31 protein-coding genes, 1 tRNA gene and 1 pseudogene (1 of these 33 running past the window's edge) are annotated in these 49,461 nt (G+C 44.1%); 14 read left to right on the top strand and 19 right to left on the bottom strand.

Translation table 11 applies throughout. The annotated features are described in order from the left end of the window. The 3 genes from AAC022_RS04595 to AAC022_RS04585 all read right to left on the bottom strand — a co-directional run. Positions 1-6,421, bottom strand: a 6,421-nt coding sequence (locus AAC022_RS04595; RefSeq protein WP_339728454.1) for a Calx-beta domain-containing protein, incomplete at its 3' end; no start/stop codon positions are given. Positions 6,422-6,929: 508 nt separating this feature from the next. Then, positions 6,930-7,925 carry a DUF1559 domain-containing protein gene (locus AAC022_RS04590; protein WP_339728453.1) on the bottom strand — a complete coding sequence of 332 codons (996 nt, stop codon included), beginning with the start codon at positions 7,923-7,925 and terminating at the stop codon, positions 6,930-6,932. Positions 7,926-7,946: 21 nt separating this feature from the next. After that, the gene (locus tag AAC022_RS04585; RefSeq protein WP_339728451.1) at positions 7,947-8,870 is read right to left on the bottom strand and encodes a DUF1559 domain-containing protein; all 924 of its coding nucleotides are present in this window, start codon (positions 8,868-8,870) and stop codon (positions 7,947-7,949) included. A gap of 1,061 nt (positions 8,871-9,931) precedes the next feature. Between AAC022_RS04585 and wecB the strand changes: the two genes are divergently transcribed. The 7 genes and pseudogenes from wecB to AAC022_RS04550 form a co-directional block, all read left to right on the top strand. After that, entirely contained in the window at positions 9,932-11,053 is a 1,122-nt protein-coding gene (gene wecB, locus AAC022_RS04580) for a UDP-N-acetylglucosamine 2-epimerase (non-hydrolyzing) (RefSeq protein WP_339728450.1), read from the top strand. A gap of 6 nt (positions 11,054-11,059) precedes the next feature. Continuing rightward, positions 11,060-11,851: an ABC transporter permease gene (locus tag AAC022_RS04575; RefSeq protein ID WP_339728448.1), complete on the top strand. Its 792-nt coding sequence runs from the start codon at positions 11,060-11,062 to the stop codon at positions 11,849-11,851. Position 11,852: 1 nt separating this feature from the next. Further along, positions 11,853-12,605, top strand: a complete 753-nt coding sequence (locus tag AAC022_RS04570; RefSeq protein ID WP_339728446.1) for an ABC transporter ATP-binding protein — start codon at positions 11,853-11,855, stop codon at positions 12,603-12,605. Positions 12,606-12,738: 133 nt separating this feature from the next. After that, positions 12,739-13,482: a hypothetical protein gene (locus AAC022_RS04565; RefSeq protein WP_339728444.1), complete on the top strand. Its 744-nt coding sequence runs from the start codon at positions 12,739-12,741 to the stop codon at positions 13,480-13,482. Positions 13,483-13,620: 138 nt separating this feature from the next. Further along, a complete protein-coding gene (locus tag AAC022_RS04560) occupies positions 13,621-14,907 on the top strand; it encodes an NAD-dependent epimerase/dehydratase family protein (RefSeq protein WP_339728442.1) in 1,287 nt (428 codons plus the stop codon). Beyond that, positions 14,904-16,511 carry a GMC oxidoreductase gene (locus tag AAC022_RS04555; RefSeq protein ID WP_339728440.1) on the top strand — a complete coding sequence of 536 codons (1,608 nt, stop codon included), beginning with the start codon at positions 14,904-14,906 and terminating at the stop codon, positions 16,509-16,511. The genes AAC022_RS04560 and AAC022_RS04555 overlap by 4 nt, the downstream gene beginning before the upstream one ends. Before the next feature lie 6 nt (positions 16,512-16,517). Further along, positions 16,518-16,733, top strand: a pseudogene (locus AAC022_RS04550) (integrase core domain-containing protein); the annotation flags it as partial. A gap of 47 nt (positions 16,734-16,780) precedes the next feature. On the opposite strand, the gene AAC022_RS04545 reads toward AAC022_RS04550, so the two are convergent. The 4 genes from AAC022_RS04545 to AAC022_RS04530 form a co-directional block, all read right to left on the bottom strand. Further along, positions 16,781-17,581: a methyltransferase domain-containing protein gene (locus AAC022_RS04545; protein ID WP_339728439.1), complete on the bottom strand. Its 801-nt coding sequence runs from the start codon at positions 17,579-17,581 to the stop codon at positions 16,781-16,783. Next, positions 17,578-18,609: a glycosyltransferase gene (locus AAC022_RS04540; protein WP_339728437.1), complete on the bottom strand. Its 1,032-nt coding sequence runs from the start codon at positions 18,607-18,609 to the stop codon at positions 17,578-17,580. Before AAC022_RS04540 ends, AAC022_RS04545 begins: the two co-directional genes overlap by 4 nt. Beyond that, entirely contained in the window at positions 18,606-21,050 is a 2,445-nt protein-coding gene (locus AAC022_RS04535; protein ID WP_339728435.1) for a hypothetical protein, read from the bottom strand. Before AAC022_RS04535 ends, AAC022_RS04540 begins: the two co-directional genes overlap by 4 nt. Before the next feature lie 338 nt (positions 21,051-21,388). Continuing rightward, positions 21,389-24,658, bottom strand: a complete 3,270-nt coding sequence (locus AAC022_RS04530; RefSeq protein WP_339728433.1) for a glycosyltransferase — start codon at positions 24,656-24,658, stop codon at positions 21,389-21,391. Between the two features lie 1,158 nt (positions 24,659-25,816). On the opposite strand from AAC022_RS04530, the gene AAC022_RS04525 reads away from it, so the two are divergent. The 6 genes from AAC022_RS04525 to AAC022_RS04500 all read left to right on the top strand — a co-directional run bounded on the left by AAC022_RS04525 (position 25,817) and on the right by AAC022_RS04500 (position 33,583). After that, positions 25,817-27,058 carry an acyltransferase gene (locus tag AAC022_RS04525; RefSeq protein WP_339728431.1) on the top strand — a complete coding sequence of 414 codons (1,242 nt, stop codon included), beginning with the start codon at positions 25,817-25,819 and terminating at the stop codon, positions 27,056-27,058. A 637-nt stretch (positions 27,059-27,695) separates the two neighbouring features. Continuing rightward, positions 27,696-28,805 (top strand): hypothetical protein, encoded by a 1,110-nt coding sequence (locus AAC022_RS04520; RefSeq protein ID WP_339728429.1) that lies wholly within the window; start codon positions 27,696-27,698, stop codon positions 28,803-28,805. Positions 28,806-28,816: 11 nt separating this feature from the next. Continuing rightward, positions 28,817-29,725 (top strand): glycosyltransferase family 2 protein, encoded by a 909-nt coding sequence (locus AAC022_RS04515; RefSeq protein ID WP_339728427.1) that lies wholly within the window; start codon positions 28,817-28,819, stop codon positions 29,723-29,725. After that, the gene (locus AAC022_RS04510; RefSeq protein ID WP_339728425.1) at positions 29,712-30,608 is read left to right on the top strand and encodes an NAD(P)-dependent oxidoreductase; all 897 of its coding nucleotides are present in this window, start codon (positions 29,712-29,714) and stop codon (positions 30,606-30,608) included. The genes AAC022_RS04515 and AAC022_RS04510 overlap by 14 nt, the downstream gene beginning before the upstream one ends. After that, entirely contained in the window at positions 30,605-31,714 is a 1,110-nt protein-coding gene (locus AAC022_RS04505; protein ID WP_339728423.1) for a glycosyltransferase family 4 protein, read from the top strand. Before AAC022_RS04510 ends, AAC022_RS04505 begins: the two co-directional genes overlap by 4 nt. Before the next feature lie 597 nt (positions 31,715-32,311). Continuing rightward, positions 32,312-33,583, top strand: coding sequence for a lactonase family protein (locus AAC022_RS04500; RefSeq protein ID WP_339728421.1), 1,272 nt, complete (start codon positions 32,312-32,314; stop codon positions 33,581-33,583). Positions 33,584-33,785: 202 nt separating this feature from the next. On the opposite strand, the gene AAC022_RS04495 is transcribed toward AAC022_RS04500, so the two are convergent. Both AAC022_RS04495 and AAC022_RS04490 read right to left on the bottom strand, forming a co-directional pair. Next, positions 33,786-33,870 (bottom strand) — tRNA-Leu (locus AAC022_RS04495). 106 nt (positions 33,871-33,976) lie between these two features. Next, positions 33,977-34,762 carry an ATP-binding protein gene (locus tag AAC022_RS04490; RefSeq protein WP_339728418.1) on the bottom strand — a complete coding sequence of 262 codons (786 nt, stop codon included), beginning with the start codon at positions 34,760-34,762 and terminating at the stop codon, positions 33,977-33,979. Positions 34,763-35,161: 399 nt separating this feature from the next. Here AAC022_RS04490 and AAC022_RS04485 point away from each other — a divergent pair, with 399 nt between their 5' ends. Next, a complete protein-coding gene (locus AAC022_RS04485; protein WP_339728416.1) occupies positions 35,162-38,155 on the top strand; it encodes a PVC-type heme-binding CxxCH protein in 2,994 nt (997 codons plus the stop codon). A gap of 6 nt (positions 38,156-38,161) precedes the next feature. Here the strand turns inward: AAC022_RS04485 and AAC022_RS04480 are convergent, their stop codons facing one another. The 10 genes from AAC022_RS04480 to AAC022_RS04435 form a co-directional block, all read right to left on the bottom strand. Continuing rightward, positions 38,162-39,163 (bottom strand): glycosyltransferase, encoded by a 1,002-nt coding sequence (locus AAC022_RS04480; RefSeq protein WP_339728414.1) that lies wholly within the window; start codon positions 39,161-39,163, stop codon positions 38,162-38,164. A 377-nt stretch (positions 39,164-39,540) separates the two neighbouring features. Further along, positions 39,541-40,734, bottom strand: a complete 1,194-nt coding sequence (locus AAC022_RS04475; protein ID WP_339728412.1) for a hypothetical protein — start codon at positions 40,732-40,734, stop codon at positions 39,541-39,543. A 6-nt stretch (positions 40,735-40,740) separates the two neighbouring features. Continuing rightward, entirely contained in the window at positions 40,741-42,012 is a 1,272-nt protein-coding gene (locus AAC022_RS04470; protein ID WP_339728410.1) for a glycosyltransferase family 2 protein, read from the bottom strand. After that, positions 42,009-42,593, bottom strand: a complete 585-nt coding sequence (locus AAC022_RS04465) for a serine acetyltransferase (protein WP_339728408.1) — start codon at positions 42,591-42,593, stop codon at positions 42,009-42,011. The genes AAC022_RS04470 and AAC022_RS04465 overlap by 4 nt, the downstream gene beginning before the upstream one ends. A 50-nt stretch (positions 42,594-42,643) precedes the next feature. Beyond that, positions 42,644-44,053 (bottom strand): hypothetical protein, encoded by a 1,410-nt coding sequence (locus tag AAC022_RS04460; protein ID WP_339728406.1) that lies wholly within the window; start codon positions 44,051-44,053, stop codon positions 42,644-42,646. 29 nt (positions 44,054-44,082) lie between these two features. Next, complete coding sequence (locus AAC022_RS04455; protein ID WP_339728404.1) at positions 44,083-44,820, bottom strand: polysaccharide deacetylase family protein; 738 nt, start codon at positions 44,818-44,820, stop codon at positions 44,083-44,085. 17 nt (positions 44,821-44,837) lie between these two features. Continuing rightward, the gene (locus AAC022_RS04450) at positions 44,838-46,010 is read right to left on the bottom strand and encodes a glycosyltransferase (RefSeq protein WP_339728402.1); all 1,173 of its coding nucleotides are present in this window, start codon (positions 46,008-46,010) and stop codon (positions 44,838-44,840) included. A gap of 119 nt (positions 46,011-46,129) precedes the next feature. Continuing rightward, positions 46,130-47,395 carry a GNAT family N-acetyltransferase gene (locus AAC022_RS04445; protein WP_339728400.1) on the bottom strand — a complete coding sequence of 422 codons (1,266 nt, stop codon included), beginning with the start codon at positions 47,393-47,395 and terminating at the stop codon, positions 46,130-46,132. Between the two features lie 4 nt (positions 47,396-47,399). After that, on the bottom strand, positions 47,400-48,548 hold the full coding sequence (locus AAC022_RS04440) for a glycosyltransferase (protein WP_339728398.1): 1,149 nt from the start codon (positions 48,546-48,548) through the stop codon (positions 47,400-47,402). Positions 48,549-48,599: 51 nt separating this feature from the next. After that, on the bottom strand, positions 48,600-49,461 hold the 3' portion of the coding sequence (locus tag AAC022_RS04435; RefSeq protein ID WP_339728396.1) for a GNAT family N-acetyltransferase. 320 nt of this gene lie beyond the right edge of the window; the window shows 862 of its 1,182 coding nt (coding positions 321-1,182); its start codon lies beyond the right edge, outside the window; the stop codon is at positions 48,600-48,602.

The following is a 49,461-nucleotide window of genomic DNA, read 5'->3' as shown; positions in this document are numbered from 1 at the left end:
TGATGTTGGCGCCGTTAGCTTGAATGTTACTTAAGTTGACGAAGAATGATTCGATACCTTCGACGATATCGAGATCATTGATGATGTCGATGACGATGGTTTGTGTCTGAATGTCTGGATCGAAGGTGAGTGTGCCCGTTTGTGCGGTATAATCTTCCGGATCGAGTGCCAGTTGATCCTGAGTTGCATAATCTACGGTGACCGTGGTGGTGATCGGTTGGTCCAGTGATACGGTGAGAGTCGCTGTTACTCCGTTTTCGTTGACGGTCATATCGTCGATTGAGATGTTGGCTACTTCGTCGTCTTCAATCGTGACTTCGCCCTGATCGTCGACAAAGGTGATGTTGGCGCCGTTAGCTTGAATGTTACTTAAGTTGACGAAGAATGATTCGATGCCTTCAACGATATCGAGATCATTGATGAGAGGGACCATGATCGTTTTTGATTGCTCGCCCGGGTTAAAAGTCAGCGTACCAGACATTGTGGAGTAATCAGTTGTATTGAGTGCGGTGAGATCGGCAGTGGTGTAGTCCACGGTGACCGTAGTGGCGACCGGCTGGTCCAGCGAGACTGTCAGTATGGCCATTCCGCTTATATCATCTTCGTTGACGGTGATATTATCGATTGAGATGGTGGCTGTTTCGTCATCGAGAATCGTGACTGTAGCCTGATTATCTCCGATGGTGACTGCGGCCCCATTGGGGACAAGGTTGATCAAATTGATCAGAAATGTTTCATCGCCTTCGACAATGTCGAGATCATCGGTAAGCGGGATAGTAATCGTTTTTGTCTGTTCGCCCGGATTGAAAGTGAATGTATCCGATTGAGAGGTGAAGTCGTCCGGGTCGAGAGCAGAGTCAGGTGTTGTAAAGTAGTCTACACTAATAGTGGTGTCGACCGGTTTATCCAGAGAGACGGTGACCGAAACGGTTCCCTCCATTTCATTCACGGTCGTGTCTTGGATCGAGAGACTGGCCTCGTCATTATCTTGGATTAGAATTGTTCCCTGACTGTCGGCAAATGTGACATTCGCACCATTTTGAATATTGCTCAAGAGGACGAGTAATGATTCATCGTCTTCCACAAGATCGTCATCAAGAATATCAATGGTGATGGGTTTCATTAGATCGCCCGAGAAGAACTCCAGTGTCTGGGTTTTAGCGGTATAGTCGTCAGGACTGCCTGCTGTCAGATTGAATGTGGTGACGTCCACACTGATGTCCGTGTCAACAACCAGGTTGAGGGAAACAGTGAGTGTGGCAGTGCCCGCGTCTTCATTCACAATCATGTCATCAATGGAGAAACTGGCCTGTTCGTTATCCAGAATCGTGACTTCCGCTTGATTATCTGCGAAAATAACATTTGTCCCATTAGACAGAATGTCGGAGAGGTTGATGAGAAATGTTTCATCACCTTCGACAATCATATTATCGATAATGGGCACCATGATCTGATGCGATTGTTCGCCTGCGAAGAAAGTTAGCATGCCCGTCGTAGCAGTGTAGTCGGATAGGTCGAATGCTGTCTGATCTGCCGTCGCATATTCCACGGTTACTGTTTCTTCGACTGGTTTGTCTAATGTGACATCGATCAGAGCGATTACTCCATCTTCACTAATGGATATATCATTGATCGAGATGGTGGCCTGATCGTCATCCAGAATGGTGACAGTCGCTTGGCCTACGCCCATGGAAACATCGTAACCATCGTTTTGCAGGTTGCTCAGGCTCACCTGAAATGTTCTGTCACCTTCCACAAGCTCATTATCGATCAGGGTGATGATGATGGTTTGTGTTTGTACTTCGGGATTGAAGGTCAGAGTGCCCATCTGGGCGGTGTAATCGGTTGGAGCGATCGCCGACAGATCTGCTGTGGCGAAGTCAACAGTGACAGTGGTGGCAACCGGCTGGTCTAATGAAACGGTAAGGGTAGCAGTCCCACTGTTTTCATCTTCCGAAATATTAGTGATTGAAATGGTAGCTTGATCATTATTGAGAATGGTGACTGTTGCCTGGTTGTCTCCAATAATGACATCAGCGCCATTTGCCTGAAGGCTAGTCAGGGTAATGAGAAATGTTTCATCCAGCTCCACAATATTATTATCTGTGATGGGAACCGTAATCATTAGTAACTGCACTCCCGCTACGAAAGTTAGAGTGCCAGAGGATACGCTGTAGTCGTCTACACTAGTTGCGGTCTGGTCGGAAGTGGCGTAGTCCACACTGATTGCCGTGTCGACAGCTTTGTCCAAAGAGACGCTGATCGTTGCGGAACTCTCCTCTTCATCAATAGAAACATTGTCGATCGAGAAACTGGCCTGATCGTTATCCTCAATGCTGACGTCAGCCTGGTTATCCAGAAATGTGAGATTGGCGCCATTGGCTTGAATATTCGACAAACTGACGGAAAAATGTTCAACCACTTCTACCAGATCCATATCATTAGTAATGGGAATAGTGATCGTACTGGTTTGCTGGTCAGGTGCAAAAGAGAGTGTGCCTGACATCGCGGTATAATCGACTGAACTGAATGCTGTCAGATCGGCGGTAGTATAATCGACATTCACAGTTGTTTTGACAGGTTTGTCTATTGAAACGGTGAGAGTAACTGTTCCGTCACCTTCATTGACGGTCTCATCGGAGATGGAGATGGTCGCACTCTCGTTATCATGAATCGTGACGGTTCCCTGATTGTTTCCCATGATGACATTGAGCCCATTGGCTTGCAGGTCCGTCAGGTTGACGACGAACGATTCATCGCCTTCAACGGTATCCAGGTCATCAGTGATGTCGATGATAATTGTTTGTGTTTGTACTCCGGAGGCGAATGTCAGTGTCCCCGTTTGCGCAGTATAGTCGTCGAGATCGAAGGCTGACAGATCGTCGGTGGAGAAGTCGACAGTGACGGTAGTGGCGACGGGTTGGTCCAGCGAGACAGTCAGAGTGGCTGTTCCGCCGTTTTCGTTGACTGTAAAGTCATTGATCGAGATCGTGGCCTGATCATCATTCAGGATTGTGACGGTTCCCTGATTGTCTCCGATATTGACATCAGCTCCGTTTGCTTGAAGATTTGTCAGATTGACGAAAAATGATTCATCATCTTCCACTAGATCATCAATCATGACAGGGACAGTAATGGTTTTTGAAAATTCATCATCCGCGAAGGTCAGGGTACCAGAGGTTGAAGTATAGTCTTCCGGATCGAGTGCCAAATCATTGCTGGTGGCGTAGTCGACACTGACAGCTCTGTCGACCAGTTTGTTTCGAGAGACGGTAATGGTCGTTGTCCCCAGATCTTCATTTATGGATACATCGTCGATTGAAATACTGGATGCATCATTATCCTGAATTGTGATCTCACCCTCTGCATCAGTAAATGTAATATTTGCTCCATTAGCGAGAATGTTGGTCAGATTGGCCAGAAGTGTTTCGGTACCTTCTACCAAGTTATCATCAATGATGAGAACGTTAATCTGCAGTAATTGCTGTCCTGCAGTAAAGGAGAACGTGTTTGTTAGAGTCGTGTAGTCGCCGGGATTGAGGGCCGTCTGATCGCTGGTTGCAAATTCAAAGCTGACATCTGTCTGGACCGGTTGGTCTAAGGTGACGGTGAGGGTGGCAGTCCCTTCATGTTCTTCGACAGAGACATCATTGATTGAGATGGTGGCTGTCTCGTTATCGTGAATCGTGACTTCACCCTGATCGTTGTTAAATGAAATGTTTGCCCCATTCGCTTGGATGCCGGTCAGATTGACGAGAAACGATTCATCGCCTTCGACGATATCGATGTCATTACTGATGTTGATGACGATCGATTGTGTTTGTGCTCCCGGGGTGAAAGTCAGGGTGCCCGATTGCGCGGTGTAGTCATCCCCATCGAGGGCCAACTGATCTGCTGTGGCAAAGTCTACGGTGACGGTGGTGGCAACAGGTTGGTCTAAGGAGACGGTGAGGGTGGCCGTCCCGTTATTTTCATTAACAGACACATTATCAATGGAGATCGTGGCTGCTTCGTCATCGAGAATCGTGACTTCCCCCTGATCATCGGCAAAGCTGATGTTAGCACCGTTAGCGAGGATGTTACTCAAGTTCACAAAGAATGATTCATCGCCTTCGACGATATCCATGTCGTCAATTATAGGAATCATGATGGTTTGAGTTGTGATACCAGGGGCGAACGTCAGGGTGTCAGTTTTTGCAGTATAGTCCTCTGAATCAATGGATGTATTATCTGCTGTGGCATAATCTATCGTAACAGTGGTGGCGAGGGCCTGGCTCAAAGAAACGGTCAGTACAGCCATACCACTCGAGTCATTCTCGTCGATAGAGATGTCGTCGATCGAGACCGTGGCAGTTTCGTCATCGAGAATGGTGACTGCCCCCAGATTGTCCGCAAAGGTAATGTTGGCGCCATTGGCCAGAATGCCAGTCAAGTTCACCAAGAATGATTCAACACCTTCGACGATGTCAATATCGTCTATGATGGGAATCATGATGGTTTGTGTTTGGACTCCCACACTGAAGGAGAGTGCCCCTGTTTGTGCCGTATAGTCATCGAGGTCAAAGGCTGAGTTGTCGGCCGTAGCGTAATCCACGGTGACGATGGTGGTGACCGGCTGATCCAGAGAGACGGTCAGTACAGCCATACCACTAGGGGCATTTTCATCAATAGAAATGTCATCAATTGAGATTGTGGCCTGTTCGTCATCGAGAATGGTAACCGTGGCCTGGTTCGCAGTAATCATGACGTTGGCGCCATTGGCTTGCAGGTTCATCAAATCGACAACAAATGATTCCTCACCTTCTACCAGATTGCTGTCGTTGATCAGGGAGACCATGATCGTTTTTGACTGCTCACCTGCGGCGAAGATCAGGGTACCAGACATAGTGGTATAGTCGGCTGTATTGAATGCGGTCAGATCGTTGGTGGTATAGTCAATGCTGATCGTTGTGTCGACAGGTCTATCCAGCGAGACAGTCAGTATGGCTATTCCGCTCATATCGTCTTCGGTCACCGTAATATTGTCGATTGTCAGATGTGACTGCTGATCATCCTGGATCGTGATTTCTGCCTGGATGTTTGCAAAAACCACATCGCGACCATTGGCCTGAATATTGGTCAGATCGACTAGAAATGATTCATCGAGCTCGACCAACTCCGAATCGACAAGAGAAACAGGGATCTCGATGGATTGCATTCCAGGGGTAAATGTCAGAGTACCAGAAGTCGCGAGATAGTCGGTGATATCTTCAGCTGAACTATCGTTGGTGGCAAAGTTAAAGCTGACATCGGCATCAACGGGATGATCCAGAGAGACGATCAACACCGCTGTTGACATGTTTTCGTTTACAATGATATCACTGATTGAAATCTGGGCCTGTTCATCGTTTTGGATCGTGACCGTTGCCTGATCATCCCCGATAATGACATCAGCATCATTTGCCCGGAGATTAAACAGGTTGATCAGAAATGTTTCATCCAGCTCCACGATATTATTATCTGCGATGGGAACTGTAATCATTTGTGATAGCACTTCCGCGCTGAAGGTCAGGATGCCAGAGGTTGCGCTATAATCGTCTGCACTGGTTGCGGTCTGGTCGGCAGTTAAGAAGTCCACACTGATTTCCGTGTCGACAGGTTTGTCCAGAGAGACGATAATTGTTGCTGACACGCCATCTTCATCTAGGGAGACATCATCAATTGAGAGGCTGGCTTGATCGTCGTCCAGAATTCGGACTTTGGCCAGTGTGTCTGGAGTTAGTAGACTGGAACTGGTGGTCTGGATATTAGAAAGAAGCACCAGGAATGTTTCCGTACTTTCTACCAGATCGGAATCGACGATGTTAATCGTGATGGATATTTCCTGTTCGCCGGGAGCAAATGAGAGACTGCCGGAATTGGAAATATAGTCTGTCGAATCATTCGCAGTTTCATCAAATACAGAAAAGTCAAAACTGACCGCAGCATCAAGTGGGTGATCAAGTGAAACCATTACGGATGCGGTTCCATCTGCTTCATTGACAGTGATGTCATTGATCGAGAGGGTAGACTGGTCATCATTGAGGATCGTAACCGTTGCGGAATCGTCTCCGAGCGTTGTATTCAAGCTGTTGTTGCTTAACTGGATGCCAAATGTTTCATCTTCTTCAGTGATCAGATCGCTGTTTACCTGAATTGTGATGGTTTGAGTTTGTGTTAATGCGGATGCCTCTTCCAAAAAACTGATGGTATCTGTTTGTGTGACATAATCGGAATCGGCTGATGTGGCTGTGCCATCGATCGTATTGAAATCAACCATGACAACACTGTTCAGATCGCCTGCGACTGTTCCCGTTCGCGTGACTGTGATCATGACATCAGTCGTTCCGGCGTCCCCTTCTACAATAGACACATCATCGATGTTGAGTATCGAAGTCAGCATCGTACGATCCTCGAGCTGTTCGATTGAATTGACATGGTGGCTTCGAATTGCTTGATATCGATTCAAAACGCGAGAATGTCGGGAACGAGAAGTTCGAGAGCGAGATGGTCGGCACTGAGTGGCAATCGACCTTAACCAGTTTGTCAACAACATGGGGGCAGGTTCTTTCTGGCGTATCTGAACTTTAGAAAACCAATACGATTCGTTTGATCATCTAACATGAAGTGGATGGTCGTTAAGGTAAGCGGGCTATTAAGCATGGGTACAATATGTACCTTCTGGCATATCCAGCATATACGGAATATTCATATTTATATACAAGAGTACCAATGCACTTTTCCTCAATCCAGCACAATTGTTTAGAATTGTCTATCTAATCACATAAATTCAGATTAGTGAGTGAGAGTTATGATAGGGGGCATTGGCTGAGTATGAGCCGGGAGATCGATGTTAGAATTACCAGGGAATGGATTTGAAAGAGAGACATTCAGTTCTGATATGAAAGACTTTACAGCGGATTTCCATCTTGATGCTGGATCAGATTGCGCAAAGTCTGAGCCGGAAGATCTGATGTAATATTGCGAACGGAGCCATCTGCCGCAGCGGATAAAAATGAGCCATTGGGAGACTGTCCCAAGGCGCTGAACGGGTTGCCAGAATTAAAGGGCAGATCAACCGGTTTCGTCCACGGTATGGCTTTGTCCGGACCAGCTTTCACACAGAGAAGCGTATTCGAGGAGCCGTCTGTAATATCGCGTAACCGTATACCACGGCCGCCTGGGAAGGGGGTGCCTTCTCCCGAAAATGTCATGATCGATGTATAGCCAGGTTTGTTCACTCCCGTGCATTGGAATACAGCGGGCATCTTCTCCAACAGAGCACTGTTCTGGGGGCTATCCCATGGTTCTTGCAGGTTGAACTGTTTGTAAATCTCTGCCTGACCAAGAAATGGAAGCAAATGAACACGCCAGCTCAGGAGAGGTTTACCATCAACAAGGTGGGCATCTGCAGGGGGGAAACGCGTAAATGAATCGTGATAGTCATGAAATGCACGCCCGATTTTCTTCATATTGTCGAGTTCAGAAGCCTTGACCTTCTGCGAGCCGGAACCGCCTTGTGAGTTAATTATCTCATCAGCTTTATCGGTGATCGATTTGACGAGACCGCTTCCCGGTTTCCCAGCAAAGAACATGAAGTATCCGCCACCTCCAATGGCCAGTATAGCTACGATTCCGCCTATGATCAGAAGATTCTGATTCAAGCCGGAACTCGATTTATTCTTACGCTTTGGTTTGGGCTTACTTTTCGAAGCACTTCGGGCACGTCGTCGAGGTAGGGGTGTCTCTTCGGCTTCTTCCTCCCAGTCGTCGGTGAAGTCGTCAACTTCAGCTTCAGGGATACGAACAGGTGCGGAGCACTGCCGGCACTTGATTTTTTTGCCAGCTTTATCATCGCTGACTTTGTAGTTCTTGCCACATTTTTTGCATTGGAAGCTAATGGTCATAGTTGTTTCCAGGATGAATTTCTATTGAAGTTCGATGCTATCCCAGTCAATCCGCGTTGAATCTTGTGGGCCAATAATTTCTTTCCAATTTGATTCATTAATGTTCCGTTTGACACGTCTGGAGCTGCCGTCCCCCGGCAAAACGGGAATACCAGCAGCTGATGCCCCAAATTCCTCTTTCGAATGATCAAAGTTTAATCCTCCGGGCTTCGTCCATTCCACTGTTTTATCAGGGCCCACTGCGACAACCAGGATTGTATTGGATGTTCCGTCTGTTGTGTCTCGAATTCGAGTGGGTGTTCCGAGTGGAAACATCGTGCTAGTGGATTTATCGCCTTTTTGTTCCCACTTTCCTTCAAAGACACGGAAGCGGGGCAGATTCAAGTAGGCTGGGGTATCTGGAGAGCGAAAGCCATCAGGCATATTTTTAGCAAGCAGTGGATTGTGCGGACTACTCCAGGCTTCATCCAGTTTGAATTTTTCGTGTAGAGGCATTTGATTCAATAAGTGCAGCAAGTGCACTCGCCAACTGACTTTGAACCGACCATTTTTATTATAATTTTCTGGGTGTTGTTCCGGGGTTGGCAAGAAGTGTCGGTTTTCTTCATGTAAATTGTGAAATGCCAACCCAAGTTGTTTCAGCTTTACTTTAACCACCTTGAAACGTTCTGCCATCATTGGCTTGCCCGGTTTAATGGTCATTGCGGGGACGATAGTTTCGTTTTGCGGGACGGAAGGTGTCTTACTGTTTGCAGTCTCAGAAGGACTGCTTTCGTTCGGTTTCTTTTCAGTAGCTGCCTGTGGCGTTTGGGGACCAGCTTGCTGATTCTTCTGGCGACTAGACGCCAGGGACATGAAACTAAAGGCACTTGCCAACAGAAGAACCGGTAACCAGAGGGGACGATTGGGTTTCATCTTTGTATTGTAAAGGGCTTGGTTCAACATTGCCGGTATCTCCTGTTGCGTGATTCAAATTGAAAGCGGTCCAATTGTTGAGTGTGGTGGTATTACTCAAATCTGTGGAGACGTCATTTCAATGATGCTTCTGAGTCACTTCGATCTTCGTCTAGAAACGATTTGGAGAACTGAATAAAGCAGACAAATAAGTCTATCCATCTGTCCTGTTGTTGGCAAGGAGTTCACAATAGAAATATTTTGATGTATAGAAAACGGCCGTTGTAATGTTGTAATAATTAGAAAAACGGGAAAATGTTTTAGTGTGAGGTTTGAAGGTTGGAGTTAAAAGAAAAAGCCCGCATGGAAATTATGATGAGAGCTTTTGTTATTGAATGTTTTAAAATACTGGATGCGACTTGAGCCCCACAAGTTAAGCTCTCACTCGATTTTCAATCTAAGTGAAATCAATTAAATGGAAGTTGTTTTCAGGTTGTAGATATGCTGAATATTACCTTCTGGATTCGGCTGAATGGGGGACGTCAATTTCTGAAGAAAATCGCCGTTGTATAGGACTTGTAAGGACAACGAACAAGCACTGGTCTGGGTGGAGAATCAATTCGAGTACACATCCCATAACGTAATATAAAGAACCTGATGAATAGGGGCGCGGAACTTCCAAAGGCGTCGAGGCTAATCTGATCGCGCGACGTGAAGAAACGGAGGCGATTCGTGGATAGGCTAACTCAGCCAAACGACTACAGGATTGTCGAGTTCATATTTATAGGCATGAGCTGGAAGCTTTGGAGAAGATCGTCTTGGGCGAGAATGATTTAGAGGACAAAGTGGTTAATCTGCTATGATCACTTGAGGTGGTTCCACCTACCCCTGTTCGAAATTCATCGGGGTTGGGGCATTTTACTGATTAGACATTTTAACCAATCGAGCTTGACAATAAATGTAGCTTATAGAGTTGCGCAATTAAGCTTGCATTAGTTCTTCTCAGTCCGCTATACTTCCGATTCATTAAGTCTTTTTGATTAACTCATTTACCAGTTGGGTATATTCTTTCTATTTCCAAAACTTATTTAGCAGGATAAACAAGTTTCAGGATGAAAATACTTGTTATTTTTGGGACGAGACCAGAGGCGATCAAGATGTCTTCTCTCGTCAGGGAACTGATAGCACAGCCTAAGGTGGAGACCAGGGTCTGTGTCACTGCGCAGCACCGTGAAATGCTGGACCAGGTATTGGACTTATTTGAAATCAAGCCAGACTATGATCTGGATATCATGTCTCCCAATCAGTCATTGACGACGATTACTTCCCGGATCCTGACAGGCTTGGAGCCTATTCTAAACGACTTTCAGCCTGATACTGTTCTTGTCCACGGAGATACCAGCACTACCTTTGCAGCAAGTCTTGCCGCTTATTACCAACAGATTAAGATTGGTCATGTGGAAGCTGGTCTGAGAACCAATAATATTTACTCCCCCTGGCCTGAAGAGGCGAACAGAAAACTGACAAGTGTATTGACAGATTATCATTTTGCTCCAACGACAGCAGCCAGGGAAAATCTACTGCGGGAAAACGTACCTGCAGAGAAGATTCAGGTCACGGGTAATACTGTTATTGATGCTTTGTTGCATGTTCTAGAAAAAATCAAATCGGATAGTTCACTAACTCAGAAAATACAGCACTTGCTTCCTGAAATAGATGCCAGTAAGCGATTGATTCTTGTGACTGGGCATCGTCGCGAAAATTTCGGCAGTGGTTTTGAAGGAATCTGTAAGGCACTCGCTGAATTGGCATCAAAATACCCGGATGTGCAAATCATTTACCCGGTTCACCTCAATCCCAATGTGCAAGAACCTGTCAATCGGTTACTTAGCAATCATGCAAACATTTTGTTAATCAAGCCTCTTGATTATCTACCATTTGTTTATTTGATGAACCAATCTTATTTGATTCTGACTGATTCAGGAGGCATTCAGGAAGAAGCGCCCTCGCTGGGTAAACCAGTTCTGGTCATGCGAGAAACAACAGAGAGACCGGAAGCTGTTAAAGCGAAAACGGTGAAGCTGGTCGGAACCAACTTTGAAAAAATTGTCTGTGAAGCTTCAGCGTTACTCGACTCTGACTCTTATTATCAATCAATGTCGCAAGCCCACAATCCCTATGGCGATGGCCTAGCGAGTAAACGGATTGCTGGCTTTTTAAGTTCAATAAAATAGCTCCAGATGAAAAATCGAAGCCTGCTTGCATTAAATGATTTCATCGACGTATTCAAATCTTTCCAGTTATGTTTCTTCCTGGCATGGTTTGATATTCGGATTCGATATCGAAGATCAAAAATTGGCCCCTTCTGGATCACGATCAGTATGGCAATATTTATTGTTGCGCTGGGGGTCGTCTATTCCAAACTGTTTAAGATGGATGCCGCAGAATATATGCCGAATTTGGCTGCCGGCTATTTATTCTGGACTATGATTGCAACTGCACTGGGTGAATCTCCGGTGATCTTCATTGAAAATGCGGCTTACCTTAAAGACATGAAAATCAACCTTCTGGTTCTGGTTATTCGAACGCTCACCAGAAACATGATTATCTTTTTACATAATGCGGTCTTCATTGCTGGAGTCTGTCTGTATTATGGGATTTGGCCACAATGGCAGACGGCATTAGTTATTCCAGGGTTATTTTTGGTATTTGTTAACCTCTTCTGGATCACTCTTGTATTTGGCATCTTAGGGGCAAGATATCGTGACCTAGCTCCCATTATACAGAGTATGGTTCAGGTCCTGTTTTTTATCTCGCCCATTACCTGGCTTCCCAAACTGGTTGGCGTAGATAGCTGGGTCATTAAATTGAACCCGATCGCTTATTTTCTCGACCTCACACGCTCTCCGATTTTAAATCAAACTCCAGAGCTGAGCTCCTGGCTTATCACTTTAGGGATCAGCATATTGGGATTAGCAATAGCTTTTATACTTTATGCATATAAACGCGAACGAATTGTTTTTTGGATCTAAAATGGCTTACATCAGTGCAGATAACGTTGGCTTGCGTTTTCCGATTATCGGTACAGGGGACCGGTCTGTTAAAAAATCAATTTTGAATATCGCGACGGGAGGCAAGATCACTAAGGGGAGTGGCACACTACTGATTACCGGATTGGAAAATGTCACTTTTGAACTTCACGACGGTGACCGCCTGGGGTTGATCGGACACAACGGTGCCGGGAAATCAACATTACTAAAAGTACTTGCAGGAATATATTATCCTACTGATGGAAAAGTCAGTGTTGAGGGACGCATAGTATCCACACTTAATATCACTCTAGGATTTGAAGAGGAAGCGACTGGTTTTGAAAATATATTTCTGCGGGGGCGCCTGTTAGGACTAAAGACTGATGAAATTAATTCGAAGGTAGATGAAATCGCAGAGTTTACTGAGTTGGGGCGATATTTAGATTTACCGGTCCGTGTGTATTCGTCAGGGATGTTGATTCGATTGGCATTTGCGGTTATGACCTCGCTCGAATCAGATATATTACTCATGGATGAAGTAATCGGAACAGGAGATGCACGCTTCATTCATAAGGCAGAAGAGAGACTCAATGAATTTATAAACAAAGCCAAGATTATGGTAATAGCTTCGCATTCCGACTCTGTAATTCAGGAATTCTGTAATCAAGCGCTACTCTTGAAAAATGGAACTGTTTATGCAATGGGAGGCGTTGATGAAGTTCTTGAGATTTATCAATCTGCAGATTACCAGGATTAGTCTTCAGGGACATGCTTGAAGTATTGATAAATACTAAAACGAATCTAAGATTGTAGGACTAAGCTTCAAGCATGAAGTACCTGCTCTTAATCTGCCAAAATTAGCCCCTCTCCTGAAAGGACTTGTAATTAGAATGAGAAGCTTAGAACTGGATCTAACCAAATACAATAGCGATAAAATTGCAAATGGGTATCTGAAATTTTACGATCCCATTTTCTCCCCTTTAGCAAACGATAACATCAAAATGCTTGAATTAGGCATCTTTAATGGAGGCTCTTTGCACCTTTGGAAAGACTACTTTCCAAACGGAAAAATCTCTGGGATAGATTTGAAAATTCCTGATGGGTTTGAAAATGATGATCGAATGACAGCCTATAAAGGCAGTCAAGTCGACTTCACTTTTTTAAAAGATGTAGCTGAGAAAGAAGCACCGAGCGGATTTGATATTATTATTGATGACGCATCTCATATTGGAGAATTGAGTCGGCAATCTTTCTGGTATCTATTTGACAATCATCTAAAACCTGGTGGTTTGTATGTCATTGAAGATTGGGGAACTGGATATTGGGAAGATTGGCCGGATGGCAAGAGTGTGTCGGCACCAGAAGCCCCGGTGCCTTCCAGTTCAGGGTTTTTGTCTAAATTATTTTCCAGAACAAAGAACGCAACCCTCACACCGCCTAAAGTTCCGCTGCATAACCATAGCTACGGGATGGTCGGCTTTATCAAACAACTGGTCGATGAGCAGGGGGCAAATGACATGACACGAAAGACTCTGGCAGGGACACCTGAACGTGGTTCGAAATTTATAAGCGTCACCATCCTGCCATCAGTCGTCTTTGTAAAAAAAGGAAAACAGCAAATTCAACACTCATAATTTCTACTTTGAAATTCGTCAATAAGCCAAATTAGAATAGAACACTACCAAACGACTCTAATCCTGATTTCGGGCAAACTAGAAAGAATAGTTTATGCTCCGGAAGAAACACTGTTGGTAGTAAAGATAATTGGTCCTATGAACATACTAATAACAGGAGCAACCGGCTATATCGGAAAACATCTTGTTCAAGAGGCCTTAAAAGAGGGGCACCAATTAGTCCTCGCATCACGGAAGAAGACAAAGCAAAACTCTGCTGAATGGGTACCATTTAATATAAAATCAGCAGAAGCCCTCAAACTTTCGACTCCGATCGACGTCATTATCCATTTGGCAGCGAACACCAACATGGATGAAGAGATAGACAGTAATGACGAAATCAGAGCAGCACAAATGCTGTTATCGGTTGCCAGCCAGAATTCTGCGAAATTCATTTTCATTTCAAGCCAGACAGCCAGCCAATCTGCGCCAACAGAATATGGCAAAACAAAATGGCAAATCGAACAAGATGTTCTAGCAGCAAATGAGGCAGTCATTCGACCTGGTCAGGTTTATGGTGGAAAGCCTTCTGGTCTATTTAGCGAATTGATAAATGTTGTCAAAAAATATCCGATCCTTCCTGCATTTATTCCTGTACCCAAAATTCAACCAGTTCATATTGATGATCTTGTGATTGGGATTCTTCGAATAGCAGAGATCAGGCAGAAGGCAAGGGGACTGTATTGTCTCGCTGCTGCCAAACCAATTCGATTTTCTACATTCCTTTTTGCTATCGCAAAATATAAGCTTCGTGTTCGGCGATTATTTATTCCCTTCCCGACATTTTTTATCACCATGCTCTTAAGAATTGTGGGGGGAAGGACAAATATTGCACCGAAGCTTGAACGCTTACTTTCATTGTTCCAACTTCCTGAAATGAAAACGTCCACATCATTGAATGCAATTGGGCTTCACCTTCGACCATTACATGCTGGAATGCATCCGTCGGGAAACGATAATCGAAGACAGTTACTACTTGAGGGACAGGCACTCTTAATTTATGTTCTGAATGAGAAACCACAAGTCAGTTTGGTTCGTCGATATGTACGCTCCATAGAACAATTGCGACTTGGTACGCCATTGGGCCTGCGGAACTATCTCTTAAAATCTCCGAGACTAATTGCAGTATTTGATGAAAGCTCATTCAAAAAAAAGCCGGATTATCAAGAGTTCTTCTGGCGAATCGATGCGGTAACGATCTTAGCAGAAGCAACGCCTCGAGGCGCATTCCATTTTCTTGCTTTAGGGAGAAAGGCCGGGCTGTTTTTTAGTGCATTATGGATCGGTATAACCGTATTGTCAGAACTTGGCTGGAGAGTGATTAGCCTTCTGTTTCGTTTCATTCCAAATAGTCACCGCGTTTGTTTTCAGAAGGAAGAGGCGTGACTTTAGACTTTGACATCATTATCGTCGGAAGTGGTCCTTCAGGAGTCTCTGCGGCATTTCCTCTGGTGGATTCCGGATTGAAAGTATTAATGCTGGATGGAGGCAAACAAGCCAGGGTTGAGCCGCCCGCTCAGGAATTTCTGACGGCAAGAACTGGAGATACTCAGCAGTGGAAGTGGATGGTAGGTCAAGATTTTCATGCACTTAAAATGAAAGAGACAGTTTCTCCTAAACTACGGGTACCCACTCACAACTATGTGTTTGAAGAATTTTCTGATCTGAATCAGATCCAGTCTAAAGAGTTTGTAGCTATTGGATCTTTGGCTAAAGGAGGGCTCTCAAATACCTGGGGTTGTGGTGTTGCAAAACTATCGGACTCAAAATTGGATACTTTGCCATTTTCCAGAGCGGAAATGAATCTATCGTATGAGTCTGTTGCCAGGCGAATGGGGATCAGTGGCGCCTCGGATGATGATTTAGCAGGCTATTTCGGTTTGGATGAATGGGCACAACCCCCGGTGGAAATGGACCCTGTGCATCGTTGGGTCTTTGCTCGCTATTCGAAGCAAAAGCAAAAAATGTCCTCATTGAAATTTCAGCTGGGGAGATCACGAGTAGCGGCGATCAGCGAAAATTATGCGGGGAGAGAAGCTTGCAATCTTTCTGGAACTTGTCTCTGGGGATGTTCTCGTCGCTCCTTGTATTCCTCTGCCGATCAATTGCCTCTCCTTCGAAAGTATTCAAATTTCCACGAAATCAGCGGAGTGATCGTGGGTGAAATTAGTAGTACTAATAATCTGGTTCGTGTTAATGGATTTGATTCTAACCAAGGCAAAAACGTCTCGTTCTCTTCCCGCAAATTAATTCTTGCAGCAGGCAGTTTGGCATCTACCAGGTTAGTATTGCAGGCACTGCAGCATAGATCTGCGGTTGAAATTCTTTCTGCTCCTACTGCGGCATTCTTGCTGTGGTTTCCTCTGTTCCTGGGTCTGAAACGAATGCCCACCTTTGGGTTAGGCCAGCTTTCATTTAATATGACCTTAAAGGAAGGCCAGTCTGTGTTCGGCTCTACTTTTTCCACACAAGGAATTCCAGTTTCAGAATTTGTCACTCATCTTCCCATGCGACGAAGAAATGGGATACAGCTACTAAGCAGACTTTTGAGCTCATGTCTGGTAGGGAATCTGTTCCTCTCCGAGGAGTTATACTCCAGCAAAGCAACGCTGCAAAATGATGGATCGTTATTCATTACTGGTGATTACAATATGAGTGCTGTCTCAGATGTCATGCAAGAGGCCGCGAGGAAGCTACGCAAAGCCTACTCCAAATTAGGCGGAGTAATTTTGCCTGGAAGCTTTACAGTAGGGAAACCCGGTGGTGATATTCACTACGCAGGCGCTTTACCTATGCGAGAGCAGCCTGCCATTGGAGAAACTTCAGCCGATGGTGAAGTATTTGGGCTGAATGGAGTCCACGTGGTTGATGGTGCATCGTTCCCGCTCCTCACTGAAAAATCGCCTACGTTGACCTTGATGGCTAACGCCGACCGGATTGCCCGTAGAGTGGCAGTCAGTATTGCAGCGAAGAGTATCAGCGAACCCTGAGGATCATGCAGTATGAGCCGCAAGGGGGACTGTTGGGACAATGCGGTGATGGAAAGTTTCTTTGCGACACTTAAGAAAGAACTTATTCATAGCCAGAAATACGAAACACGGGCATCAGCCCGGCACAGCATCTTCGAGTACATCGAAGTGTTTTACAATCGTGAGAGGCTGCACTCATCTCTGGGCTATCAGAGTCCCGCAATGTTTGAGCAAGCAGTATAACTTGAACCCAGCGCCCACTATTTCTGGGGAACTTCAGTATGCAATCATCAAGAGTTGTCAAGTTTCTTTTGGATGACAACAATATGGTGTAAAGAAAGAAAACGGTTCAGTGGCGAGATTACCCATTCCATAAAACTTACAAGTGGTATCAAAATATCCGGGCATAGCTGTCGAAAATTAAGGCCTCCCGAGAGTAGATACTTTAAATAATTAGACATTACCTCTTCATGCACAATTGAAAGTGAGGGGTGTTTACGCTCAAATTCTTTGCGATCTCGCACAAACACCAGGTAACTCAGGGCTTGATTCGCGCCATTCATTGGACCTGAGCTTGGTGTTTCCCAAGAAGGAAACGATTTATCGAATCCTTCGGTTTTAAATAATCGTTTGTAGAGAAACGCGGCAAACGGCCCATAGTATGGTTCAAGGATAATTGCTCCACCGCCTGGAACTAAGGTCCGATCCAATTCCTCAAAAAAACGATCTGGATGCGGGAAATGGTGAAAACAGTTTTGCCCGTAGAAGACACGGACGGACTCGTTTTCTAGGTCCATTGCTTCAGCATCAAGTACTTTATCTGTGTTTGCGTTGCCTACGATATCAGTCGCCAAGACCTGAGGATAGCTATCTTTCATCGGAGCGATTCCTGCCCCAATCTCTATTTCGAGGCCCTCTCCACTTAAATATCGTTGATTGATTCGATTAAAAATGTAATGAAATTCTTTAAAAACAACTCTCAACATTTTTTTTTGTTCGAACATTTTTCGATGAATTGATATTCTCTCATCACCATCAATATCTACTTGTTCTAGAGAAGGGGAACGTAATATATTGATAAGAGCTTTCACTTTGATTCATCCTCGATAATGCAACTCCAACCACTCAGTTTTTTGTGAATAGATTGACTTGGAACTCTCGAAATATCATAACCGAGAAAAGCGAGAATGAATTGAAGCCCCATCAATATTGGTAATGCAGCAAGCATTACAGTACCTGCCGATGTGGTTGTACCCAACGCCAAGCTATCCAACCAACTATATATTCCAAAACAAAAACCAAATGTAAACAAACAGCATCCTAAAACTAATTCGAAGGAAGCTAAAGACAAGTCACGCAAGTAATAATTATAGAATATACGTTTAATAATATTACGAAGATGTTTATAGAAAAACTCAGTTATGACTGTCGAAATTTTAAGGTTACTCTCTTCGTCTTCATAGCGTGCATGCATTGGAATATCAACAACGACAGCACGCGAAGTATTTAACCTGAATAGCATATCAGTCTCAAAAAAGTATCGTTTGCTAATCTTTCTGAAAGGTAAATATCTGGCAACTTCGGCATGGATTGCTGTATAGCCATTTGTGGGATCAAATAAGTTCCAGTACCCAGTTGATACTTTTGACATAAAGGACAATATCGAATTACCCCAGAGTCGAATTTTCGGCATGGCCCTGATTTCTTCAAGTAAATAAAACCGATTTCCTTTCGTGTAATCAGCTTCTCCACTCAGGATTGGTTCAACAAATGATGGGATCAAACGAGGATCCATTTGACCATCTCCATCTACCTTGACGATAATGTCCGCTCCATTAGCAATAGCCGCACGATAGCCAGAAATGACAGCCCCTCCCACTCCCTCATTTTCTGCATGATAAATGACATGAACTCGCTCGTCTGTCACGGTCGATTCTACTAATTTTCCGGTATGTTCAGGGCAGCAATCATCCACAACATAAATTAGAGAGCATTCTGAACCAATTTTAGATATGACATCCAGAATCTGTTGATGGACTTTGTAACATGGAATTACAACAGCGATACAATCATTCGCTGCTTTATCCTTAATTTGAGTTGTAATTACTTGATGGTTCATTCTAGCAACGAATTCTTTTTAAATTGAATAGGTATCTTTGTATGTCCCGAAGCATAAACAAGTGCTGAACTCGCATTTGCTGGAGCAAAGACTTTCATCGAATATGTATTCCATGAATCCGTGCACTCAACAGGACGAATATCTGACGAAATATATTTTCCATTCTTATCAAGCCAGTTGATTTGCATTCGAGCCTGACCTTCATTTGAAAGACAACGTACTGTAACCGTATTTAAATACTTTTTGTTCGGCGTGACCTCAATCGTCTGGTAGGCAGGATCTGCTACACTCACTGAAATATAACGCTCCGATGCATCGTATATTGCATTATTGTCTAGTGTCCACGCTGAAATCTGTTCAAAATCTGAACCCTGTATTAATTCTTTTGAAAATAGATACTTTTCGCTTAAACGCCGGACACTTACATCACCAATTTCAGCTAATTCATCTGAAACTTTCAGGATTAAATTTCTCTTTTCTTCAGTTCCCCATGTTGAATAGAGGATAATATAATTCACTCTCTCTTGAGAGAGATTAGCAGCAATAGACTTCTCATTTTTAGCAGAATCGATCAAGTGCTCAAATCGAAAATTGTACCAAGATGAATGAAGTGCTTCAGCAGAAAGTCCAGCTACCAAAGGTTGAGCTAAAATAGCGACAGGAGTTTTCTCTGGATTAAGCTGGTTGACTAATTCAACTGCATTACGTATGGGCATTCGACGGTTTAGATCTTTTGTTCTGTGCGATTCACTTAAAAATGATTTCAATGGAAAATCACCGTAAAATGCAGCCGAGCTAAAAAAGATTAAATTCAATCCGAGTGTCATAATTCCTAAGGAGACAATGGTTTTATGAAAACTTGACTGTCGAATGATTTTGTTAAACAAGGTGCAGCAAATGACAACGGTCAGCATCAACCATTCCGGAAAGACATATCGGACATAACTAACAGACTGAAATGTTAAAAAAAGTGATAACCCCGCTACGGCTAACAGAATAAGGACTCTTTTGTTTCTATTGATTAAAAGTATGCCTAGTGCGGGCAACAATAAAAGAAGCCATTGAAATCCTGAACCGCCTACATAACTTTCCATAAATTCGCCTGTATGAAAAACGACGCGGTAGGGAAAATCCCAAGAAAGTCCTTTGCCAAAAACTGTTGAACTGTCGAAATTTACAGCTGGGTAAAATTCAGATTTAAAGTATTGATTGAAAAAAGGAAAAACAGGGTTCCCTGTTTTGTAAAGTGCTGTGAGATAAGGAACAGCACCAGGTACCAAGAAAAGGATCAGGCCTGTTGCGGTAGAAGGATAGCATGTCTTGTTGAACCAGAATTTCCAACGCCACATAAGTACTAAAAATAATGCTGGAAGAAACATAAGAGCAATTGCTTTAGATGCGATCGCAAATCCCAATAACATTCCCGCCAAAGGAATATTGCTTTTTACATTTTCAGGACTCGAGAAGGTTCTGAGAATGACTAACGTTCCTGCAACAATCAATGCTGTCCAAATCGATTCGACAAATAAACTACTACCAACTGTGAATGTAAGCGGAGTCGATAGGAAGATGAGGTTTGTCCAGCGGCATGTTTCATTATCTCCTCCAGCCCAGAAGACCAGTTCTCGAATTAGTCTAGTTAAGGCAAACAAAAAGCTAATATTAATAAATCGAGAAGCAGTTTCTCCCCCTAAGACATAGCCAATCGAATAGATCCAGTCACCAAGCATAGGCATTACAGCCCAAACGTAAGTCCCAGCATCAAACCCCCAAAGGTGCTGGTGAGACATATGCGCAGATACGAACAGATGCATTGCTAATGCATCATGCCCGAGTTCTGGCATCAATGCGACTACAAAGTAAACTAATGCTATTACTGTCAGAAAGGCGTCTAACCAGTGGAACGAATATTCTTCATGTTCTTTAGTACAAAGCAGCCAGTCTTTGAGTTGAGCTGTGTATTTAATTGTCATTTGCTTATTAAATGCAAATGGTAGAAGCAGAAGGAGTCCATATAAGGCTGGGTAATTAATGGGGAAATGTGCTAATAAAGCTACTAAAGATCCATAGGCTCCAGCACCGGTCAGAAACCTAAGAACACCCTGGCTATCTTTCGGTGTGATACCAATCAAAGAGTGTATGTGTTGTCCTACAATGAAGGATGCAAAAATAAACCAGAGAGACGTAATCAAAGGCCACCAGGCACCAGCAGTCAGAGTGAATCCAAGTGCTAAAACCATGCCTATAAATCGAGGAGGCTTGTGCGTAAACTTAGAACCAGCGACAACACCTACCAGGCACAGTACTAGAAAATATGCGAAATGATAACGCCCAGAATGAGACCAACCAATAGAGTTCTTCAGGTTTACTAAACCATATAATGTTAAGGCTGCTCCCAGAAACATCAGCGCCGTTATTATAGTATTCCCTTTTTTACTCATCAATATTGGTACCCGAAACAAGATTTATTTTGTGTTTCATTCAGTGAGAGCGATTTGTTAGAACCAGATTGCTTTTCCATCGCTCTTTGGTATTCTTTTTATCCTTCGATCAATAGAATTCTAAAACTTTCTTTGATGGAATAGACCATTTCCGCGTTGTCGTAATCCCCAATATTTATGAATGTTCTGATGTAATAAGCTAGAGTCGAGCTGGGGCAGATGATTTCGTCAGCAGGTTCTCAGGTTAGGACTGTATTGACAAGGCCAATCTCGAATAATCACCAAGCTTGTGCTCTGCTTTTCTACAAACCGTTAAAATGAACTTGAAGATTTTTCAATCAAGAACGATAAGCGTGTGGGATCCAGGTTCCCCATTTTTCTTCATAAATCGCTTTGTTTTTGTCGAATAGTTCTTTTCTTGTTTCTTCTTTTAATTGACTGAAGGAAGCAGAAAGGTGATGGTGTATGTAGACATCATCTGCAATTGCGATCTTAAAGCCTGCATTTTTAGCACGTTGGCAGTAATCATCATCTTCGAAGAATCCACAACCAAAGGCTTCATCCAATACTCCAATTTCCTCAATGACTTGTCGACGAATTACTGCACAAAAGAAAGCAATCGTATTGTTGTAAAGAAGTTGACGGCTATGTTCAGAAGTGTATTTCCTGGATAGAACAGCCATCTCTTCCATGTTATTGTAATGGATGTCTATTTTTGCTTCATTGCCAATATTGTTTGTAACTGGTCCTAGCAGTCCCAGTGTATTGTCTTTTAGAAAATATCGAATCAAGCCCCACAACCATCCTCTGGTTACAAAGGTGTCATTATTTAGAAGTACAAAATATTCACCGGTAGAATTCTTAATGCCAATATTATTCCCTGCCGCGAAACCAACATTCTCTTCATTGAGTATTAATTTTACATTGTCTTTTCCCTCTGCAAACTTTTGCAGGAAATCAGGGGAACGATCAGTCGATGCGTTGTCAACAATCACCAGTTCCCAATTCGGGTAATTAGTAAATTCCATCAAGCTATTTAAGCAGGCACGGGTAAGCTCCAGGTTGTTGTAGGTAAGTACAATAATACTTACTGCCGGATGAATTGACTTAATCGTCTCTTCAAGTTTTTCTGCTCTGTTTGACCATTGGTTTTTTAACGCAAATTCTTTACGCGATTGAATACCAGTAGGCTCGTCCTTAGATTCCAAAGCCTGTTTGATTTTGCTGATAAAGGACTCTGTGTCTTCTCCGATATAGACAAGCTCTTTTAGGAGCAGAAGCTCCGGCATTGCTGTTGCTACAACAGGCTTCCCAGAAGCGAGGTATTCATAAATTTTTACTGGATTGGTGTAGTGGATTAATTCAACTAGCTTAAAAGGAATCAAACAGACATCAAAAGCATAAAGGTATTCTTTTAATTGGGAGTAAGGGATCTCTCCGATAAAATGAATGTTCTTATTTGTTTTGGCCGCCTTAGTATCACACAAATAAGTGGACCCAATGAGCACAAAATCGTACTCTGGATATGCTTGAGCTGCTTTCACGACTAGCTCAATGTCAAACCATTCTGAGATGGCTCCAAAGTAGCCTATTACTGGCTTGTCAGAATGAAATGAGACAACATCTGGTGGTTGTGAAAACCATTTTGAATCAGCAGCATTTCGTATGAGGGTGTTTTCTCGTTGCTGGGCGATCTTTTCAGAAAGAGTAGCAGATGAGGTGATGATTAAGTCGGCATTTTGAAGCAGATGCGTTTCTTCATGCAGGATTTCATTGGATGTGTTGTGGAAGCCGCTATGATAATCCATACAATCATAGACAACCAGAGAAGCAGGCAGGGTCAAGGCGATAGGGGTCCAAAATGGATGATCAACAATCGCGATATTTTCTTCAATTTTACATCCCCTGACAAACTTGTCCAACGCATCGGTATATAGTCTTTCCTGAGTTTTGGTCGGAACCTCTTCGTAAATTGATTGATTGGGATAGGGGATATTAAACTGGCAAATAAAAACGCGTTCTTCTATTTGCTCAATTAATGTGATTTCTGGATCACCAGATATAAAAGTAGTGGTGAAGTAAAAAACACGATGCCCATTTTGTGCCAGCTGAGTGGCCAGGTGCTGTGGGCGCTGAATTCGAAAATGCCAATCAATAACAGGAAATACAAATACATCAGGACCTTTTTTTTCACAGCATAATATTTGACTTATTGCGTGAGCCTTCAGGTCATCAGAAAGTTGTGCTTTTTTTTTTAGCTTATAAGACCATTTCCTGATTCTTAGAACGATTTTTCGTTTTATTTTCCGGAGAATTGATTGAAAGCCCGAAGGCATTCGTGAATAAATTGATCGAGCCAAACGGTAGAATAGCCGCAGGACCGGCTTGAGAATTGAATCACACTCATGCTCTAATTTAGAATTGATTTCTGAAAGATTCAGAACTCTTTGAGAAAGCTGATCAGCTTCTATTTGTAAGTCCAATAATTGAATCTCAAGTTGCTCCTCTTGAGTCAAATTTTCAGCATTAAGTGGTGATGTCGCTTGTGCTGAAGCTGGTTCGCTTCTGGTTGCTCTTTCCTTTTGATCTACAGGTAATCCTTTGAGAGAAATATCCTCCCGTTGATTAATGTGACCTGCGTGCGGGGATAGGTACATCGCTCTTAAGCGTTCTTGAGTTTCCTGCAAGCTCTGGGCTAACTCTGGATCTTGGCTCTTTAGGGCAACCATGTATTCAGACTGAATTTGGCACTCATTCATAATACAAAAGTTATATCTTTCTTTTAATTGTTCAGTGAGATATGGTAATTGCTCTTGGTATTCTTCGAAGGAAAATATCTCATTTAAATGAGGTCCCACTTCCTTTTTTGATGCAATAAAGACTCGGCGATAAAATGGAGGGCAAGTATCTGCGCTGACTGCAACTTCATTAAAGTATTTACTAAACTCAAACACCGCGTTACGAATAATGGGAGTGTCTAACGCGACGAGCGAGAAGCTTAAAAACTCTTGGAGCCAAGGAAGGTGGCCATGACCATAGCAATAAGTATGCCACCCCCTTTCTTTAAAAAAAGATTCAACTTCGGTTGAACTTGGTAAGCCAAATCTAAAATGCTCGTCTAGCCAAGGATAGTTTTTACCATAAATTGATGAATAAACTTTATTCATGTACTCATCAAGTAATTCAGATTCAAGTTCTTTGCAGGGGAATGACAAAATGACTAAATCCGTTGCCAGATCCTCGATCTTGGAAAGAAACTGTTCTCTGAAGTCTGCTGGAATATGTTCTAAAACGTCAACATTGCAGACCGCTCTGAACTGTTTTCCTTCCAGTTCGTCAGAAAATATATCATCAGCGATATATTTGTGATTATTACTGATTGCTGCCTTATTTATCAGTAGTGGATCAATGAATGTAAAATAATTCTCGGGTAGAAGCTGTCCGAGAATACATTCATCGCCACTTCCAATATCAAGTATCTCAGACTCATCTGTACCGATGAGTGATTGAATCGCTTTGGCTGTTGGCAAATAACGGCTATATTGGTCGAATATGAGTCGTGACTTGGCTTCCGTCATGGATGATGAGCTCTCTTTTTGAATTTTCATTTATGACCCGTGATTATTGACGCTCATGATTTACCAGAACTAAGCGAATACCAGGTTTGTCTGAGTGGTTCCTACAATTTCTTGAATGACTTCAACTTCATCCTCAGATAAGATCTCGACGTGTCTTCCAATTGATGATCCACATTTTCCATTGAGGTTCATCAAGGAGGGATTTCACGTCTAAGTAGATATTCAAATTCATTTGTATTCTAAATTATGCGATGAGGCAGGGAATTGCTCGCTTAATATAGTTAAGTAGAAGATTGAATTTATACTCAGTGCTTCGTGTCCATCTACGAGGGTAATTTATTGTCCTTTCCATATTTGTCAATATCTAAATACGTTTGTTCGGGATCCAAGTTATTGACAGTCTTTTAGTTAAGCACGTTTTTCTCTATTCTCAGGTCCTCAAACGTGACTTGAACGTAATTGTGGATCTGGCTCGATATCTCCAATCATTACTAATTGATGACCGCTCCGGACCATCTCGGATCCGTGCTATTCTTATTATCTCGATTTTATTGACCTGATGAGTCAAATTAAACACTCATCCTATTATCATCCATTTTGAGCAATCTTAATATTTCCCACTTTCAAATAAAGCGGTATTAGCCCCTTGAGGAGTCTGCCGCAGTGTTAACTCGTACTTTTTCTAAAATCCTCATCTCACTAATATGCCATTTTATTATTTGCGACAAAATGCCACCGCCGAATACATTATTCTACAATAATGTAGATACTTAGGAATTAATGACTGAGGAGAGAATTCAGACTAACCTCTGAATAGACGTGTATCGCTAATATTCGACTAATTGCTTTTTGTCTACTCGGCGAGTAAAAGCATGGAATCAGGCACAACGTCCTTCCGAGTGGAAATCACCTGTCTGCGAGAGGAATTCCATTAAAAATTCAACTAGTGTCAAAATAGGTTTGTCATTAGAATTTGCCCACTGTGGTGTGGAATATAGAAAAGGCTCCCCCCTTTGACACCTCTGGCCTTTGACACCTCTGGGCATGCCGAAACATAGCGACGTTTCTGCTGCAAACATGAATTACTCTGCGCTTGAAAAGAATTAGCAGGTGTCGCAGCGCTATGGTGATTTATCGTAATTGAAATCCAAAATAAAAATAAACACAAGTTAGAACGGAATTATATCTATGTTTATTACTAAGTTGGAATCACTACGAGGTATTGCAGCTCTCGTGGTCGCAATTTCTCATTCTTTGATTGTATTTTCAGTCGATCACAACCAAACAATCTGGCTTTCCAGATTCTATGAGACCGATGGTCTTCAATCTCTTGTTACGAGTCTGCTTCTGATACCGTTTAATGGAGGCGCGGCGGTAACAATATTCTTTGTCTTGAGTGGTTATGTATTAGGTCTCTCGTTAGATAAGCGGCCTTTGAAAATAGCGGGAGTGTTTTCGTTTTATATAAGACGAATTTTTAGAATTTACCCTGCATACATCGTAAGCCTTCTCATAATTATCAGTTCTATCTATTTTTTTCACACATATATTGAGTTTCCTAATACGTCAACTTGGTTTAACTGGTGGTTTACGTCAGAGATTTCTTTGCCCAATGCAGCGAAAAATATTTCGATGCTTGAAATAAACCTCAATCCAATAGCATGGACGTTAAGAGTTGAACTTGTAATGTCATTCTTTTTCCCTTTTGCATATGTACTTAGCCGTAAGATAGGAGAAAAGTCAAATCTAGTCATTCTTGCGTTGTTGGTCGCGCTAAGTTTTAATTACTCTTCCAATATTTATTTTCGATTTGGATTTGTTTTCTATCTTGGCCTTTTACTGCCAATTATTATTGAAAAATTGGATACATATGCATCCAAGAGGAAATATAATATCATTCTTGCTGTGAGCATTATATTTCTTTTGTTTTCCAGAATATTATTTCTCAAAAGTAATATATTTTATGCTATTCTCCTCGAGGGAATATTTTCATCATTAATCATCGCAATTATAGCAGATACTAAAACCACCGTTTTTCTCAGCAGAATTCTAGATTTAGATATTACGAGAAAGCTCGGGAGATTATCATTTTCTTTTTATATTTATCATTTCATTGTTCTGTACTGGCTTTCTTACTGCTTACTCTTAATTGTCAGCCCTGAAGTCACAGGCCGTTATCCACTACCGCTGGGTATATTGTTAGCCATCGTCTCTGTTTCTATTTGCTATTATGTTTCCATAATATCTTATCAGTGGGTTGAACAACCGATGATAAAATGTGGAGCGATCACTGCAGAGAATCTCACACACTTTATCAGTAATTTATCTGTCCCCATCAGTCTAGATATGCGATTGAACCGCTATAAAAGGTATCTTCACAAAAGACGGCTGGCGGTAAGTTTGCTTTTTAAAAACAAGTATTGGTCTTAAGATATGCCTACCATCCTTTCATAGCAAGGATCATGTTTGAAGAGCAGGCAAAGATGATCACATACAGGTCGAATCATCTTTTGCAATACCGCTGTTGAACAATCACTTGCCACAATCTGTTTTGCAAGAAACTGATACTCGTTTTATTCAAAGAACCAACAATTCAAGTAGCACAGGAGCAGTTATCAGCTTCTGAGCGTCATTTATGACTGGTGCTGAAATATGTCATTTCACCTCAGTTTAAAGTATAAGGCAGTTTTTCCTTGGGCTTATTGACAAATCAGTATTGCACTGTAGATCATTAGAACGCAGAAGAAGAATTCTGAATTTGATGTTCTGGGTTTCCAATCAGTTCGCTAAACTACGTATTTCAAATACAGATGTGTTTTACAGCCCATAATGCTCTATTCATAGTAAAGGGCGATAACGAGATGATTGCAGATATCAAAAGTTGATCTCACTGTCGTAGACAAGTTTTACTTGATACTTGGCCATAATCGTTCTGAAACACTTTAAAAGCGAGATCAAACCCGATTCAGTCGGCTCTAGCAAAAGCATTTCGAACTGAGAGAATCGCTGCCTATTTGTTACACAATTTTAAAGCGAACCTGATATCGTTGTATAGAGAAATTGATTCATGGATTTAATTTACTTTTCACCTGTTCCGTGGGATAGCTATACTCAGCGCCCTCATGAATTCGTGAAATATCTGGCACAATCTGCTGCCGTTAAAAATGTTTTATGGGTTAACCCATTCCCCACTCGCCTCCCCAAAATTAATGATTTTTTAAGACGGCCCAATCTTGTTCATAGTAAGTCCAACAATCAACTGCCATTCCTGACTGTGGTCAATGTTCCCTGCCTACCTGTGGAACCTCTGCCGATGCTCAAACTTCTCAACGATTTACTCTGGAAAAAAGTTAAGGACCAACTATTAAAATTTTGCCTCGATTCGAAAGAGCGACTCATAATTGGAATTGGGAAGCCTAGTCGACTGGGACTCTGGCTGTTGGGTAATGTGAATGCACAACTCACAATTTATGATCGAATGGATGAATTTTCTGAGTTCTATTCAGGGCTCTCAAGAGCTGCCATGGAGTCTTGGGAACAACAAATTGTTGAACGGGTCAATCATGTTATGGTCTCTGCTCGGCATCTGGCATTGAGTATTTCTCATCTGAAATCAGAAATATCTGTTGTTGAAAACGGCTATGATATGTCTTCGCTTCCGGTGCCTGAAGCAAACAGTACTTCCTCACTGGAACCGGTCGTATTAGGCTATGTAGGGTCCATTGCAGAATGGTTTGATTGGGAATTAACAATTGAGTTGGCAAACAAAAACCCTGATTGTATCATCAGATTAATCGGGCCGTGCTTTGTGAATCCCCCCGCTCTGCCAGAGAATATTGAATTAAAAAAGGCCTGCCCGCGTGAAGAGCTTGTTGAACAAATCAAACTATTTTCTGTTGGTATCATACCCTTTAAAATAAATGCTTTGTCACAGGGGGTTGATCCAATCAAATTTTATGAATATCGGGGACTCGGAAAACCTGTTTTATCAACACAATTTGGATCAATGCCCGAGCATGCTAAGCAGGGGGGAGTGGTCTTTTTTGAGGAGACTCCTTTAGACGAATGTGTGCTTCAGAGCTTGAGTATGGCACCAACATCTGAGGAAGTGGAACAATTCAGAAAAGCTAGTGACTGGTCGGCTCGCTTTGAAAATGTACTCACCTGGATAAAATGAATTCGAAGCTGATGTCACAAACAAAACTTTCCGTAATCATAGTTAACTACAATTCTAGTGAGCATGTTACCGCATGTGTGAAATCGGTATTACAATGTGCTCCTGAAGTGGAAATCATTGTTGTCGATAACGCTTCAAGTGATCATAGTATCTCACTTTTGGAATCGACTTTTCCCGATCATCCTCAACTCAAGGTGATACGCAATCAGTCGAATCTGGGTTTTGCCGTTGCCTGTAATATTGGCACAGAAAACGCAGTTGGTGAGTATCTGTTTTATCTCAATCCAGATTGTATGATCTATGAAGGTACCATTCCCCAATTATTAAACTGCTTGAACGAAGGCGAATCGATAGGGATGGTTGGGGGCCGCTTGCTCAACGCAGATGGAAGTGAACAGCGTGGAGGTCGACGCACTATCCCCACTCCCTGGCGAACTTTTGTGCGAGTGTTCAAGCTATCGTTTCTGTCAAAACGTTACCCGCAATTGTTCTCTGGCTTCGATCTTCATCTACAAGCTGTACCAGAGCGATCCATTGAAGTAGAAGCAATATCTGGCGCTTGCATGTTAATCAAACGTGATACGTATGAAGATGTGGAAGGTTTGGATGAAAAATATTTTCTCCATTGCGAAGATCTGGACTGGTGCATGCGATTCCGGATGAAGGGGTGGAAAATTATGTTTGTTCCAGACGCGATTCTAACCCACTTTCAGGGAGCCTGCAGTGAATCAACACCAGTCATAGTCGAATGGTATAAACATAAAGGGATGATGCGATTTTACCGTAAGTATTTTCGACAGCAATATCCTGGAATCTTAATGTGGATTGTCACGATCGGAGTCTGGTTACGGTTTAGCTTACTCGCCTGTTACTTTTATGTACGAAAATTTATTAGATGGATACAAAGTGCCAAAGCCTGAATCTGTAGTTGGTGTTCTGGGAGCTACAAGCTTTGTTGGTAACCGTCTCTTTGCGCCAGAACTCAGGCAAATCTCAGACAAAGACCATACTTGGATTGCATTTAGCCGAAGCAAGCAGGAATTAATGCCCGAAGAGGCCAGCAACGTCCACTGGTGTGTGTTAAATGATGATCCTCTTGCTAATGTCAGGCAGAAGATAGAATACTGGATATGCCTGATTCCAATTTGGGTTTTACCAGATTATTATTCCTTATTAGAATCACTTGGTGCGCGCCGCATTATTGCACTCAGTTCTACCAGTCGTTTTTCAAAAGTAAATTCCATCGATCTTTCAGAACAAAATCTCGCAGATCGCTTAGTAGGTGGTGAGCAACAATTAATTAGCTGGGCTGAAGAAAATACAATCGACTGGGTTATCGTACGGCCCACTCTCATCTATGGTTTTGGACGTGATCAAAATATAACAGTCATCGCGCGATTCATTCAGCGTTTTGGTTTTTTTCCACTCTTAGGCAAAGCCAATGGATTAAGACAACCTATTCACGTGGATGATGTGGCAAAGAGTTGCCTCTTAGCCCTGAATGAAGAAAAAATTGTAGGTAAGGCATATAATATTTCAGGCGGAGAAACGTTATCATACAAAGAAATGGTCGAAAGAATATTTACCGTTTTGGGGGTAAAACCAAAATTTATTCAGTTTCCCCTGGTGGCTTTTCGCATTTTGATAACGCTCTTACACTTTCTCCCCAAGTTTAGAAAAATGTCAGCTGGTATGGCGGATAGAATGAATCAGGACCTTACTTTTCCTAATCAAGATGCCAAGGATGATCTTAAATTCGAACCAAGAGGTTTTCAATTAAGTAAGGAAGATGTTGGGAAATGATGGAAGCGGACTTAACTCTACTCAGCATTCTATTTATTTTAGCTGTAATTACTTCAATAGTCTGCACGAAATTAATTATTATCAATGCTGCTAGAGTCGGCTTAATTAGTGAGCCTACTGAGCGATGTGCCCACGTCAATCCCACTCCCAACGGAGGTGGATTGGCTTTCGTTTTTAGTTTCTTATCGATCATGAGTTTCTTGTACTCATGGAATTATTTTTCAAGTAACATTTTTCTCAGCATCGGATTCGGTGGATTTTTAATTGCATTAATTGGTTTTTTTGACGATTATCTACGCTTATCGGTAAAATTGCGCCTAATTACTCAGGCATTGATCATCACTGCGACTCTCTTTGTCTTTTCTCCTTTGCCTCCCATTGAATTGTTCGGATTTGAGCTGAAATCTCCCTGGATATTATGGATTTCAATCACTTTACTTTTAGTCTGGTGGCTCAATTTATTTAATTTCATGGATGGAATTGATGGCTTGGCAACGCTGGAATCAATTTGCATTCTTCTGTCAGCGACCTTACTAATTGGTTTACATGCGATTCTATCTAATGAGGGGATACTCATTCTTTTATTACTCGCCAGTTTACTAGGATTTCTAGTATTTAACTGGGCTCCGGCGAAAATATTTATGGGTGATGCTGGGAGTACATTTTTAGGATATGTGTTAGGAATGATTGCATTGCTAACAATTATCAACGGCTCGTTAAATCTCTGGACATGGCTAATTCTATCAGGTGTGTTTTGGGTCGATGCAACAACCACCCTTTTAAGACGCATGTCACAAGGGGAACGCTGGTATCAAGCACACCAAAGCCACACCTACCAAAGGGTCTCTCGCTGGCTGGAATCAATTGATGGTACAGATAGGGGGCGAATTATGGCCCATCGAAAAGTAACTCTTTTAATTCTTCTGATAAATGTCTGCTGGTTATTTCCGCTAGCAGGAAGTACATTGATGTGGCCTACATGCGGGATTTTTCTTCTAGGACTCGCCTGGACCCCTCTCTTGTTCCTGGCGTTTTATTTCGGAGCAGGGACTCAAGAGGAATTAGTCGAGAGAGCAGTAAAGCAAGAAGTGTCAAGAGAAAATTAATAGACGTATAACACTATGGCATGCCTTCGCAAACGATACAGCATGCAACTTGGGCGGGCTGTTTTTTTAATGGTTGTTTTATTCACCTGTTGGGTGCAAGCGGATGTGGACGAACGGAATAGCTTTGCTTTTGGCACGGTGACTACCAATAATGTATTGAAGATCACAACGATGAGAAATCTCCAGTACCTTTACTATCGAATGGTTTGATGTATCCCTTTGCCGAGGTGTTGCCTGGCTTGATAATCAGCGTCTTCAGTTTGGTTTGTTTCAGCAAGTCGCGAACTCTCCTGGCAGTGAATTCAAGGCTATTATCACTCCGGCAAATGATCAGGGGTCCCGCGATGTGCAAACAGGTCCCTTAACCGCTCTGGTTAGTTTTTAATGTTCGGTCTTATCGTTAAGAATAGTCGCGTGTAGCTGAACCGCGAGAACTTTGTATGGTGAACCCTGCAGTCCACGCGTTGTGGGAAATATCCGTCAGATCCGAATTGGATTTGCAATCTGAATAATTGCTTATTACAAATATGCTATGTCAGCAAAATATACAATCTTCCTTAAAATATCTGATGCCCTTACTGTTTTAGAAAATCTTCCATGAATCTTCCCAATCAATCTCGTCGTGCGTTTCTTAAAGCTTCTGTTGCAATGTCAGGGGCCATTCCACTTGTTTCTGACTTGGCTCAAGCAGAATTAAATGAGGCAAGTAGGCCACTGATTGCTTATGTGGGCACGTTCAGTTCTCCTCTTCGTGATATGTTAGCGACTCAAGTTGACTTGCCGCCCGGTAATGGACGTGGTATTCATCTTTTCCAAATCGATCGAGAGACCGGGGCAATGACGCCTGCAGGCATCTATGCAATGGGGACAAGCCCGAGTTGTCTGGCTGTTAGTGCAGCAGGAACTCATCTTTATTCCACCAATGAAACAGATCGCGTGGGAAAAGAGAAACACGGAACAGTAAGTTCGTTTGTGATCAGCAAACAAGATGGAACCTTGAAACCACTCAACACAGTTAGTTCGGGGGGCGCAGGTCCAACATATGTGAGCATCCATCCCTCGGGGCGTTTTCTGCTGATCGCAAATTATTTTGGAGGTTCCGTGGCAGTGCTACCCATTCTGCAGGATGGCCGATTAGGAGACGCGACAGATATTAAAAACGATGTGGGAAAAATTGGTCCTACAGCTGCCACAAACGCACCGAAAGGCAGCTTTGCAATCAGTGGACATGATCGTACACACGCACATATGATTCAAGCTGATCCTACAGGACGTTTTGTGCTGCATGTCGATTTGGGATTAGATAAAATCTATATCTGGAAGTTCAATAATAAAACGGGAAAACTGACTGCGAATGATCCTCCCGCAATCTCCCTCCCTCCCGGTGATGGTCCTCGGCATTTCCATTTTCATCCCAATGGGCGTTGGTTCTATTCCATCCAGGAAGAAGGTTCGACAATTGTCTTGTTCAATTATGACTCTGAAGGGGGAAAGCTGACTTCACGGCAAACCATTTCCACACTGCCTGCTGAGTTTGTGGGAAGTAACTTCTGTTCAGAAATTCTTGTTTCTGGGGACGGCAGGTTTGTTTATGCAGGCAACCGTTTGCATGACAGCATTGGAATATTTTCTATTGGCTCAGAGGGCAAACTGACTTTCATTGGTGAAGAATGGACACGAGGAAATTACCCACGCAGTTTCAGTTTCGATCCTACAGGAAAATTCTTGTACTGTTGCAATCAACGGGCAGATAGTATCGCAGTCTTTCAGGTCGACAGCAAAACGGGCAAATTGAATTTCACTAACCACTATGCTGCTGTAGGAAACCCTTCGCATATCGTCTTTCTTGACCTTTCAAAAAAGGGGTAGTTGAATATTAATAGTCAATAGATGCATCCAAAATGAGAAAAGTACGGAATGTTTTTCTCAGAAAGTGCCAGGAAACACGAAGGGGCGATGGAAATGTTGGAGCGTTGGTTTCCGGTATTTTAATGCTTTGTTGAGTGAGAGTTAAATTACAAAAACCCGATAGGAATGGTTTTTACACCATTTCTATCGGGTTTTGATATATTACCGGAGGGGGGACTTGAACCCCCACGAGGTTTACCCTCACTGGATTTTGAATCCAGCGCGTCTGCCGATTCCGCCACTCCGGCCGGCGAATAAAAGTATATAGTCTAACGCTTTATCGAATTCAATGGAAATAGACAAAAAACTCTGACTCAGCTGGCTCTCGATAGCATTTCTTTTGAAATAAGCTGTTCAGGCTGCTTCAATCGCGGCTGTCGAAAGTGGAAATTTGAGTGTAAATGCCGTTCCTTTTCCGACTGCACTTTCCACTCGAATACGACCTTTATGGGCTTCTATCACTTCTTTGGCTAGAGACAATCCTAAACCTGTGCCCCCCTGGCCGTTTTCATCCGCCTCTTTGGTAGTGTAAAACTGATCAAATATGTGGTGTAACTTCTCAGCAGGAATACCGGCCCCGCTGTCGCGGACGATGACTTCTGCCATATTTGATTCCGGGTTGATTCGTACTGCCAGATCCAGTCTGCCTCCAGTGGGCATCGCTTGTCGTGCGTTCACAATCAGATTGACAAGCACCTGCTGAATTTGGTTCGGATTCAAGACGACTTCCGGATTTGATTCAAAATGTGTGTGTAGGTTCACACGATGCATCGAGAGGTCTTTTTCCACTAACGCGATCACACTTTTTACCAATAGCTGGAGATCTACAGGTTCCTGACGGCTTTCGCTTCCACGAGCATAAGAAAGCATGCCTGTCGTGATTTTTGCAGCGCGCTGCCCTGCAGAGAGGATTTTGGTGAAGGCTTTTTCCCGCCGTTCTTCTTCTTTATGCCGTAAACCCAATTTCGCATAGTTAATGACGGTCGTCAGAATATTATTGAATTCGTGTGTAATTGAAGATGCTAATGCACCTACAGAGCTCATTTTTTGTGCATGAATTAACTGTTTTTTATAGTCTTCGATTTGCGTTTCCAGCTCTTGAACGCGATTTTCTAATGATTCGATTGTTTGGTTTGACATGAGCAGGCCCGCATCCTTAGAAAGACGAAATATTTCATTTTTTAAGAGCTGATTTGTTTAGCTAGCATTAAGAGAACGATCGTGGATACATCAGATCTCTCTAGAATTAGATATCGGCCCGTTCATTTTAATAATCCAGATCGCAACAGAAGTCGGAATGAATGCATCAGTAGAATTAATCAATACGACACAGTTATGTGAAATGGGTTGTATTGCGGAAATAGAAAGAGTGGGGTCTGTCTTGGTTGGGGTTATGAATATCCTGGTATGATATTAGAGGATTCACCTTTATGAAAATTGCGTCTTTTACTTCCAATTTTCTTCATATGTGTGTACGCTGAAATGATTGTAACTCTTTATATTTAAGTGAGTTTGAGAGGGTGATTAATGCGATGTTACATGAAAATGCAGTTATTCCTATTGCTGTTTGTCGGGCTTTGCTTCAGGGGCTTAGCGGCTCAGGAGACAGACGGGAAAAGTAATCTACCTCACTCTCCAGACGATCGTGTCCAGATAGAACTCTTTGCGGAAAACCCCCAGATTGTGACGCCGACGGGAATTGACGTTGATGAATGTGGTCGTGTCTGGGCAATTGAAAGTAACACGCATTTTCCCCCGGAAGGATACCGTCGGGCTGACAGCGATCGGATTCTGGTGTTATCTGATCAGGATGGTGATGGCAAGGCAGATGAAGTCGTCACGTTCGCCGACGGCTTAACACATACGATGAGTGTTACGGTCAAACCGACCTGGCTGAAATATCTGGAAGGAAATAAAAACAAGCAGAACGTGTGCCTGTCAAATGAAGTCTTCATCGCGACGCGGAACGAAGTGTTTTTAATGATTGATGAAGATGGTGATCTCAAAGCCGATCAAAAAAAGACTCTGCTCAAAGTCAAAACGGCGGGGGCGTATCCCCATAATGGTCTGGCAGGCTTTGCCTTCGATGCGGCCGGCTGGATGTTTATCGGCTTCGGCGAAAACCTGGGCGCGAAATATACCATTACTGCGGCGGATGGGACATCCTTTTCCGGGGGAGGCGAGGGGGGCAATCTTTATCGCTGTCGTCCAGATGGGACAGAACTTTCTCTCTGGGCAACAGGATTCTGGAATCCACATGCCAGTTGTGTCGATGCTTTTGGGCATGTCTTCACAGTGGATAATGATCCAGACAGTCGCCCTCCCTGTCGTCTGTTACACATTATTCAGGGAGGAGACTATGGCTATCGCTTCCGTAATGGTCGCAAGGGCTTGCATCCGTTTACCAGCTGGGACGGAGAGCTACCGGGAACACTGCCGATGGTGGCAGGAACGGGAGAAGCTCCCTCGGGGGTTCTGGCGTACGAATCGAATGGGTTACCGGCTGAGTACATTGGGAATCTGCTGGTCACCAGTTGGGGCGATCATCGGATTGATCGGTTTCAGCTTCAGCCTCAAGGGGCTAGTTTTTCTGCCAAGCGAGAACCTCTGATTGAAGGGGGAGAGAACTTTCGGCCAGTGGGTATCGCAACGGCTCCTGATGGGAGTCTGTATTGTACTGACTGGGTGTTGCGCGATTACAAATTACACAGCAAGGGGCGAATCTGGCGTATTTCACAACGTGGTAAGAAACCAGTCGCGCAAAAGAATTCACCCGCAATGCAAAAGTCGGAAGTCTATGCCACGACGGTAAAAAAATCGTTGAAGTCAAGTCATTTACCGACGCGTAGGCTGGCTGCCTGGATGATCGGTGAAGAGCGAGATCTTACATTACGTAGTATCGTCGGGAATCAGAAAATGCCTTTACGATCCCGCTATGAAGCGATGATGTATTTGTCGAAAAATTTCAACCCAGCTTACGTCCGGGTGATTAATTCTCAGCGTGCGACAAAACAGGAAGGCCCTTATCACCCGTTACATACGGAAGTGATGAAGTACGATGATGAACGATTGCCGGTCAATCAAATCGTACAACTACTGCAAAATCCAGATGGCAGTGATTCCAGTTATCTGCTCAACAGTCTGCAGGGGCTGGTTCCTCTGATCCGTGTGATGGGGAGAACTCACTCTGCAGTAGTCGCCAAAATATTAAATCAGGCGATCGAAAAGCAGGATCCGTTTGTAGATTCGACGATGATTCGCCTGATCTCTGAAACGTTCAAGGAAGCGCATTTCAAGAAAACATTAAACTATTCAAAGACGCTTTCACCGCGGCTCAGATTATTGCTTATTTTAGCGGCGCGTCAAAGTTATCCGAAATCTGAGGAGCTCATACAAATTGCATTGAGTAATCCCGAGGCCGATTTGAAGCGAGCTATAGTGCAGTGGATTGCCGAGGAGAATCTGGTTTCGATGAAGCCTGAGATGCTGGCGATTATCAACAGTCAAGAAGTCAGTGGCGAGTTATTTGATGCGGTTCTGGCTGGAATTCAAATGCTAGAGGGTGAGCAACGTTCCCGAAATGATGAAGCGCTGGGAACTGAGTTTGCGTTTAAAATTCTGGAAAACGAAAACTATTCCATGAATGCCCGCGCTCGTGCTTTGACTGTAGTTCCGCCCTCACATGCGAAGTTGTCGGATAGCTTACTGAAGTCATTTCTGAGTTCAAATCATCAACCGATTACGCTTGCTGTACTACGTGCATTACAACTGGCTCCTCGCAAGACAATGCTGGCAGAATTGCGAACGATAATCGCCGATGAATCATTGGTTGAGCAAATTCGGTGTGATGCGCTGGTGGCACTCTCTGCCGGTCTGTTGCTAGAAGATTCATCCACATCGAAATCGCTGTTAATCAAGCTGACCGATGATTCCAACTCATCAGTGAGGGCCGAGGCGATTCGTGCGTTGCGGGCATTCAATAAAGATAAACGTGTGCAAAGCGTGCTGGCGGCGTTACAGTCTGCAGAGCAGCAGAATCTGTCCGACTTGGCGGCATTAGCTCTGGGAAAAAAAATGGCGGTTTTAAAGTGGGAAGATGTAGCAGAGGGCGGAGATCCGGATGCGGGCCGACGCGTGTTTTTTCATCCCTACAGTGTTCGTTGCTCACAATGTCATGCGATCAATCACCAGGGGGGCAATGTAGGGCCGGATTTGTCTGTGGTCGCGCGTGCTATGGATCGGAAGAAATTGGCGCAATCCATTCTGCATCCCAGTGCTGAGATTGCGCCGCAATTCACTGTTTGGACTTTTGTTCTCGAAAATGGAAAAGTAATTAACGGTGTGATTCTGGGAGAAGCCAATAAAGACAACCTCAGTGTTGGAACCGTTGATGGCAAGGTGGTTGCTGTCAAGCGAGCTGATATCGACGAACAAATTCCCCAAAAGACTTCTCTGATGCCAGAAAAACTAAGCGAAAAATTAACCCGACAGGAATTATGCGACCTGATCGCTTACCTGCAGACCTTGAAATAGCAGGTTTTATGCAGCGGCACGTTCCCCGGATGGTCCATGATCCTGCTGGTCCTGCTTTTGGATTTGTGATTGCGAAGATTTGACTCGATAAGCGATTTCTTTTGCGATCGCCTTATTGAAAGAAAGCTGAAACTGCTGATAGGAAAATTGAGCGGCACAGCACCAGCCGATCACTGATTGGCAGCGTTGGGGGCGCAGATGCAATTCCTGGATCGCTGAAGTTAATGATTCGATGGTCTTATTTTCAAAATAAATTCCGCTGCCCAGACCATTCTGTTCAAAACAGACTACAGAGTTCGCGGCTTCACAGTTCGAATAGATCACAACCGGTGTGCCACAACTTTGGGCTTCAATAGCAGATTGATCAAAATCGACATCACGAGGGCAAATCACAGCAGAACAGAGTCGATACTGTTCGCGTAATTTCAGGTCATCTACAGGACCGATAATTTCGACGAGCGGTTCACGATGCAGCTGGGCGGGGAGTTGATCATCCGCGATCCCTGCAATCGACAGGCTTTGCTTGAGTTCTTTGCAGGCATCCACAGCCAGTTGTTCTTCTGCGGACCATTGACCATCGACAACGAGCAGAAGGAACGGGCTTCGTTTTTCAAAGCCGGAACAGAAGAAGTCGGTATCAACAGGAGATTTGACGAAGGATGTAAAACGGTCCCGATTCAGATTCTGAAGCGTTTTTGTCGGAACAACAAATTCGATATCCGTTAATGAATTTACTAACTGCTGGTTGATCGGTGTCTGATTACTGGATTGAGGCTCCAGATAGCACATGTGTAGCTGATGGCTCTGGCATTGAATGGAAGCCGCTGCTTCCAGGCTTGTACTGATGATTAAGTCTGCCTGCTCGACGTCAACGATCCGATCAGGAGAAAAACCAGTACCAAAGCGGGCAATGGTTGATGAGCGAGGCCAGGCCTGATTCAGTGCTTCCCAAATAGAATACTCAAGCCGGGTATGAGATACGCCGGTATGCACCAATGTGACACTCATTTTGTTTCCTCCTTGAAACGATGATGAGCCTGAATTTATTCCTGTTGAAACCTGCCAGCAGCGCCTTCGCTGGTGGAGTTGCATTGTACTTTAAGAATTGAATTCTGAAGATCGGTTCATTGAATAATAAGAAATATCAATGCAGACAACAGGTAGAATGGACTCATAAGTGAGAATAGATGCGGGGCATCAATCTTCTCGAAGTAAAAGTAAATATTGAAAGAGAGAATTACCTGATATATCTCTCCAGCGGCGCTGATATTGACACAACTTAAAAATTTGGTCAATGCGAATTTGTTCAGAATGGGGGTTCCTTGCTTCACTCAGCGAAAATAGTGTGGAATCCTTGCTGATTTGAGCAAATTACCCTTAACTATCTATACTTTTACCCCTGATACGCGAGGCTGAACAGTGTGAATGGCTTCGAAGTCGGGCGCGGTGACTCCCTGTTCTGCCTGGTGGATCAGGGATGCCATTTCCCAGGCAGTGACATAGTAATATTTCCATTCCGGGTGCTGGTTTGTTTCCTGCCGTAACGCGGCATGGAAGGCTTCGGTTTCGGGACCCAACAAGGTGTCAATGTTCCCAGGTTTGGCACCGTGGGTATGTAGCTTAATGAAGGTCCAGTCCGGACGTCCTGTGACATGGACATCAGCTGCCAGCCAGTGTTGGAAGCGGTTCAAAGTAGCGGGACGACCATCGTGTAGATCTGAATTTTCGATTCGGGGCAGAAATCCCCATTTGCGATTGCTCCAGTCCAATCGTAACGGTCCCTGGATCATCAACAGGCTGTCCTGTTCAGGAGGCTGACCAACACCGGCAAGAGTACCATGATCGTGCGATTTGCATTGTCCCGGCAGATCTTTGGCATAGTAGATACTGTTGATGATTTGCGTTTGCGTGTCACTGGGGGCAGAGGGCATTGTCAGGTCGGCGTAACAGCCTGTTTCCAACAGGATTTCAATTTCATTTTCGACTCCACACCAGCGCCCATCGGGCCGGGAATTGCAGAGAGCCCAGTTGCCGTGAATAAAACCGTACACGATTTCTCCGGTCAGTGGATCTTTTCGCAGCAAACCGTGCCGATCAAACAGTGTCTGACGGAATTCATTCATCTTCTGCCGAAGGCCTTCTGCAGTGTCATTATCATGATGCAGGTGAACATCAACATCGGCATAGCCTTGTTTACAGAGTACAGCCAGTCGATCCAGATATTCCGGAGCATACTGGTCTTGCGGAAAGAAGAATGTGTGCTGGGGAACCTGGCCGCGCGAATCACTGAATTGGGAAAAGCGAGCCGGGTATTCTTCGCACCAGCGATCAACGCGGGCCAGCGCTTCCGATTTTTCGGGGTTCCCCCATTCCGGTTCAAAATGGTCGCAGACTGCGATAAAGATATGGCGGGGTTGCTCAGGGCTGAAGGTGATCGGATTATCTCTCTTTTTCTGAGTGAAATAGGCAGGTAGCCAGTACTGCATGTTGCGTGCACGGATCGCGAGCCAGATACCACCGGTAAGGCCGATGAATAAGAACACGCAAATCGTAATACAGGCAATCATCATTGAGGTCATTGTAAATTAGCTTTTTGAAGAATGAGTAAGTTCTGACTCAGAAAATTCTGAGTTTTGAGGAGCGATATCCGGTATTGTCAAATTCTGGTCGTCTACAGGTAGCGTGACTGTCTGGCTGCGTTCGGTTCGATCCCAGATTCCCGTTTGTCGGATTGAGAGCCAGCGACAGAATCCGATGCCCAGTGCCAAATTCATTTGAACAAACATACCGGGAACCCGACAGAGCTTGAGGTAACGGTTTCCATTCACAAATTTCATGCCGACAAACGCAGATAAGTAAAACAGTCCTTGTGCCAGTAGGGTCATTTGATAAATCGGAGACTGTATCAAACATAGGTTGGCAACCAGTGCCATTAGCATAAAGGCAGGACAAAGCCAGCGCAGCAACTTATGTGACCAGAATGCAAACGCGACATATCCATGTTTTGGGTTAAGGAGTCCCTTAAGGTGTTTCAGACTTTGGAAGGCTCCTGTGCCGATTCTGATTCGCCGCTTGAATTCAGCGTGGACTGAGGTCGCTGTTTCCTCTCTGGCGAATGCAGTGTCATCATAAATTATGCGGCGTCCTGCAAGATGTACCCGCATACCGATTAAGAAGTCGTCATTCACGGTTTCCGCCGGTAGGGAAGAATACAGTGATTTGCGGAGTGCATACAGGGCACCATTGACTCCGAGGACTGCTCCCAACTTTGTTTCACAGTGTTTCAGGAAATTTTCATATTTCCAGTAGAGGCCGTCGACATTTTTACCAGTGGTCGGATCTTCCAAAATCAGTTGGCCGCAGACGCAGCCAATGGTTTCGTCTTGGAAATGTCTGACAAGTTGTTTGATGCATTGTGGGTCCATGTTTGTGTTAGCATCAGAAAAAACAATAATTTCCCCTGCTGCTTGTGGAACACAGTCATTCAAAACCGATGCTTTGCCACGACGCGGTTCAAATTGGATGAGTCGAATTTGTGCGTTATCATAAGTGCTGACGAGTTCTCCTGTCAGGTCTTCATTTCCATCGCAGCCAATCAAGATTTCGAGTTGATCACTGGGGTAATCGAGCTTGGCAAGATTATTCAAACGTTCCAGAATTACCGATTCTTCACGATAAGCGGCGATCACGATCGAGACCCGGGGCAGGGGGCTGTTTCTGGAAGCTCTAGACTCCTCGGGGGCCTGTATTTCGCGCCGTCGCGACAGCAGCCAGAGAATGAGTGGATATCCTGCATACGTATAGGTAACCAGGGTGAGGGAACTCCAGAATAGAGTTTGTATCAGAAGCGAACTCATAATGTAGGACCTTTCTGATATTGCTTGTACGGGAGCTCTGCGTGATGGATATCGTTTTGTTTCACTGTAGTGTTTTCAGGGTGAACTTTAATGACCCGCGCGGGGATGCCTCCGACTGTTGTATGTGGTTCCACATTTTTGACCACCACGGCGTTGGCGCCAATTTTTGAATGTGATCCGATATGGACAGGGCCAATGATTTTTGCACCGGCGCCGATGAAAATATCTGACTCGAGAATCGGAGAGATGTTTCGTTCTGCGCCGATGGTGACCTGGTGTTCCAGCTTGATATCATCTCCGCCCTTCACGGACCCATTAATCACAATACCCTGGCTGTGAATAATGACCAATCGACGTCCGAAGTCCGCACCTCGTCCAATAATACACTGACAGAAGATGGCGTTGCATTTATTGAAAATCATTGATAAGGGAAACAATTTCCAATGTCCTGCCCATTGCATCAGTCGATACCAGAGCATGGCCATTGTGCCATCGGTCAAGCATGTCTTTAGCAGGGCGCGGGCAGAAGTGCTTCCGTAACACCATTCGGATTTTGCTTTTAAATCTTCCCAGAACTTCATTTTGTACTCACTTCGTTTGTGGCAGAACCATTCTAGTGAATCTGATTTCATCAAACATGATTCAGCACGAGTTGATTCAGTATCTCGGCTAATTGGCCCGCCTGGAATTCGCGATTGAATTGCTCGATCTTTTCAGGGTTTGATATTTCAGGGGCGACATTTCCCTGCAATCGCTCTTTGATCCAACGTACGATTCCCGCCGTGTCGTTTACTCGGAAATTTCCGGCTGGCCAGAAATCGTTCAGAATACCTGCTGTTTCTCCAGCAGGGGTGATTGATAAGATTTCACGATTGATCGCCAGATATTCAAATAACTTCGCTGGTGCGACTCGATCAGCTCCATCAACATCACTCAGTAGCAAACAAAGGGCATCGGCAGCAGCCATCTTTTTTAAGGCTTCATGGTGTGTACAATATTCTTCAGTAATCAAAGTACTTTTTGTTTGCTGTATGCGTTCGAGTAATGCCAGTTGTTCGGGAGTTTTTCTACCAATGAATTGTAATTCCAGTCCGGATAGCAGGTCAGGGCTCTCGTGATGAATTGTTTCAACAGCTTTGATCAATGGTTCTACGGTGGTCAGATTCCAAAGTGTGCCTGTGTAAACGATTCGAAACCGTTTTTGGCCTTCGTGTTTCTGTGGCTGATGCACCGGTTCATCGAGTAACTCAAAATCATCCCGGTCAAATCCGTTGTAGATGCATTTTCCGATTGCATCCGTACCAAACTGATGTGCGCGATCCAGAAGACGCTGAGTACTGGCTTGTGTTGTCGCCACAATGGCGTCTGAATGTCGCATGACAGATTTTTGCAGACGGGCCTGAATCAGATGCGAGACAGGATCTTGTTGATGGTTTTCCAGATATTTACTGCTAAGATCCCACTCATCACGAAAATCGGCGATCAGGGGCAGATGAAACTTTTGTTTCAATTTGCTGGCCAGGATTAAGTTCGAATAAGGCGGAGCCGTCGCCAGAATGGCATCGTGGTGGACGTTTTTCAATAGTCTTTTGCCAGCCTTCAATGCATTCGGATACCACAGGATTTGTGCATCTGGTTGCAGTAACAGCCCGGCGCCTGCTTTCACCAGTTTGCGACACACAGATTTTACGGGAGCCAACAAACTGCTAGACTGACCAGTTTTGTTCTGGCTTCCCATATTCCTTTTAAGAGCGTAGTCGGGTTCCCAGGTTCTCGCTTTTTCCAGATGAGTTTCTTCTGGTATATCGACTAAAAGACTATTGTCAAAAACGGGGACTGAAGGATTTGCCGCCATTAAAACACTGACATCCCAGCCGAACTTTCGCAGATATTTCACGAACTTGACAGGTCTTTGTACGCCGGCACCGCCAACCGGTGGGAAATGATAGCTAACCAGAAGCAGGCGTTTTCTGCCTGTGTCCGGATATGCTTTCTCCACGGTGGCTGGGGTTTCAACAGAATTTGAAATGATTGTCGACATGGAAATGCATTCCTCAAATTATTTAATAATCAGGTAACGACCTGTTGATTAATGATAGATTGGTAACTTTTGTGTGCCAGCCAGTGACTGACAATATGAGATCGAATATGAATATCCTGGCGCTCAGAAAGCTGTTTCACCGCTTCGATGGCGTAGGGGTGATTATCGTGCATTAAGCAGATGTTTCCTTCCTGAGGATGAAATTGCTGGCACCAGTCTGTAATGTCTGTCCTATCTGTCATGAGATAATCGCGAGGGTCTGTATCCCAGAGGACTACCGTACGACGCTGAAGCCAGAGTCCCAGCATTTTTCTTACAGTTAGTTTTCCTTTCGGAGGACGAACCAGATCGGGAGTTCGTCCGGTGATTTGATTGAGCAGTTGGTCCGTTTGTTTGATCTCTTCCAGAAAGTGTCGATTTGAAGTCTCAGAGGGTTCACTGTGGGAAAATGTATGGTTTCCGATTTCGTGGCCTTCATCGAGAATTCGTTCTATTAATTCTGGGTGCTGTTGAGCCTTTTCTCCAATCACAAAAAATGTCCCCCGTTGATGATAGTGGTTCAACACCTCTAGTAGTCGGGGAGTATATTCAGGATGGGGACCATCATCAAAAGTGAAAGAAACATTGACTGTTGGACGTTGTTTTGAAGTGGGGGAGGTGTCTTGATGCCCGTCAGAGTGCAGACCGGGCGTACCATGGTCCAAGAACAGTCTCTGTGGGATGACTGCCGGAATCGCTTTCTTGATCAGTTGGCGAATGGTACTCATGGTTTTGTCTGTCAGTTCTATCGTCGAATTCTTCTTTTTTTACGTCGATATGAAGATCGTGATTTCTGTTTGTTTGTTAGTCCCGAAGAAAAGCGAGTGCTGCAGTCAGAAAGGATCTGACTGATTTGCACCGCAGACTCCTGCCAGGAAATCGGTTCAAAACTCCGTGTTTCACTCTGAATGGGGTTGCTGAACATACTACAGATGGCTTCAGCTAATTCTTCTGGATCATTAGGGGGAACCAACTGATCGCAGACCGGATCTGCAATTTCAGGAATGCCACCCACTCGGCTGGCCACAAATTGTTTGCCACAGGAAATGGCTTCCAAAAGGACATTAGGTATACCTTCCGAAAGGCTGGGGAGCGCGATTACATCAGCAGCGCGATACCAGTCTGCCAGTCGGGATTGCTGTTGTGATCCATTTAACTGGAACAGTCCTTCCAATCCATATTCTTTGATTTTTTGCAATAATGTGGCTTCTAATGAACCTTCACCTAAAACATAGCACGTAAATGGAATGCCCTGTTTACTTATTTTCAGGCAGGCATCCAGCAGAACGGTATGACCTTTGACTGGTTCAAGTCGTCCTACACTGACGATGATTTTTCGGTCTAATGGAAGACCGAGTCTCTGGCGGGCAGCTTGCTGATCTCCGGGGGTAAACAGGCTGCGGTTCACGCCGCGATAAATCGTATGGATTTTATCTGGATGGATTTTCAATTGTTTGACTGCCGACATGATGTCGTCGCTGACGGTAATGACTCCGTCAGCCTGTTGGAGGACGGTTTTGATCGCGCGCTTTCGCTGGCGATTTTTAGTGAGAAGTAAGATATCACTACCCCCGGTCATGGTAACGACGGGTAGGCCATGTTCCTGCGCTACTCTTACGGCGACTGCTCCGTCGGGGTGAAGCCAGTAGGAGAGGATGATGTCTGGCTGGAATGCTGTAATTGCCTGATGAAGTGACTTCTTGATCGACCAGTAGAGAAACTGCCCGTAATGCTGGTGAAGTATTTTGGGTAAGTAATAAAAACGTGGATATTCGGCACTCAGGCGGCCCGAACTTTCGACGGGTAACCATTCACGATTTAAAGGGGCTTTATGCTTGATGTAATGTGAGAACTCATCGAGCCATGAGACTGGAGAAACAACATGTATCGGATGCAGTTCTGACAATGCCTGGATCATGGCGCAATTGAACGTACCTTTCCCCGGGTGTAACGAATTTGGAAACACATTCGAAAGAAATAAAATTTTCATTGCAGGCCTGTCGTTAGTTGAAAATGAACCACGAATGCTCCATTTGATTATCTGCTGCCCATTTTTCCATAGCGTACCATTTGACGCAGGGCGGTATACACACCAGATGCTTTGAGAAACTTTCTTATCAGATGGTCGATGAAACGTGATGATTTAAAGTAGGACAATCGAACTTTGTTTTTGATGGTTGAAGGTAACAGCATCACTGTACAGCTCTGTGTGATTTGGGAACTATAACGCTTTTTGTATTCTGCATCGCCTTCACCAAAATCGTATGTTTGTGGTGTGTCATACTGAATGAGATCTTCGAGAATCAGCAGTAAGAGCGTTTCTCCAGGCGAAGTACTGGCATAATTTAAGTCAAAGCCGAATTCCAGATCACGATAGACGCCCCGATGTTGACTGCCGATTTTGAATGCGACGGGTTGGTCATCTTTCATCAGTAAATAGGATCGCAACCATCCATTCAGTGCCAGGAACGTTAATTCTTCCAGTTCTTTTTCATCGTTTTTAATTCGGAGCCCCAGGCGTTGTGTTTGCCAGGTATTCAGTGATATTTGATGTGCGGCTTCGAGAAAATCAACAACCTGATCTGGCTCTGTAATGCGTATCATTTGCATTTCACTATTTTGACGTAAGAGCTTCCTGTGTTTTCTTCTAGATTTCGATCGAAATTGATTCCAGTAATCTTCAGGGGGGTCAGGAAAATGAATCAGACTGCGGTTTTGGAAACCTGTGTGTGAGTAGGTTAAAAAATGGTTTGTTGTATTCTGAATGGAGTGACTCAATGGCGCATCAACAAGTATGTCTTCGAGCAACAGGAATGTTGCATGTTGTTTCTGACAGAAATTCAGTGCAGCTTCCAGTAAATTCTTGAGTATGGATTCATCCTGTTGGATGTTCTGCTGCATCAGGAAACGGTTTCCGCACAAATAATATCCTGGGAGCGTTCTGGCAGGGCCGATTGCTTTCAGGGTTTTTGTGTTGATGTTTTTAGGAAGTAAAATACCGACAGCAACGAGCGCTCCTTCTTTTCGGCATTGCATCAGGTAACCCGGATGATGTGTCTGCATTTCTTTGAATATTGGGATCAGGTGAGTGACGTGATCTGGATGTTGATGCAGATCCGCATGTGGCTCTGCATCGAAGAGTTGCAGCCAACTTTGATATATTTCTGAAACGGGCTGTAACGAGAGACTGTGCAATGCAGAGAATACAATCTGCAGGTCAGGCTGCCCGTCAATGGACTCAGGACTCTCGGCTTGCCTAGAATCCGAATGATCGAGTTGTTTGATATCTGATTTCGTCTTCATGACATTACGATTCGAGTGTTGAAGTTAAAACATTGAGGTAAAGGTTTTCGTAGTCTTTGATCATTGATCGAATATTAAAGTGCGCTTCGACCCGTTCACGTGCCTGTTGTCCCATCTGTAGCCAGTCTGCTTTTTGTCGACACATCGCCCGCATGGCATCGGCTAATTTTGCAGCATCGGCAGCAGGAACCAGAGTGCCTGTATCTGGTTGTTTTACGATTTCCGGAGTGCCTCCGACGGCGGTAGCGACAATGGGGAGACCGACTGACATGGCTTCCAGAAGTGTCAGCGAAATGCCTTCGGTCAATGAAGAGGATACGTAGAATCCAGCCTGGCTGAGTAAGCTGGGGATGTCGTTTCGTTCTCCCAGAAATTGCACATGTGATTCTAAGTGTAGATCAGCTGTTTTTTGCTCTAGAATGGTTCGTTCGGGACCATTTCCTACAATCATCAATCGAAATTCCGGAATTGCATCGACGACCAGTTTAGCCGCTTCAAGCATGGTGACCAGGTCTTTCTCGGGGGAGAGCCTGGAAACGGTAATGGCAGTCAAGTTATCCGCCGGCCCTGTAAATACAAAACGGTTAACATCGATGCCATTCCAGATTCGAGTGACCTTACTGTCAGACAACCAGCCAATCTGTTTACATCGTTTGCCTGTATCGTCAGAAACGGGAACCACACGGTCAGCAATGCGGCTGGCAAGGGCAAATTGTAGGCGTTCATTCAATGTTTCGCCGAAACGCCTTCCATGCCGGGTATGAATGATTGCCGGTATCTTCGCCCGGCGTGCTGCCAAGCTACCATAGAAGTGCGGAAAGGCGTTATGCGTGTGGAGAACGTCGTAGTTTCTTCCCTTAAGAAAGTGTGATAACTGACTGACCCGCGCCAATTTACCCCGTGCTGTTAGCGGGTAATCAAATACCGGACAGTCTAACTCTTGAATTTCTTCAGCCGGTTGTCCTATCTCCCCTAAGGCAATAAATTCGAGTTCGAACTGGTCTGGATTATGATAGCGCGCAAAATCGACCAGGAGTCGTTCCAGTCCCCCCGTGCATAACGTCAGGCTAAGGTGGCAGACGCGCAATCGTCTACTGTCTGCCAGTTCTGGAAGTGACTTTTTTTGATTTTTGCTTACTTCAATAGTGCTCATAATGGGATCCTGTCCGGAATTCCTCTTTTCGACCCGGTTGGTTATCAATTGTTACTCTGATTTCTGATTGACTCTATTAATCAGATTCATCGATTGTTTGATTTTTCGTAAGGCATTTAATGCCGTGAATTTCCAGCGGGGACGTTTGATTTGTGCCCAGGTTAAGAAACTGTGGTGAGTGCTCATTTTCTTTTTGTGATGACTGGTCCCTGCAAGAAAGTCATATGCATCGAAGCCACGCTTGTAACATTCTTCGATACAAAGATAATCGGCGATGACACCTGGGCTGAGTTTGCCTTTGTATTCGGTGGAACCACCCTGATAACAGAGGACGCGATTGCGGTCGATCAATACCTGGATACAGCCAATGACCTGACCTTCGATTTTGACGCGAAACAGTCCCATCTGATTCGAGGGAATCAATTTCTGAATGAGATCTTTATGGAACTCTGTGAAGCGTTTGCTGGCATACGAACCTGGCTGGCCTTCTTTTTCCCAGCGGGCCTGATGAAGCAGAACCAGGTCAGCGAAGATGGATTCCGCCTGCTCGATTGTTTCTGCCCATTCTGCTGTCAGGTTCCCATAGGTCTTCATGTTTTTTCGCAAATTTTTACGGGTAGAATATCCAAATCCGGAAATGACTTCGCGTTCTTCTTCTCTGATCTGGTTCAGATCAAAGTAGTGGCTTTCAACTTTGCGAATCGTTGTTTCGTGCAGGGGAAGGTCCCAGGCTTTCAGTTCTTCACTGTCGAATCCATCAAACAGGAGTGAATCCCATGCATTGTTTGCGGAAAGCGCACTGATCAGTTCGGCCATAAATACCCGTTGATCATCGGCTTGAACCAGTAAGGCATTGTATTCAACACAGACACTCTCAGCGGCAGGTTCGCCGGCTGTTCCCAGGTGTAGAGTA

The organism is uncultured Gimesia sp., from assembly GCF_963976445.1.
In the GTDB taxonomy this organism is placed as follows: domain Bacteria; phylum Planctomycetota; class Planctomycetia; order Planctomycetales; family Planctomycetaceae; genus Gimesia.
This window is presented reverse-complemented; position numbering and strand designations above follow the sequence as displayed.

Bases quoted from the DNA above. Each gene is read 5' to 3' on its own strand.
- AAC022_RS04560 (WP_339728442.1), top strand. From the start codon at position 13,621: ATGAACATACTAATAACAGGAGCAACCGGCTATATCGGAAAACATCTT.
- AAC022_RS04465 (WP_339728408.1), bottom strand. From the start codon at position 42,593: ATGAAGTTCTGGGAAGATTTAAAAGCAAAATCCGAATGGTGTTACGGA.
- AAC022_RS04445 (WP_339728400.1), bottom strand. From the start codon at position 47,395: ATGAAGACGAAATCAGATATCAAACAACTCGATCATTCGGATTCTAGG.
- AAC022_RS04470 (WP_339728410.1), bottom strand. From the start codon at position 42,012: ATGAGTTCGCTTCTGATACAAACTCTATTCTGGAGTTCCCTCACCCTG.
- AAC022_RS04505 (WP_339728423.1), top strand. From the start codon at position 30,605: ATGATGGAAGCGGACTTAACTCTACTCAGCATTCTATTTATTTTAGCT.
- AAC022_RS04440 (WP_339728398.1), bottom strand. From the start codon at position 48,548: ATGAGCACTATTGAAGTAAGCAAAAATCAAAAAAAGTCACTTCCAGAA.
- AAC022_RS04565 (WP_339728444.1), top strand. From the start codon at position 12,739: ATGAGAAGCTTAGAACTGGATCTAACCAAATACAATAGCGATAAAATT.
- AAC022_RS04535 (WP_339728435.1), bottom strand. From the start codon at position 21,050: ATGAGTAAAAAAGGGAATACTATAATAACGGCGCTGATGTTTCTGGGA.
- AAC022_RS04475 (WP_339728412.1), bottom strand. From the start codon at position 40,734: ATGACCTCAATGATGATTGCCTGTATTACGATTTGCGTGTTCTTATTC.
- AAC022_RS04590 (WP_339728453.1), bottom strand. From the start codon at position 7,925: ATGACCATTAGCTTCCAATGCAAAAAATGTGGCAAGAACTACAAAGTC.
- AAC022_RS04460 (WP_339728406.1), bottom strand. From the start codon at position 44,053: ATGTCGACAATCATTTCAAATTCTGTTGAAACCCCAGCCACCGTGGAG.
- AAC022_RS04490 (WP_339728418.1), bottom strand. From the start codon at position 34,762: ATGTCAAACCAAACAATCGAATCATTAGAAAATCGCGTTCAAGAGCTG.
- AAC022_RS04450 (WP_339728402.1), bottom strand. From the start codon at position 46,010: ATGATCCAGGCATTGTCAGAACTGCATCCGATACATGTTGTTTCTCCA.
- AAC022_RS04530 (WP_339728433.1), bottom strand. From the start codon at position 24,658: ATGAAAATTCAAAAAGAGAGCTCATCATCCATGACGGAAGCCAAGTCA.
- wecB (WP_339728450.1), top strand. From the start codon at position 9,932: ATGAAAATACTTGTTATTTTTGGGACGAGACCAGAGGCGATCAAGATG.
- AAC022_RS04500 (WP_339728421.1), top strand. From the start codon at position 32,312: ATGAATCTTCCCAATCAATCTCGTCGTGCGTTTCTTAAAGCTTCTGTT.
- AAC022_RS04520 (WP_339728429.1), top strand. From the start codon at position 27,696: ATGGATTTAATTTACTTTTCACCTGTTCCGTGGGATAGCTATACTCAG.
- AAC022_RS04585 (WP_339728451.1), bottom strand. From the start codon at position 8,870: ATGTTGAACCAAGCCCTTTACAATACAAAGATGAAACCCAATCGTCCC.
- AAC022_RS04525 (WP_339728431.1), top strand. From the start codon at position 25,817: ATGTTTATTACTAAGTTGGAATCACTACGAGGTATTGCAGCTCTCGTG.
- AAC022_RS04570 (WP_339728446.1), top strand. From the start codon at position 11,853: ATGGCTTACATCAGTGCAGATAACGTTGGCTTGCGTTTTCCGATTATC.
- AAC022_RS04480 (WP_339728414.1), bottom strand. From the start codon at position 39,163: ATGAGTGTCACATTGGTGCATACCGGCGTATCTCATACCCGGCTTGAG.
- AAC022_RS04540 (WP_339728437.1), bottom strand. From the start codon at position 18,609: ATGAACCATCAAGTAATTACAACTCAAATTAAGGATAAAGCAGCGAAT.
- AAC022_RS04575 (WP_339728448.1), top strand. From the start codon at position 11,060: ATGAAAAATCGAAGCCTGCTTGCATTAAATGATTTCATCGACGTATTC.
- AAC022_RS04515 (WP_339728427.1), top strand. From the start codon at position 28,817: ATGTCACAAACAAAACTTTCCGTAATCATAGTTAACTACAATTCTAGT.
- AAC022_RS04455 (WP_339728404.1), bottom strand. From the start codon at position 44,820: ATGAGTACCATTCGCCAACTGATCAAGAAAGCGATTCCGGCAGTCATC.
- AAC022_RS04485 (WP_339728416.1), top strand. From the start codon at position 35,162: ATGAAAATGCAGTTATTCCTATTGCTGTTTGTCGGGCTTTGCTTCAGG.